This window comes from Streptomyces sp. NPDC048353, assembly GCF_055587165.1.
Genome location: NZ_JBVJGU010000002.1, coordinates 26,542 through 80,427, shown reverse-complemented (window position 1 = coordinate 80,427; position 53,886 = coordinate 26,542). Strand labels below are relative to the sequence as shown.

Below are 53,886 nucleotides of genomic sequence, written 5' to 3'. Positions count from 1 at the left end.
GCCGCATCGCCTCCGCCCCGAACGCCGGCGCCCCGCACCCCCGCGCCAGCAGCCCCGACAACAGCTCGACCCGTTCGTCCAACTCCCGCGTCCGCCGCAGCGCGTCCGCGTCACGGTGCTGCCGGTACGCGGCCCGCTGCTCCCGCTGCATCCGCGCCACATCCCGCTCGTGCGCCCGCTGCGCCCGCTCCGCGTCCCGCTGCTGCCGCACCACCGCCTGCAGCTGCCCCTCCCGCTCCCGCTGCGCCACCCGCTGCGCCTCGGCCCAAGCCCCGATCAACCCACTGGAACGCCGGCTCATCCGCCGTACCCCTCCCCGGAAACACCCCACTCGTGCGTCTACGCCCCCGTAACGCACAAGTGTCCCGGACCAGAGCGGTCCGGGACACAGGAATCGTGGAGCCCCCTGTCGGATTCGAACCGACGACCTACGCATTACAAGTGCGGCGCTCTGGCCGGGCTGAGCTAAGGGGGCATCGCCCGCGGCGATGCTCACGCGCGAGGCTCCCCCACTCTACACAGCGCCACGAACGGCCAGGGGACGAATTCCCCCGCCTCCCGCTACTGACAGACCGGACATCGCCAAGGTAGCGTCACCCCCAGTTCACTCCGGTGGACTACACCACATCCTTCCTTTACAACGGATCGTCCGGCACGTTCCTGCCGGTGAAGGGACACATCACCATGGCCTCCGTCACGTTCGACAAGGCGACCCGGCTCTACCCGGGGTCCGACAAGCCCGCCGTCGACCAGCTCGAGATCGAGATCGAGGACGGCGAGTTCCTCGTCCTCGTCGGCCCCTCCGGCTGTGGCAAGTCGACCTCCCTGCGCATGCTGGCCGGTCTGGAGGACGTCAACGGCGGCGCCATCCGCATCGGCGACCGCGACGTCACGCACCTGCCGCCCAAGGACCGGGACATCGCCATGGTGTTCCAGAACTACGCGCTCTACCCGCACATGACCGTCGCCGACAACATGGGCTTCGCCCTGAAGATCGCCGGCGTCAACAAGAGCGAGATCCGCGCCAAGGTCGAAGAGGCCGCGAAGATCCTCGACCTCACCCCGTACCTGGACCGCAAGCCGAAGGCGCTCTCCGGCGGTCAGCGCCAGCGCGTCGCCATGGGCCGTGCCATCGTGCGCGAGCCGCAGGTGTTCCTCATGGACGAGCCGCTGTCGAACCTCGACGCCAAGCTCCGCGTCTCCACCCGTACGCAGATCGCGTCGCTCCAGCGCCGCCTCGGCATCACCACGGTGTACGTCACCCACGACCAGGTCGAGGCGCTCACCATGGGCGACCGGGTGGCGGTCCTCAAGGACGGTCTGCTTCAGCAGGTCGACTCGCCGCGCAACATGTACGACCGGCCCGCGAACCTCTTCGTCGCCGGCTTCATCGGCTCCCCCGCCATGAACCTGGTCGAGGTGCCGATCACCGAGGGCGGCGTGAAGTTCGGCAACAGCATCGTCCCGGTCTCCCGCGACGCGCTGTCCGCCGCCTCCGCCCGGGGGGACCAGACGGTGACGGTCGGCATCCGCCCCGAGCACTTCGACGTCTCGGGCGCCACCAGCAAGGAGGGCCTGGCCGTCTCCGTGAACGTGGTCGAGGAGCTCGGCGCCGACGGTTACGTCTACGGCTCCGCCCGCGTCGGCAGCGAGGACAAGGACCTGGTGGTCCGCGTCGGCGGCCGCGCGGTGCCGGAGAAGGGCTCCACCCTGCACGTCGTGCCGCGCGCCGACGAGCTGCACGTCTTCTCGACGTCGACGGGCGAGCGCCTCTCCGGCTGACCCGCCCCCGAAGCAGTGCGAACGGCCCCGCGTCCGAGTCGGACGCGGGGCCGTTCGCGTACCTCGGGGGCGCTCCGGGACGCTGTCGACAAATACCCCGGCAGACCCGTCAATTCGGACAGGATCCACGGCCCGGCGTCAACACGGGATTCGAAAAGACGCCTCGAACCATCCCTCGCGAGAGTGACTAAATGTCGCCATATCTGTACGGACCGCTACGCTCGCCTGCGTGACGCACACTGCCCGCCGTATCGGCCGCTCTCTCGCCCTCGTCCTGCCCGTCGTCCTGGTGCTCTCCGGCACGCTCGCGGTGTCCGCCGTTCCGTGGGCCGGCCAGGGCTCCGGGACCCAGATGCTGACCGCATCCTCCAAGGACGTCTCCGCCCCCGCCAAGTCCCGCGCCCCGCAGGATATTCTCCGCGACCGGCTCCTCGCAGAGCTTCAGGAGAAGGACCCCGGGACGGCCCTCACCCACCTGCAGCGCGAGGTCGAGAACCGCCCCTCGCTCGCCAAGCACTGCGTGTCGATCGCCCGCGCCCTCGGCCGTGCCGCCGTGCAGTACTACGGCCCCACGCGCGCCCAGTCCTACTCCCGTCCGGTCTGCGACACCTCCTTCGCGACGGGCGTGATGTACGCGAGCTGAACCGTCCACGCCGACAGCGGTTCAGCCTCACGAGGTACGCATATCGTTCCGGTATGCACACCACCCCGACGCAGGCCGTGGTCCTGGCGGGCGGCCAGGGCTCGCGCCTTCGCCCCTACACCGATGACCGCCCCAAGCCGATGGTCGAGATCCCGGGCACCGGGACCCCGATCATCGGCCATCAGCTTTCCTGGCTCGCCGACGAGGGCGTGACCGATGTCGTCGTCTCGTGCGGCCATCTCGCCGAGGTGCTCCAGGAGTGGCTGGCCTCCGCCGTCCTCCCCCTGCGCGTGACGACGGTCGTGGAGACGGAGCCGCTGGGCCGCGGCGGCGGACTGAAGTACGCGGCCGCGCGCCTGCCCGAGCCCGACCAGCCCTGGTACGCCACCAACGGCGACATCTGGACCCGCTTCTCCCTGCGGGAGATGGCCGAGTTCCATGCCGAGCGGGACGCCACCGCCACCCTCGCCCTCGCCCGCCCCCGGATCCCGTGGGGCGCCGTCGAGACCGACGCGTTCGGGCACATCACCGACTTCATCGAGTCGCCGCCGTCGCCGTATCTGATCAACGCGGGGGTGTACGTCTTCTCCGCGGCCTTCACCGACCTCCTGCCGGAGCTCGGCGACCACGAGCGGACGACGTTCCCCCGGCTGGCCCGTGAGCGGCGCCTGGCGGGCTTCCCGCTGCCCCAGGGGGCGTACTGGCGGGCCATCGACACGGCGAAGGACCTGACCGAGGCGGCGAAGGAACTGTCGGCTCACGGGGCCTGACAGCCGCTCGTACGACTCCCTCGTACGCCGTTCTCGTAGGACCTCGTACGGCCTCTCGTACGCCACCGCCCGGCGGGTACGCGAAGGGCGGCACCGCGGATGCGCGGTGCCGCCCTTCGTCGTCCGGCGGGCCGGGGTGCGGGCCGGGGGTCAGCCCAGCAGGCCGCCGATGGGGTTGCGGTTCCCGCCGCCGGTCGAGCCGCCGTCCGTGCTGCCGCCGTCGCCACCGCCGCCCGAGCCGCCGCTGTTGCCACCGCCGCTGCCGCCACTGCTGGTGGGGCCGGAGCCGGTGGACGGCGGGGGCGCGGGCTTGGATTGCGTCGGGGAGCTGTCGGTGCCGCGGGTGGCGGTGGGCCGGCTCTCCTCGATGCGGCCGGTCTCCCGCACGGTCTCGGTCGGAGCGGCGCTCTCCTCGTCCTCGCGCTCGCCGCTCGCGCCGGCGGTCTCCGACGGCTTGGGGCGGACGGAGGCGGAGGTGGAGGGGGTGCGCTCGCCGGGCTCCTGCGGGAGGGGCTGGCCGGGGAGGTGGTTGATCGGGTCGTCGTTCGGGCCGGGCACGGTGACCATGTCGGTGGAGCGGACGGCTCCGCCGAGCATGGAGCCGGTGAGGAGCGTGAGGCCGACGACGACGGCGGTGACGACGGCGCCCCGGCGCAGGACGCGGCGGCGCAGGTCCCAGAGTGCGGAGCGGGGCCCGAGGGTGCGCCAGGCTTCGCCGGCGAGGCGTCCGTCGATGGAGTAGACGGGGGCGCCGGCGATGACGAGGGGCGACCAGGCGGCGAGGAAGATGATGTCCGGGGCGTCGTAGACGGGGACGCTCTTCCAGCTGACGGTGAGGATCAGGGCCGCGGAGAGCAGGGCGCCGAAGACGGCGGCGACGCGCTGCCAGAGCCCGAGAACGGTCAGGACGCCGACGACGACCTGGAGGAAGGCGACGGTCAGGCCGGCGCCGACGGGGTGCTGGAGGGCGAAGTCCCGCAGGGGTTCGGCGAGGGCCCAGGGGTGCAGCGAGTTGAGCCACTTGACCATGGAGCCGCGCTCGCCGCCGTCGAAGTAGACGGGGTCGCAGAGCTTGCCCATGCCGGCGTAGATGGAGATGAAGCCGAGGAAGACGCGGAGCGGGAGGAGGACGACGCCGAGGTTCATGCGGCGCCCGGGGTAATAGGCGTGCCGGACGGTCTCGGCGCCGTGCCGGTGGGAGCGGGCGCGCTCCGTGTCGGTGTCGTCGGCCTCCGGGCCCTCGTCGCCGTAGGCGGGGCGGTACGGCGGGGAGTACGCGTCGTCCTGCGGCGGGTCGTAGGCCCCTTCGGCGCGCCGCATGGGCGGCAGCAGCGGGGGTGCGTCGCCGGTGATCACCGGTGTCGGCATGGTGTCGTCGATGCGCGGGATGGCCTGGGTGGCGCCCGCCTGGTGGGTCGCGGGCGGCTCCAGCGTGGAGACGGAGGACTCGCGCATGGCCTGGAGGAGTCCGGTCGCGCCGGGGTCGCCCGGTGCGGACTTCCCGGTCCAGACGACGGGGCGGCGGCGGCCCGCCGCGCCGGCGGCCGCGCCCGCGGCCGCTCCGGCTCCGCCGAGTACGGAGAGGCGGGGGGCGACGGCGAACTTCGGCTGCTGGGCGGTCGGCGCGAGCCGCACACGGAAGCTGGCGTGGTTCACGATGACCTGCGCGGGGTCGGAATCCACTTTGACCATGCTCAGCGCGGGCTGATCGTCGAACCCCGGCCGGGGCGTTCTGGTGTCCACACTCATCTAACCGAGTGACGCGGGATAAGGACACTGCCTTGACGGGCAGTGAATGTCCGAGACCCGTCAAGATCGCCCGTGCGGGGAAAGGGCCCAGCTCAGCGAGGTGGACCCTTTCCCGGAGTACGCCGAACGAGGGGGCGTACGGAGTGTCGGCGCGCGCGCCGCGGGGCGGCTCACCCGGCGCGAAGCGCCGTCAGCGGGTGCGGCGGCGCGCGACCTCGTAGAGGACGATGCCCGCGGCGACGCCGGCGTTCAGCGACTCGGCGCCGCCGGGCATCGAGATGCGGACGCGGTAGTCGCAGGTCTCGCCGACGAGACGGCCGAGGCCCTTGCCCTCGCTGCCGATGACGATGACGACGGGGCCGTCGAGCGCTTCCAGGTCCTCGACGGTGTGCTCGCCGTCGGCGGCGAGGCCGACGACCGTGAGGCCCTCCTTCTGGAAGCCCTCCAGGGCGCGCGTCAGGTTGGTGACGCGGGAGACCGGGGTGCGGGCGGCGGTGCCGGCCGAGGACTTCCAGGCGCCGGCGGTCATGCCGGCGGCGCGGCGCTCGGGGACGACGACGCCGTGGCCGCCGAAGGCGGAGACGGAGCGGACGATCGCGCCGAGGTTGCGGGGGTCGGTGACGCCGTCGAGGGCGACGATCAGCGGGTCCTCGTGGGCGTCGTAGGCGGCCGCGGTGAGGTCCTCGGGGTGGGCGTACTCGTAGGGCGGGACCTGGAGGACGAGGCCCTGATGGTTCAGGCCGTTCGTCATCCGGTCGAGCTCCTGGCGCGGGGCCTCCATCAGGTTGATGTTGCCGCGCTCGCCGGCGAGCTTGAGGACGTCGCGGACGCGCTCGTCGTTGTCGATGAACTGCTGGACGTAGAGCGTGGTGGCGGGGACGCCGTCGCGCAGCGCCTCGAAGACCGGGTTACGGCCGACGACCATCTCCGAGGTGCCCTTGGGGCCGCCTCGGCGCGGGGCGGGGCGCCGGGTGGCGGCCTGCCTCGCCTGGGCGTTGGCGACGCGGTTCTTCTTGTGACCCTTGCGGGCGGAGGCGGGCGGCGTGGGGCCCTTGCCCTCGAGGCCCTTGCGCCGCTGGCCACCGCTGCCGACCGTCGCACCCTTCTTGTTGGACGTGCGACGGTTCCTGCGCTGGCTGTTCCCGGCCATGACTACCTATTCCTCGGTGTTGCGTGCATAAGTCTGTAGGTGAAGTGTGCCGCCCGGTGGCCCGGGCGGCACGTCTTCAGCGGTTGCCGAGCGTCCAGCGGGGGCCCTCGGGGCTGTCCTCGACGGCGAGGCCGGACTGGGTGAGCTGGTCGCGGATCGCGTCCGCGGTGGCCCAGTCCTTGCGCTCGCGGGCCGATTCGCGCTGCTGGAGCACGACGCGTACGAGTGTGTCGACGACGCCGTGGAGGTCCTCGCCGCGGTCGGCCTCGCCGGCCCAGTGCGGGTCGAGCGGGTCGAGTCCGAGGACGCCGAGCATGGCGCGTACCTCGGCGAGGCGGGCGATGGCCTCGTCCTTGTCGTCGGCGGCCAGGGCGCTGTTGCCCTGCCGGACGGTGGTGTGGATGATCGCGAGCGCCTGCGGGACGCCCAGGTCGTCGTCCATGGCCTCGGCGAAGGCGAGGGGCACGTCCGGGGCGGGCGGGACGGTCTTGCCGGCCTTCTCGGTGACGCGCTGGACGAAGCCCTCGATCCGCGCGAACGCGGCCTCGGCCTCGCGCAGGGCGTCCTCGCTGTACTCGATCATCGAGCGGTAGTGCGGGGTGCCGAGGTAGTAGCGCAGGACGATGGGGCGCCAGTGCTTGACCATCTCGGAGACGAGGACGGAGTTGCCGAGGGACTTCGACATCTTCTCGCCGCTCATGGTGACCCAGGCGTTGTGCACCCAGTACGAGGCGAAGTCGTCGCCGTAGGCCTTGGCCTGGGCGATCTCGTTCTCGTGGTGCGGGAAGATCAGGTCGAGGCCGCCGCCGTGGATGTCGAAGGCGGAGCCCAGGTACTTGTGCGCCATCGCCGAGCACTCCAGGTGCCAGCCGGGGCGGCCGCGGCCCCACGGCGTCTCCCAGTCGGGCTCGCCGGGCTTGGTCGCCTTCCACATGGCGAAGTCGCGCGGGTCGCGCTTGCCGGTGATGCCGTCCTCGGCGGGCTGGCGCAGGTCGTCGATGTCCTGGTTGGACAGGGCGAGGTAGCCGGGGAAGGAGCGCACGTCGAAGTAGACGCTGCCGTCGGCCTCGTAGGCGTGCCCGCGCTCGATGAGGCCGCGCATCATCTCGACCATCTCGGTGATGTGACCGGTGGCGCGGGGTTCGTACGTCGGCGGGAGGCAACCGAGGGCGTCATAGCCGGAGTTGAAGGCGCGCTCGTTGTCGTAGCCGATGGACCACCAGGGGCGGCCCTGGTCGACCGCCTTGGCGATGATCTTGTCGTCGATGTCGGTGACGTTGCGGATGAACGTGACGTCGTACCCGCGGTACTCGAACCAGCGGCGCATGATGTCGAAGTTCAGCCCCGACCGGATGTGGCCGATGTGCGGGGCGGCCTGCACGGTGGCACCGCAGAGGTAGATCGAGACACAGCCCGGTGTGAGCGGGGTGAAATCACGGATCTGCCGGGCGCTGGTGTCGTACAGGCGAATAGTCACCACTCCAGGGTAGTGGCCGTGTGGTAGTGCCCCGCGACCGATTGCCGGTCGCGGGGCACGAATTTTCCGTACGGGGACGGGGCGGCGGGCCCGTCCCGTCAGGGGGCGCGGTAGACGAGGGCCGTCGCGATCGCGGCCAGGCCCTCGGCTCGGCCGGTGAGGCCGAGGCCGTCGGTGGTGGTGCCGGAGACGGAGACGGGCGCGCCGGCCGCCGCGCTCAGCGCCTTCTGCGCCTCGTCGCGGCGCTTGCCGACCTTGGGGCGGACGCCGATGACCTGGACGGCGACGTTACCGATCTCGTACCCCTCGGCCCGGACGATCCGGGCGGCCTCGGCGAGGAGGGTGACGCCGGAGGCGCCGGACCACTCGGGGCGGGAGGTGCCGAAGTGGGCGCCGAGGTCGCCGATGCCGGCGGCGGAGAAGAGGGCGTCGCAGGCGGCGTGGGCGGCGACATCGCCGTCGGAGTGGCCGGCGAGGCCGTAGCCGTCGTTCTCGGGCCCGTCCCAGAGCAGACCGGCGCACCACAGCTCACGGCCCTGTTCGAAGGCGTGGACGTCGGTGCCGATACCGGTCCTGGGGACCAGGGGAAGCTCAGAAGCCATCGTTGGCCCTCCTGCGGGCGAGTACGGCCTCGGCGAGGACGAGGTCGAGGGGGCGGGTCACCTTGAACGCCTCCTCGTGGCCGGGGACGACGACGACCGGCGCGCCGAGGCGTTCGACCATGCCGGCGTCGTCGGTGGCGCCGTCGCCGGTGAGGGCGATGGTGGCGTGCGCGTTGACGAGGGTGTCGTGGTCGAAGCCCTGCGGTGTCTGGACGGCGCGGAGCCGGGAGCGCTCGGGGGTGGCGACGACCTGTTCGGGCCGGCCCTTCTCCGCGGCGGGCTCGACCTCCTTGACGGTGTCCGCGAGGGGCAGCGCGGGGACGACGGCGACGGCGCCGTCGCGGACGGCCTCGATGACCGCGTCGACGGTGTCGACGGGGACGAGGGGGCGGGCCGCGTCGTGGACGAGGACCGTGGTGATGCCCTCGGGGAGTGCTTCGAGACCGAGCCGCACGGATTCCTGGCGGGTCTCCCCGCCGGGGACGACGAGGTAGTCGGTGCGCTCGGGGAGGGCGTGGGTGTCGAGGAGGTTCTTGACCTCGGGGGCGCCGTCGGAGGGGGCGACCACGACGACGAGGGAGACCGCGCGGGAGGCGGCCATCGCGCGGACGGCGTGGATGAGGATGGGGGTGCCGTTCAGCGCCCGGAGCGCCTTGGGGGCGCCCGGGCCGAGCCGTACGCCCCGGCCGGCCGCGGGGATCACCACGGCGGTACGGACAGGACGCGCTGGGTCTGTCATTGGTTGCACTCCGGCAGGTTTGTTTCCTCGGCCGACATGGGTATGGCCTCACCGTGCCGGACGCGACGCCTTGACCGGGCCCTTTCCGTGACGACGGTCGGGGGCGTATCGCGGCGGGCACAGGGGATGTGGCGCGAGGGGACCAAGGGGACAGGGACTGCGGGGCTTTTTTCCGTGAACGACCGCGCGGTGCCGGGAGCCTTCCCCGGGCGCCGTGCGGTGCCGTGCGGCCAGGGCCGCGACGCCGGTCGGACGTCGGTCGGGAGTCCACGGACGTGGGGTGGTTCGGTGCAGTGATGCTGGGGCAGGTCAGGTGCGGGAGATGGACATGCCGCAGCGCCCGGCGACGGCACTGTGATCTTCACAGCACGTCATCGGGCACCGCGGCATCGCTGCTCAGGACGCGAGGACCTCGTCGAGGAGAGCCTCGGCCTTGTCCTCGTTCGTGTTCTCCGCGAGAGCAAGCTCGCTCACCAGGATCTGCCGAGCCTTGGCGAGCATGCGCTTCTCACCTGCGGAAAGCCCGCGCTCGCGCTCCCGGCGCCACAGGTCGCGCACTACTTCGGCGACCTTGATGACATCGCCGGAGGCGAGCTTCTCGAGATTTGCCTTGTAGCGTCGGGACCAGTTCGTGGGCTCTTCGGCGTACGGCGCGCGCAGCACCTCGAAGACCCGGTCCAGCCCATCCTGACCGACCACGTCGCGAACTCCGACGAACTCCGCATTGTCCGCCGGCACACGAACCGTCAGGTCGCCCTGGGCGACCTTGAGCACCAAGTAGGTCTTGTCCACGCCTTTGATCTGGCGAGTTTCGATGGCCTCGATCAGCGCGGCCCCGTGATGGGGATAGACCACGGTGTCGCCAACCTTGAACGTCATGTGACAGGTACCCCTTCCGTGGCTATCCAGGGTAACACGGATACGGCTTCTTCTGAATGGCGTTTTCGCAGGTCAGGGCATATCTCGGGGCTTGACAACAGCAACACGAACGTGCTGCGACGGGCTTCCGGAAGGGGGTATTCGCAGGTCGGAGCCGCTGCGCGGACGGAGGGATACGCGGACGTTACACCCATCCGGGGCCGGACGAAGAAGGTGCGATGTCCCGGTTTGTCGGGTTCGGCGCGCCCCTCTTCGCGTACTCCGTTCGAGGATCGGTCACTCGTACGGATGCATCCCGGCGCGAATCCCGAATTGATCACCGCGAGACCGCCCGTCGCTTTTCCGCGGGGAGGCTCACGGAATACGCGGCCCGCCCTCGAATTGATCACGACGGTTATGTGAACGGCGGGTCAATGGGCCGTGATCCGGCCGTGGCGCGAAACATCGGGAGCGGCGGAGCCGGGAGTGTCGCGCGCGCCGTCCCCCGCCTCCGGCGCGCGGACGGAGCGCACCGGAGCGCCGAAGGGGCGGGTCGGGTGCGGGACGGAGAGTGCGGCTCGGTAACCTGAGCGCGCTGACGCACCATGAGTTCACCCGTGGCCGGTTGTTCCACGTTCGACCCCAGCCGGCCTGTCCCTCGCCCGTCCGTACGCCTAGGAGATGCCGCCGCCGTGAGCCGCAGCCTTCGACGCGGCGCCCTCGCCGCCACCGCCATCGTGTTCTCGATCGCCTCGCTGTCCGCATGTGGCGCGGGGAACAACGCGCAGACGCTCGGCGTCCGGCCGGACAACGCCGCCGTCTCGGTGGACGACGTCAAGATCCAGAACGCGCTCGTGATCACCCAGCCGGACGCCGCCGTGAAGGGCCCGGCCGTCGTCTCGGCCACGGTCTTCAACAACGGCACCACGCCCCAGACGCTCGACGCGATCACTCTGCCCGGCACCAACGCGACGGTGACGCTGAAGCCCGCCCAGGGCACCGGCCCGATCACCGTCCCCGCGCTGGGCTCGGTCATCATCGGCGGCAAGGGCAACGCCTCCGCCACGATCGAGACCGGCCACGAGGCCGCGAAGAACGGCAACGCGCAGGACGTCGTCTTCAAGCTGAGCAAGACCGGTGACGTGGGCCTGGAGGCCTTCGTCGTCCCGGCGACCAGCTACTTCAAGGAGTTCGGCCCGGTCGAGGTCCCGAAGCCGCCGGGCACCTCCCCGTCGCCGTCGGCCACGCCGACGGGCGAGGCGGAGCACGGGGGCGAGGCGGAGCACGAGGCCGGTCACTGACGGCCCGTACACGGCCGTACGGGCCCGCCGGGACCGTACCCAGGCATGGGAAAAGGGGCGCCCCGTTCGGGGCGCCCCTTCTCCGCGTCACGGGCTCCGGTCGGCCCGGCGGTCCGCCTACGGCTCGAACTTGTAGCCCAGGCCGCGCACCGTCACCAGATAGCGCGGCGCGCCCGGGTCGGGCTCGATCTTGGCGCGCAGGCGCTTGACGTGGACGTCGAGGGTCTTGGTGTCGCCGACGTAGTCCGCGCCCCAGACCCGGTCGATCAGCTGCATCCGGGTCAGGACGCGGCCGGCGTTGCGCAGGAGCATCTCCAGCAGGTCGAACTCCTTCAGCGGGAGGTCGACCTTGCCGCCCGCGACCGTGACGACGTGGCGGTCCACGTCCATGCGGACCGGGCCGGCCTCCAGCGCCGCCGGCGTGACCTCCTCCGGCTCGCCGCGGCGGCGCAGGACCGCCCGGATGCGGGCGACCAGCTCGCGCGAGGAGAAGGGCTTGGTCACGTAGTCGTCGGCTCCTATCTCCAGGCCGACGACCTTGTCGATCTCGCTGTCCTTGGCCGTCACCATGATGACCGGGACGTTGGACCGGCCGCGCAGCTGGCGGCAGACCTCGGTGCCCGGCAGCCCGGGCAGCATCAGGTCGAGGAGCACGAGGTCCGCTCCGTTGCGCTCGAACTCGTCGAGGCCGTCGGGCCCGGTCGCGGCGACCGCGACCTCGAAGCCTTCCTTGCGGAGCATGTACGACAGGGCGTCGCTGAAGGATTCCTCATCCTCGACGACGAGCACTCGGGTCACGGAAGGACCTCCGGGGCAGGTTCGGTCATGAGATCGGGGGTGGGAGAGACGGAGGGGGAGCCGTGCGAGCGGCGGTCCCGTACGGCACCCGCCTCGGGCAGCCGCAGGGTGAAGGTGGAACCCTGGCCTTCGGTGCTCCACACGGAGACCTCCCCGCCGTGCGAGGCGGCCACGTGCTTGACGATGGCCAGGCCGAGACCCGTACCGCCGGTGGCGCGGGAACGGGCCGGGTCGACGCGGTAGAAGCGCTCGAAGATGCGCTCCTTGTCCTTGTCGGGGATGCCGATGCCCTGGTCGGTGACGGCTATCTCGATGAGGTCGCCGCCGGGCGCGGTGATCTTGCGGGCCGCGATGCCGACGCGGGTGCGTGCCGGCGAGTAGTTGACGGCGTTCTCGACGAGGTTGCCGAGGGCGGCGGCGAGCTGGCCGCGGCTGCCCCAGACGAACAGGTCGGCGGAGCCGCCCTCCCGTCGCCCACCACCACCCTGTTCGGGCCCTTCGGGCAGCCACACGTTCGAAGCCATGGTGATCTGCTTGGTGGTGGCGGTGTGCCGGGAACGGTCGATGGCCTCGGCGACCAGCTCGTCGACGCGCACCGGCTCGGAGTCCTCCAGCGGGTCGTCGTTCTGCACCCGGGAGAGGTCGATGAGCTCCTGGACGAGGTTGGTGAGGCGGGTCGCCTCGATCTGCATGCGGCCGGCGAAACGGGTGACCGCCTCGGGGTCGTCCGAGGCGTCCATGACGGCCTCGGAGAGCAGCGAGAGCGCGCCGGTGGGCGTCTTGAGCTCGTGGCTCACGTTGGCGACGAAGTCGCGGCGTACCGCCTCGATGCGGCGCGCCTCGGTGAGGTCCTCGACCAGGAGGAGCACCAGGCGGGAGCCGAGCGGTGCGACGCGGGCGGAGACGGCGAGGGCTTCGCCGCGCCCGGTGCCGCGCCGGGGCAGGTCCAGCTCCACCTGCCGTATCTCTCCGTCGCGGCGGGTGTCGCGGGCCATGTTGAGCATCGGCTCGACGGCCAGCTTCCCGCCGCGGACCAGGCCGAGGGCGTACGCCGCCGAGCTGGCCTTGACGACCGAGTCGCTCTCGTCGAGGACGACCGCGGAGGAGCGCAGGACGGACAGGACGGTGTCGACGCCGGGCGGGAGCACGGCGTCGGTGTGCAGGGAGGTACGGGTGGGTCGCGCCTGGTCGCGTTCGCTCCAGCGGAACGCCAGCATGGCGATCACGCCGGTGCACACCCCGGCGATCGCTGCCAATGCGGCGACTGCCGCGTTCACGTCCATGCCATCAAGGTTATGCGGGGCGGAGGACACTCTCCCAGCCGTGCGAGTGGCTGCTCGAACAGTCGTCGCCCAGAGTTCACCATGGGGACGGCGCCGGTTCATTTGCCCCCAGCGGTGCGCCGGCGTGCGTCGCCCAGAGTTCACCGAGGGGAAAGAGTCGGTTCATGTGAGCGGGAGGAACCCGACGCGTACGGGTCCGAACGTGGCAGCGTGGGGGTCCGAGCCCCACCCGGACCCCGGACGCTTGTGAGAGAGGGACATCGATGCGGGACGCGTACCACGAGGAACTTGACTCGATCGGCGAGGGCCTGGTCGAGATGGCCCGGCTCGTCGGATCGGCGGTCGGACGCGCCACGACGGCGATGCTCGACGCGGATCTGAAGCTGGCGGAGAGCGTGATCGCGGCCGACCAGAAGGTCGACGATCTGCAGCACGACCTGGAGGCCCGGGCGATAGCACTGCTCGCCCGGCAGCAGCCGGTGGCGACGGACCTGCGGATCGTCGTGACCTCGCTGCGGATGAGCGCCGACCTGGAGCGGTCGGGCGACCTGGCGCAGCACGTGGCGAAGCTGGCGCGGCTGCGGTTCCCGGACACGGCCGTGCCGCGGGACCTGCACGCCACGATCCTGCAGATGGGGCAGCTGGCGCAGCGCCTGATGGCGAAGGCGGCGGAGGTCATCATCACGAAGGACGTCGACCTGGCGCTCCAGCTGGAGCAGGACGACGACGAGATGGACCTGCTGCACCGGACGCTCTTCCAGCACCTGATGGACGACCGGTGGAAGCACGGCATCGAGACGGCGGTGGACGTGACGCTGCTCGGCCGGTACTACGAGCGGTTCGCGGACCACGCGGTGTCCGTGGCGAAGCGGGTCGTGTACCTGGTGACGGGCGAGCACGCGGACGAGCTGCAGCAGTCGGACGCGCCGGTCGAGGGCGCGTAAGCCCTCCGGGGGCGGCGGTCGCACTCCTGTGCGCCGTTGATGCGCCCGGCACGGCGGGCGTGCAATGGGAAAGGGCGACGGACGCCTTCGCCTTCGCCTGCCAGGAGGTACCCATGGCCGACACCGCCACCACCGACCCCCAGCCGGAGCCCGCACACGCCCCACTCCACCTCCCCGTCCTCGGCGCCTGCGGCTGCGGCCCCGGCTGCGGCTGCGGCTGCCAGTCGGGGGCACCGTGCCAGTGCGGGGGGTGAAGGGCTGAGGGGGTAGGGGGTTCGGGGGGCCTGCGGGGGGGCTTTCTGGGGGGGCGGGGGCCCTTCGGGGGGCGGGGTCAGAGGTCCAGGACGCCGACGGTCTGGTCACCGCTGGTCTCGCCCGTCGGCACGAAACCCAGACCGAGATAGAACCCCCCGGGCCCCCGCGCGCCGGGCTCCCAGGTGACGTACAGCCGACGTGACCCTCGGCGGACGAGTTCCCGGCGGACGGCCTCGACCGCGAAACGGCCGTACCCCCGGCCCTGCCGCTCGGCAGCGATGGTGAGCCGCCAGAGACCGCTGCGGCGTTCCCCCGGGTTCTTCTCCGGCGCCCACTCGATGTCGATGAACGCCATCAGGAAACCGACCGGCTCGTCCCCGTCGAAGATCAGCCGCGGCCAGGCGACATCCCCGAACGCGTACGCCTCAGCCAGCGAAGTCGCCACCGACGCGACGTTCCCCTCTTGGTGCGGATGCACGCGCAGCGCGAGAGCGGCGTCGATGGTGGCGGGGGTGATCTTCTCCAACCGGAGCGTGGCGGCAGACATGACCCGGACGCTACCGACCCCGGGCTCACCGCGCCCGCGCGTTTACGGCCCGCGGCGGCCCGTGCCATGATCCGCACGTGGTGACGATCCCCGGCTACGAAGGCGGCCCCCTGGCCGACGGGCGCGCCCACCTCGCCGATCCGCTGTTCTGGCCGGTGCACTTCGGGACGTCCCTGAGGGGCGAAGACGCGCAACGGGCCGCGTTCGGGGCCGACTGGGACGCGGCCATGGAGCTGTACCACCGGCTCTCGGCCGAGACCGCGTGGCCGGTGTTCGAGGTGCCGCTGGGTTCCGGTCACACCGTGCACGTCGTGTACCGCAACCACGACGGCGAACGGGGCGTGGACTACCTGGTCCACCACCCGACGTGGCCCGCGGCGGAGATCCTGGCCATGGACGACGGCCACTTCATGGGCCCCGGCCTGTCCTGGCCGGAGCTGTCCTCCGCCGCCCGCCGGCCGGGACCGCACGGCGTCACCGACGCCGACACCCGCCTCCTGCTGCTCTTTCCCGCCCTCGGCGACGCACACGTACCCGACGCCGCGGCCGGCCTCCTCACCACGGCCCTGGCCGCCCTCACCGTCATCGAAGACCCCGCCGAGGTGGCGAAGGCCCTCCTCCAAAACCAGGGCCAATGGGAAGCCGCCCACTGGACCACCCTCGACGGAACCTGGATCAACGACGGCGGCCACTCCTACCGCAACCCCGCCCAGCCCTTCGCCTGGCCGGCATCCCGCCTGACGGAGATCAGCCGGGCACTGAACCACGGCGCGCAGCCCCGGACATGACGAAGCCCCTTGCCCGCCGAGAGACGGCGGGCAAGGGGCTTCCCCACAGGTCAGAGGTAAAAGCGGGCGGCGCGCCGGGCAGTCGGGAGCGCGCCCGAAAAGCCGTGGCTGTCGTCATTCAGGGCGCATACGCTCCCCGTCACCGAGGAAGCGGGGGGCGATGAGGGGCGGAGACGTGGCCGAGTACTTCATGTTGGTCTGCGACGAGCCGTCGTATGCCGTCGTGCTCCTCGACTGCGGGGCCCGCGAGACGGACGTGGTCCGGGCCGTGCGCGAAGTGACGGGGCTGAGCCTCTGGCACAGCAAGGTGCTGATGCGGCGGGCACCGGTCGCTGTCCTCGAGGAGCGGCCCCAGGACCTGGCCGACGACGCTGTCGCCGTTCTCAGGAGGGCCGGCGCCCGGGCCGAAGCGAGGCGGGAGCCGGAGCCCGGGCATCATGCGGCCCCACCGCCCTGACGAGCCCGCAGGCGGCCCCAGCCCACGAAAAAGCCCCTACCCGCTGAAAACCAGCAGGCAGGGGGCTCTCTCGTAGGTCAGGGCTACTTCTTGCCCTGGTTCTTCACGGCCTCGATCGCCGCCGCCGCAGCAGCCGGGTCCAGGTACGTGCCGCCCGGGTTGAGGGGCTTGAAGGTCTCGTCCAGCTCGTAGCTGAGCGGGATGCCCGTCGGGATGTTCAGGCCCGCGATCGCCTCGTCCGAGATGCCGTCGAGGTGCTTGACCAGGGCGCGCAGGCTGTTGCCGTGCGCGGCGATCAGGACCGTGCGGCCGGTCAGGAGGTCCGGGACGATGCCGTCGTACCAGTACGGCAGCATGCGGTCCACGACGTCCTTCAGGCACTCCGTGCGGGGGCGGAGCTCCGGCGGGATCGTGGCGTAGCGCGCGTCGTCCGACTGGGAGAACTCCGTGCCGTCCTCGAGCGCCGGCGGCGGGGTGTCGTACGAGCGGCGCCAGAGCATGAACTGCTCCTCGCCGAACTCCGCGAGCGTCTGCGCCTTGTCCTTGCCCTGGAGCGCGCCGTAGTGCCGCTCGTTCAGGCGCCAGGAGCGGTGGACCGGGATCCAGTGGCGGTCCGCGGCCTCCAGCGCGAGCTGCGCCGTGCGGATGGCGCGCTTCTGGAGGGAGGTGTGCAGTACGTCGGGCAGCAGGCCGGCGTCCTTGAGCAGCTCACCGCCGCGGACCGCCTCCTTCTCGCCCTTCTCCGTGAGGTTGACGTCCACCCAGCCGGTGAACAGATTCTTCGCGTTCCACTCGCTCTCGCCGTGGCGGAGGAGGATCAGCTTGTACGGTGCGTCGGCCATGCGCACGAGCCTAATCGACGCCCGACGCTCGACGCCCCCGGCAATTCGCTGGCGTCCGACACATGAGATGCGTAAGTTTCGGATTCGCCAAGAGGGACTTACAGACGCCAGGGGGCCGGCCACACATGTCCATCGATTCGCTCAGACGATCAGCGCGCGCGACGGTCTCCGGGCTCCCCGGCGGATTCTGGTGGCTCTGGCTCTCCACCCTCGTCAACCGCACCGGCGCCTTCGTCCTCACCTTCCTCTCCCTCTATCTCGTCCACGAGCTCGGCCACTCGGCCTGGTTCGCCGGTCTCGTCGTCGCGCTGCACGGCCTCGGCGGAGTCGCCGGTTCCCCGCTCGGCGGCATGCTCACCGACCGGTGGGGCCGACGGCCCACCATGGTCACCATGCACCTGGCGGGCGCGGCCTGCGCCGCCGCCCTCGCGTTCGTCAGCAGCGCCTGGGCCGTCGCCACCGTCGTCCTGCTCATGGGCGTCGCCATGCAGGGCGTCCGGCCGTCGATCAACGCCACCATCGCCGACATGGTCCCCGAGAACGACCTGCGCCGGGCCTACGCGCTCAACTACTGGGCGCTCAATCTGGGCTTCGCCATCGCCGCCCTGGGCGGCGGCGCCGCGGTCTTCCTCGGCTACCGCACCCTGTTCGTCGTCGACGCCGTCGCCACCGTCCTGTGCGCCCTGATCGTCTTCCTCCGGCTGCCGGAGACCCGCCCCGAGGCCCGGCGCGACACCGCGGGCCAGGTCGTCGAGGAGCAGCGTCTGAGCGTGCTCGACGTGCTGCGCGACGCGCCCTTCCGCACGCTCGTCCTCCTCAACCTCCTCGTCTGCCTCGTCTTCACCGCCCCTTGGATCGGTCTGCCGCTGTCCATGACCGCCCAGGGCCTCTCCCCCGCCTCGTACGGCGCGGTCATCGCCGTCAACGGCGTGGTCATCGTCGGTTTCCAGCTGCTGGTCAACAAGGTGACCGACAAGCGCTCGCCGACGATGCTCCTCACCGTCTCCTCGCTGCTCTTCGCCGTGGGTACGGGAGCGACCGCCCTGGCCGGGTCGCCCGTCGTCTTCGCCGCCACCGTCGTCATCTGGACCATCGGCGAGATGATCCACGTCCCCACCAACGCCGCCGCCACCGCCCGGCTCGCCCCGGAGCACGCCCGGGGCCGCTATCAGGGCGTGATGGGCATGTCCTGGGCCGTCGCCGGGTTCGTCGCGCCGATCCTGGCCGGCTGGGTCGTGGACGGGCCGGGACCCGACGTGCTGTGGGTGGCATGTGCGGTCATCGGGTCGGTCGCCGCCCTCGGCTACGCCACTCGCCTGCGCACGGCCCTCAGCGAGGACGAGCCGGCCGTGCCGGAGGCCCTGCCGGACCCGGTGCGCGATGCCCTGCCGGACCCCGTGCGGGCTGCCGTGCCGGACCCCGTACCGGCGGAAGCCCCCGCCCCGCTTCCCGCCGTGGCGGCCGGGCCGGCCCCGGGGGAGATCCGGGTGGTGGCCCGGGACCCGGACGTGACCGGTGACCTCCCGCCCCGCCCCGGTGACCTCCCCGACCAGAAGCCCGCCGTCAGCGCCTGACCCGGATCGCCCGTTGGGCCTCGTACAGGTTCCGGGGGCGCACCGCCCCCGGGTCCCCGTACGCCTCCACGCGCGCGTGGAGCTCGCCCGTGAAGTCCGGCACGTCGATCTGGTCGAACTCCCGGACCTCGCTGATGCCGGCGGTCACGCTGTACGGAGCGACGGTGTCGATCCTGACGAGTCCCGCCCGCCCGTTGGTGACCGTCACGTTCCAGTGCGCGAACCGGGCCCCGTACAGCGGCCCGGCCGACGCGTCGCCGCCGTGACGGCCGTCGTTCTCGACCGTGATCTCGGTCCGTACGTTGGCGAAGGGCATGCCCCGGTGCGTGTCGAAGGTGCCCGTCTCCATCAGGCCCCGTGACCAGACGTTGTGGCTGGACAGGCCCTCCACGTTGATGCCGTGCAGCTGGGTCCCGGCCGGCGCCGGCACCGTACGGGCCGCGATGCGGAAGTCCGCCACGAGGTTGTCGTGCGCTCCCTCCCGGCAGAAGTACGGGTGGTGGGAGCCGCGGCCCTCCACGCGCGTGTGGCGCAGGGTGCAGGCGGAGGCGGCGACCAGCCCGAAGCCGTTGTCGACGTGCCGGACGACGACGTCGTCGGCCCAGCAGTCGTACGCGCACTGGAAGGTGACGCCGTTGTAGCCGCGGTCCAGAAGGTGCGGGGCCTGGGGCGTCTCGACCGCCTCCAGGGTCAGCCCCTCCACCCCCGCGTCGGTCAGCGGCTCGGCGAGGGTGGTCAGCCGGGGGTCCCACTCCGGGCGCACGTCGAGGGGCAGGGGCCGCTCGAACGTGACCTTCCGGCCCCGTACGGACGCGATCCGCACCGGCCACTCGTACGGGACGTAGCTCGTCAGCTTGGTCTTGTCGTCCCAGGTGTACGCCTCCGGTCCCGGCCCGCCGCCCGCCATGTGCTCCAGGAGCGTGTGCCCGGCGTCGTCGGAGAGGCGGAGGAGAACGATCCGCCCCGGGTGGAGGGCCGACGGGTCGTCGACCGTCACCGTCCAGTCGCCGCGGCGGGCCGGGCGGACGGCCGAAAGGGTGCTCCACTCGTCGCGCCTGTTGCCCGTCCAGCCCTCGAACGGCCAGGTGCGGGCCCTGATCGCGGCGACGAGGGAGGCGTGGCGGGCGCGCGGGCTGAGCCATATCAGTCCGCCGGCCCAGGACCAGGAGGACTTGTCGCCGCCGTAGCGGGAGCCGTAGGGGCCGATCAGCTCGGTGAGGTGCCGGGTCGCCAGCAGTCTCGTCCGCCCCGAGCCGGCGCCGCGGAGGACGACACCGCTGTGGCCGATGTGGATCAGCCCGTCGATCCGGTACGTCCCCGGCGGGACGACCACCGTGCCGCCGCCGCGCTCCCCGGCGTGCGCGAGGGCGCGGTTGATGGCGGGCGCCGAGTCCGTGGAGCCGTCGGGGGTGGCGCCGAAGGCGCGGACATCGGCGACGATCCGCGGCCGGGCGAGACGGACGGCGCCCCGGCGGGCGCCGGCGCGGCCCACGTAGGGGATCTGGGGGTGCGTGTAGGGGGCGGCCGCGTACTCCTCCCAGAGGGAGGGCCGCAAGGGAGCCCGGAGGGGCGGCGTCCGGGGGGAGGAGGAAGCGGGGGCGGGAGCGGGGGCGAACCCCGTGCCCGTGCTCACGGCGGCCGCCGCCACCGCCACCGCGCCGCCCACGAACCGTCGCCTGCCGAGTGCTGCCATACCCCGAGCCCCTTTCACATACATGAACGGTGTTCATATCTGCGCCGAGCGTGAGCATGGCACGGCCAGGGCAGGGCACGGAAGGGGTGGTGCGGGAACAGCGAGAGGGGACGGAGGGTCAGTCCGTCGGGCGCTGGGTCAGGTTCGTGAACGCGTCCAGGTTCCGGGTGGACTCGCCACGCGACACCCGCCACTCGTACTCGCGCCGGATCGCGCTCGCGAAGCCCAGCTCCAGCAGCGTGTTGAAGGACCCGTCGGCCGCTTCGAGGACCGAGCCGAGCAGCCGGTCCAGCTCCTCCGGGGTGACGGCGGCCAGCGGCAGCTTGCCGGTCAGATAGATGTCCCCGAGACGGTCGATCGCGTAACTCACGCCGTACAGCTTGAGGTTGCGCTCCAGCAGCCAGCGGTGGACGCCCGTCGCGTTCTCGTCGGGGTGACGGATGACGAAGGCGTTGAGGGAGAGGGAGTGGCGGCCGACGCGCAGGGAGAGGGTCGTGAAGAGCTTGCGGGTGCCCGGCAGTTTGACCACGTACGAACCGGGTTCGGGTGATTCCCACTCCAGTTCGGCGTCCTTGAGGGTGTCCTCGATGACCTGCTGGGCGCGTGCGACGTCAGCCATGGTGCGAGCGTACGCGACGGCGGTTCTCGCGCATCCGCTGCTCGCGCGCCCTCTGGTCGCGCATCCGGTGCTCGTGCATCGCCGCCGTGTAGACGTCCGCCGTGCCTGACGCCGCCGTCTCCCAGCCGAAGGACCCGGCGTGCCGGGCGGCCGCCGCGCCCATCCGGGCGGACAGGTCCGGGTCGTCCAGGAACCGGCCCAGCGCGCGGGCGTAGTCGGCCGGGTCGTGGCCCTGCACGAGGTAGCCGGTGACGTCGTCGCGCACCGCGACCGGAAGGCCGCCGACCGCGGCCGCGACGACGGGCGTGCCGGCCGCCTGCGCCTCGATGGCGACCAGGCCGAAGGACTCGCTGTACGAGGGCATGACCAGGACCGAGGCCGCGCGGAACCAGTCCGCGAGCCGATCCTGGCCGACCGGCGGGTGGAAGCGGACGACGTCGCCGATGCCGAGCCGGGCGGCCAGCTTCTGCAGGCCCTCCGGCTTGGCCAGACCGCTGCCGCTCGGGCCGCCGACCACCGGCACCACCATGCGGGTGCGCAGCGACGGGTCACGTTCGAGCAGCAGGGCCGCCGCCCGCAGGAGGATGTCCGGGGCCTTGAGGGGCTGGATCCGGCCCGCGAAGACCGGGATGAACGCGTCGGCGGGGAGGCCGAGCCGGGCCCGGGCGGCGGCGCGGCCGTCCGCCGGGCGGAAGTGGTCGAGGTTCACGCCGGGGTGGACGACGGCGACCTTGCCGGGGTCGGCTTCGTAGAAGCGGACGAGCTCGTCGGCCTCCTCGGCGGTGTTGGCGATCAGCCGGTCGGCGGCGGAGACGATCTGGGTCTCGCCGATCACGCGGGCGGCGGGCTCGGGGGTGTCGCCCTCGGCGAGCGCCGCGTTCTTGACCTTGGCCATCGTGTGCATCGCGTGCACGAGCGGGACGCCCCACCGCTCGGCGGCGAGCCAGCCGACGTGGCCGGAGAGCCAGTAGTGGGAGTGGACCAGGTCGTAGTGGCCCGGGCGGTGGCCCGCCCACGCCTGCATGACGCCGTGCGTGAAGGCGCACAGCTGGGCCGGCAGCTCCTCCTTGGCCAGGCCCTCGTACGGGCCGGCGTCCACGTGCCGTACGAGCACACCGGGCGCGAGCTCGACCACGGGAGGCAGGCCCCCGGTGGTGGCGCGGGTGAAGATCTCGACCTCGATGTTGATCGCGGCGAGGCGCTTGGCCAGCTCGACGATGTAGACGTTCATGCCGCCTGCGTCGCCGGTCCCCGGCTGGTGGAGGGGCGAGGTGTGGACGCTGAGCATGGCCACCCGGCGAGGGGTGCGGTGACGGCCGGGGAGCCGGAGCCTGGACGGTGTCGCCAGGGAGCCGGCGAGCCGGGACACGTACTGGCTCACGTCGACGGTCCTTCCGCTCGGAGGGAGGGCAGGGCTTGCTGCAGCGGTCAGCGGGGGCGCCGCGAGCGCGCCCCCGGAGCACCGTGCGGGTACGGGCACGGCGAACCGGACGGCCTACGTCGCCCTCCAGGCGGCACAACACCGGAATTCCGCCATCCATTTCCGTTTTGCCAATTCATTGCCCGGCCGGTTCGTCGGCGGGGGGCGGGGGCGGGGCGGGTGAGGCGAATGGGGCGTGGGGGTGGGGTCCGGCGCACCGCTTACGCTCGTTCCATGGCCCCGCGCACCCCCCTGACCCCCAGCTCCGCCCGGGGGCGCACACCTCTCTCCCCGCCCGCCGGGGCCCGGCCGGTCGGCACGGCGACCCGCGGCACCACCAACCCCAACCGGCTCCGCCGCATGGACCGCTGGATCGCCGCCGTCCACGGCCCGGCGCTGCGCCGGTCGCCCGTCCCGCCCGTCGCCGTCGACCTCGGGTACGGAGCCGCCCCCTGGACGGCCGTCGAGCTGCTCGGCCGGCTGCGGACCGCCGATCCGCGCACCGAGGTCGTCGGCATCGAGATCGAACCGTCCCGGGTCGCGGCCGCCCGCCCGTACGAGCGCGAGGGCCTGACCTTCCGGCACGGCGGCTTCGAGGTCCCGGTGCCGGGCGAGGTCTCGCTGATCCGGGCCGCGAACGTGCTGCGCCAGTACGACGAGGGCGAGGTCGCCGCGGTGTGGGCGCGCCTGTGCGCGCGGCTCGGCCCCGGGGGGCTGCTCGTGGAGGGGACGTGCGACGAGATCGGGCGGCGGCACGTCTGGGTGGCGCTCGACCGGTCCGGGCCGCGCACCGTGACCTTCGCGACCCGGCTCGGTTCGCTGGAGCGGCCGTCGGACCTCGCGGAGCGGCTGCCGAAGGCCCTCATCCACCGCAATGTGCCGGGCGAGCCGGTGCACGCCTTCCTGCGCGACTTCGATCGGGCGTGGGCGGCGGCGGCTCCGTACGCCTCGCTCGGCGCGCGGCAGCGCTGGATCCGGGCGGTACGCGACCTGGCGGCGGACTGGCCCCTGACGGACGGCCACGGGCGGTGGCGGCAGGGAGAGGTGACGGTGCGCTGGGAGGCGCTGGCTCCGGCCTCCTGAGCGCCCCGCCCCCCGCCGTACGCCCCCCTCCCCCGCCCGCCGGGTTCGCGGGGCGGCCCCGTGACCGGGCCCCGCGCGCGTCGTTCTCGTCACATCCCGTCGAATTTCCGGTGCCGACGGAACGCGACACGCCGTGCACTCGTCCCTGGTCGGGGGACGTGACCCGACAAGCCCGGGTTTCCCCTGTCGTTTTCCCGTTTCGCATGGCACTATCGCCAAGGTCACCGACAAGTTACTGACGGTAAATCAGATGCGGGATGCAAGGCCGTCCAAGGGGGAGATAAGTGAACCGACGCCGCCGTGCCACCACCGCGATCACCGTGGTCTGCGCCCTGACGGTGCTGGCTTCACCCGCGCTGACCCTGTCCGCGTCGGCCGCGCCGCTGCCGCCGGGGGCGCCCGCCGGGCCGAAGAAGACCCTCGAAGAGGTCCGCAAGGAGATAGACGGCCTGTACCGCCAGGCCGCCGTCGCCACCGACGCGTACAACCTCGCCGAGGAGCAGACGAAGGAACAGTCCGCCGAGATCGTGAAGCTGGCCCGGATGATCGTGGCCGGCCGCGAGAAGATCGACCGGCTCAAGGCCCAGGCGGGCGCGGCGGCCCGCGCCCAGTACCGCAACGGCGGCCTCCCCGACGGCGCGCAGTTCGTCCTCACCGACGACCCGCAGCTCTTCCTCGACCACGCCGGCCGGCTCAAGCAGGGCCACAAGGCCACCAGCGACCTCCTCGGCGAAATGAACCGCACGCAGACGGAGTTGACGGTCTACGCCCGGGACGCGGGGACCAACTGGACCAAGCTGGAGGCCAACCGCGTCAAGCAGGCCAAGGCGAAGAAGGAGATCGACGCCAAGATCGCCGCGGCCCGCAAGCTGGAGTCCGAGCTGGAGGCCGAGGAGCGGGCGCGGCTGCTGCGCCTGGAGGAGCAGGAGCGCCACCGGGCGCAGTCCGCCTGGCTGGACACCGGCGTCCTCAAGGGGCTCGACGGGACGGCGACCGCCCGCGGCAAGGCGGCGGTCACGTTCGCGACGGCGCAGATCGGCAAGCCGTACGTCTGGGGCGCGGAGGGGCCGGGGTCGTTCGACTGCTCCGGACTGACCCAGAGCGCCTGGGGCGCGGCGGGCCGGAACATCCCGCGCACCTCGCAGGAGCAGTGGCGGCTGCTGCCGCGCGTGGACATCAAGGACATGCGGCCGGGCGACCTGATCGTCTACTTCAAGGACGCCAGCCACATCGGGATGTACATCGGCGACGGCGCGATGGTGCACGCCCCGCGTCCGGGCCGGAACGTGACGATCGCGGGAGCGGGCTCGATGGAGATCCTGGGAGTCGTCCGGCCGGAGTGACGGACCGGACCCGCGGGGGCGTCGCTGTGACCACGGTCTGCGGACCGCCCGTGGCGCCGGCTCGCGGAACGAGGGCTTCCAAGCCCGTCGGCGCGTGATGTTCGTCATGGCCCGACGGGCGACAACCTCCCCATGCGCGGCATATGCCAACCTCGCTTCCGTGCTCGTGCCGTGATCACCATTCCGTTGTCCGGCGGGGTGGCGCTATGGTCCCCGTCTGGCGGGACGTCGTTCGTCGTCGCGCCGCGCCCTCGGGGGGAGGGAAGGAAACAAAGCCGATGCCCGTACCCGTACCGCGTCAGAGAACCGTCTCTGCTGCGGCGCCAGGCGCTGTCACCGCTGCCGCCGGTACCGCCGGTGCCCCCGGCGGCACGCCCGCCACCGTCGCCACGGCGACGACCGGCACCGATCTGACCCTGCTGGTCGTCGAGGACGACCCGGCGGGGGCCCTCGCCGTACCCGAAATGCTCGACGCCGACGGCACCCGCGTCCGGATCCGTACCGCCCGCAACCTCACCGAGGCCGAGCGGCTGCTCACCGACGACGTGCACTGCGTCCTGGTCGACCTGGCCCTCCCCGGGCCCCGGGCGGCCGCCGACGACCCGCTGGCGCCGCTGCGGCACGTCCTGCGGCTCGCACCGCGGCACGCCGTCCTGGCGCTGGCCGCCTCGGCCGACGCGGAGCTGGCGGCGGAGGCGGTACGCGTCGGGGCGCAGGACCACCTCTTCCGCGAGGAGCTGGACGGGCGGCTGCTGAGCCGGGCGATCCGGTACGCGGTCGAGCGCAAGCGGGCCGACGCGGTCCAGGTGAAGCTGGCCGAGTCGCGGCTGCGGGCCCAGGAGAACGCCCGCCTGGAGCGCGGGCTGCTGCCCACCCCCCTGCTGGAGGGCTCGGACCTGCGGTTCGCGGCCCGGTACCGCCCCGGCCGCTCGCGCGCGCTGCTCGGCGGCGACTTCTACGACACCGTCCGCACCCCGGACGGCACGGTCCACGCCATGATCGGCGACGTCTGCGGGCACGGCCCGGACGAGGCGGCGCTCGGCGTGGAGCTGCGCATCGCGTGGCGGGCGCTGACCCTCGCCGGTCTGTGCGGGGACGAGCTCCTGTCGACGCTGCAGCAGGTTCTGGAGCACGAGCGGGAGAGCGAGGAGATCTTCGCGACGCTCTGCACGGTCGACATCGCGCCGGACGGGCGCCGGGCCGGCCTCTGCCTGGCCGGGCACCCCTCGCCGCTGATCGCCCGGGCGGGGGCCGCGGCGCGGCTCCTGCCGTACGAGGACAGCGGCCCGGCCCTCGGCCTGCTGCCCCGCGCCCGCTGGCCGCGCCGCCAGGTGGAGCTGGGCGGGACGTGGAGTCTGCTGATGTACACGGACGGGCTGATCGAGGGCCGCTCGGCGGGCCCGGACTCGCCGCGGCTCGGCCAGGACGGGATGGTCGCGATGATCAACCGGCAGCTGGCGGAGGGCCTGCGGGGCGAGGAGCTGCTGGAGGCGGCGGTGACGGAGGTCAGGTCGCTGAACGGCGGCGAGCTGACGGACGACGTGGCGGTCCTGGCACTGGAAAGGGCCCGGGGCTGAAGCCCGGGCCCTCACCGTACGGATCCCGCTCGCGCTGCTCGTACGGCGCGTGCGGTACGTCCGGCAGCTGGCGACCGACCGCCGTTGTACGGGCCGCCGTTGTAGGCCGCCGCTAGCGGCCGCCGTTGTACGGGCCGTAGGGCCCGTCGCTGCTGGAGCCGCCGCGACGGCCGCCGCCGCCCGAGATCTGCCGGATGGCGGGCCGGACGTCGACCATGAAGACGATGGCCGCGATCAGGCCGGCGATCTGCAGGAAGAGCATCGGCAGCAGCAGGTTCAGGGCGAGGTTGATGCCCAGGAGGATCAGCCAGAACTTCTTGGTCTGCTTGTCGGCCGCGCGGTAGGCGTCCTCGCGCGCCATCGCCGCGAAGACGAGCGCGGTGATGGCGAAGCCGATGAAGACCAGGCCGATCACCAGCCAGATGATGGAGTCGAATCCCGCGCGCAACATGCGTAGCACCGCCTCGTGAGTGGATGGAGCGCCTCGCGGCCAACGTACCCGGTCCAACGCCCCGGGCACCCCGATTGGTGCCCGGGCTTCGATGAACGGTCGGGGTCAGAGCTCCGTCGCGTCCGCGGTCTTCTTGGCGGCGGGCTTGCGGACGGCGGGCTTGCGGGCGGCCTTGGACTCGTCGGCGCCGGCCGTGGCCTCGGTCGTCTCCGCCTGCGCGGCCTTCTGCTCCCGCGCCTTCTCCGCGTCCGTCTTCGAGTCCGGCTCGACGGCGATGGCGATCTCGGTGATCTCCTCGGCGGCCTCACCGCGCCAGGCGCGCACGGTCTCCTCGCCGTGGGCGGCGACCTCCTCGTACTTCTCCCGCGCCTTGACGGCGTACTCGGCGGCGACGCCGACGGAGCGGAGGGCGAAGTCCTGGGCGGTCTCGCCCAGCTTCTTCAGGTCGGTGTCGAAGGTGCCGACGACCTCGGCGAGCTTCGACTGCACCGTGGACTGCGCCTCCTTGGCCCGCTCCGAGACCTTCTCCTGCACGGCCTTGGTGTCCGTCTTGCGTACGGCGTCGAACCGCGCGGGGGCCTCGGCGGCGATCTGCTCGATCAGCCCGGGGACCTTCCTGGCCTGCTGGACGGCGAGATCGGCGGTACCGGCGGCGAAGTAGAGGGGGGTACGCAGTTCTTCGATGATGGCCATGGTTGTGGTCCTCCCGGACGTCACGTACTGGTTCGAGGGTCGTTCGAGGATCGTTCGGCATCCACGTCGGCACCCGCGTCGGCGTCGGCACCCGTGTCCGCACCGGAGGCGGCCGCGCCTTCCGCGGCGCTCTCGGCGGCGTTCTCGGCTGCGTTCTCCTTGCGGAAGGAGTCGTAGATCTGGAGCAGCACCTGCTTCTGCCGCTCGTTGATCGAGGGATCGGCCAGTATGACGGCGCGCGTCTCCAGCTCGTCCCGCTCCTTCTCGTCGAGGATCCCGGCGCGCACGTACAGCGTCTCGGCGGAGATCCGCAGCGCCTTCGCGACCTGCTGCAGCACCTCGGCGCTGGGTTTGCGCAGCCCGCGCTCGATCTGGCTGAGGTACGGGTTCGACACCCCGGCGGCATCGGCGAGCTGCCGCAGGGACAGCTGCGCGGTGCGCCGCTGCTCGCGGAGGTACTCGCCAAGATTGCCGACGTTGAGTGATGCCATGCTGCGACCCTGCCAGCTCCTGCTAACTATTGCAAGCACTCGCTTGCAAGTGTGTCGCACCGCACGCACCGACTCGGCCCGGTCGGGTCACCCGCCCCCCGCCCCGCCGTCGATCAGGACCGCGACCCCGTCGAGGAGCCGGGCCAGGCCGAAGCGGAATTCGTAGTCCGGCTCGTCCGGTTCGTCGAGCACTCCCGAGTCCAGCATCCGCGCCACCGCCGGGAAGCGGGCCGGGTCGGCGAGGCGGCGCAGGGTCGCGGCGTAGCGGACCATCACGACGGGCGCCTCCTCACCGCTCGCGTCGATCGCGGCGGCGAGGTCGGCCAGCATCAGGGCGTCGCTCTTCACGAAGCCGCTCACCAGCAGGATCACCGAGATCTTGGCGCCCTCGTCGAGGCCGGTGCCGCCGAGGGCGACCATGGCCCGCTCCCACCAGGCGACGGTGTGGGGCGTCGCGGGCGGGCCCGTGAGGGGGACGCGGACCATCCAGAGGTGGCGGCGGTAGATCTCGCGCATCGCCCACGCCCACGCCTCCATCGCCTCCCGCCACGGCGCGCCCGGCGCGAACATCTCCGGCGGGGCGCCCGTCGCCGCGTCCTGCATCAGGACGTACAGCTCGCTCTTCGCGCCGACGTAGCGGTAGAGCGACATCGGGGAGACGCCCAGCTCCTTCGCGATCCGCCCCATGGAGACGGCGTCCAGCCCCTCCGCCTCGGCGATGCCCACGGCCGCGGCGACGATCCGGTCCAGGGTCAGCCCGGGCTTGGGGCCCTTGGCGGGCCGCTCCCGCAGGCCCCAGGCGGCCTCGATGCTCGCGGGCAGGAACGTGCCGCCCCCGCCGTTGTCGTCCGCCATCGGTCGCCGCCTCCATGGATCGCGTTCGCCCTGCGCGCTTGACGACCATCCTAGTAATGCGTAACCCTTACACAGTAACGCGTAGACCATACGCAGTACGTACTGCGTGCCGGCCCGGGCCTCGACGACCCGCGTCCGGACGCGGTACGAGTCCCCGCTCACCGAGCAGGAGCCGCCATGCAGCCCACCGCGCCACCCGCCCACCACGCCCATGCCACGGCAGCCGGCCCCGCCCCCGCGATCGAGGCCGTCGGCCTCCGCAAGGCCTATGGAGCCGTCACCGTCCTCGACTCCCTCGACCTCCGCGTCGACCGGGGCTCCGTCTTCGCCCTCCTCGGCCCCAACGGCGCGGGGAAGACCACCACCGTCCGCATCCTCGCCACGCTCACCCCGCCCGACGCCGGCCACGCGCGCGTGGCCGGGCTCGACGTGGTCCGGGAGCGCTCCGCCGTCCGCCGGGCCATCAGCCTCACCGGGCAGTTCGCCGCCGTCGACGCCATGCAGACCGGCGCCGAGAACCTCCGCATGGCCGCCCGGCTCAGCGGACTGTCCCGCCGGGACGCCGCCCGGCGCGCCGCCGAGCTCCTGGACCGCTTCGGCCTCACCGACGCGGGCGGCCGCCTGACCAGGACGTACTCCGGCGGCATGCGCCGGCGCCTCGACCTCGCCGCCGGATTGGTCCGCGCGCCCGAGGTGATGTTCCTCGATGAGCCCACCACCGGCCTCGACCCCCGCAGCCGCCAGGACCTCTGGGAGGTCGTCCGCGACCTGACGGCCGGCGGCACGACCGTCTTCCTCACCACCCAGTACCTGGAGGAGGCCGACCGCCTCGCCGACCGGATCGCCGTCATGAACTCCGGGCGGATCGTCGCGGAGGGCACCGCCGACGCGCTCAAGTCACGCGTCGCGGGCCACCGGCTCGACCTCGTCCTCGCCGACGAGGCCGCCTACCTCCGGCTGACCGGCCGCGCGGTCCACCGCTCCCCGGAGACGCGCACCCTCGGGATCCCCACCGACGGCAGCGCCGCCCACGTCCGGGCCCTGCTCGACGAACTCGACCCGGAGCGCCGGGACATCCTCCGCTTCACCCTGCACACCGCGACCCTCGACGACGTCTTCCTGACCCTCACCGGAACCGACGCCGCCACCGCAACCCAGGCCCCCGCCGGCGAGCCCACCACCCCGGCACCCGCCGACCGCGACCCTCAGGAGCCCGCCCATGTCTGACGCGCTGACCACCGCGAGCGTCCTGACCGGCCGCGGCATCCGCCTCAGCCGCCGCAACCTGGACGCCGTCATCACCTCCATGCTGCTGCCGGTGATGCTGATGCTGATCTTCGTCTACTTCTTCGGCGGAGCCATCGACACCGGGACGCGGTACGTGACCTACGTCGTCCCCGGCGTCCTCCTCCTCTGCGCCGGATTCGGCTCCGCGAGCACCGCCGTCAGCGTCAGCGAGGACATGAAGGGCGGGATCATCGACCGGTTCCGCTCGCTCGACATCGGCGGCACCCCCATCCTCGCCGGACATGTCGGCGCCAGCGTGGCCCGCAACCTCCTCGCCACCGTCCTCGTCTTCGGCGTCGCCTTCCTGATCGGCTTCCGCCCCTCGGCGAGCGCCTCCGGCTGGCTCGCGGCCCTCGGCCTGCTCGTCGCCTTCATCACCGCCGTGTCGTGGCTGTCGGCGGCGGCCGGGCTGCTCGCCAGAACACCGGAGGCGGCCGGCGGGTTCACCTTCCTGATGATGTTCCTGCCGTACCCGAGCAGTGCGTTCGTGCCGATCGACACCATGCCCACCTGGCTGCACGGCTTCGCCGCACACCAGCCGGTGACCCCGGTCATCGAGTCCCTGCGCGGGCTGCTCCTGGACCAGCCGGTGGGCAACACCCCCTGGATCGCCCTCGCCTGGTGCGCCGGGCTGTTCGCCCTGGCGGTGGCGGCGTCGGAGAGCCTGTTCCGGCTGCGTACGAGGTGACGGCCCCGTCGCGTCCCCGCCCGGGCGGCCCGGGCGTCGGGACACGTCGGCGTCAGAACACGTCAGAACACGTCAGAACACGTCGGGGCACCAGGGGCGGCGCGGGCTCCGCAGCAGGTGGTCGGCGAGGGCGGCGGCGCCCGGGGTGACCTCCTCCACGCGGCCCAGGGACGCGAGCCGTACGACCGACTCGTCTCCGAGCGAGAGGGTGCCCAACTCCGCGACGTCGAGGGCGAGATCGGCGGACTCGGTGGTACGGGTGCAGGCCGCGCCGTCCGGGGAGGCGTCGAGGCGGTAGCGGCCGCCGGCCGGCCCGTCGGCGTCGCGCACGTCGAGGACGAGTCCGCCCGAGGTGCCGTACGTACGGCCCTCCAGGACCTTGGCGACGTCCAGGACCCGGACCCACAGCATGTCGGCGTGGGTGGTGACGCGGGCGGCCCGCGGGTCCGGGAGCAGCAGCGGCAGGAGGTCGTCGGGGGCGCGATGGCCGGAGGTGACGGTGGTGACCCAGTCCAGGGAGCACAGGAACGTCCACAGCGCGCGTTCGGCGGCCGGGGTGACGGCGATCAGGTCGCGGACGGCGGCGGTGTTGAGGGGCTGCTTGCCGTCCTCCCACTTGTCGTCGCAGGTGTAGGCGGCGTAGCCCTGCGGAGTTCCGTCCTCGTCGCGGTAGACGGCGTAGAACGGCTCGGTCCAGGGCGTGGTGTGGTGCCCGAGGCCGGTGCCGAGGTCCCAGCCGCGGGCGTCGCGGCCGACGATCCCGGCGCGGGCGGCGGCCAGACGGCGGTGCAGTCCGGGGCCGGTCCTCCGGATCTCCTCGCCGTCCGCGAAGTCGATCCGTCCGCCGTCCTCGGGACGGCCGGAGCGGCGTGGGTCGAGGCCGGCGCGGCGGACGTCGACGGTCCACTGGGTGGTCCAGGTGGCCGGGCCGAAGCCGTACCGTCCGTAGATCGGGTACTCGGCGGCGATCAGGGTGGCGACGGCGTCGCCGCGCTCCGTCGCGGCGGCGAGGTCGGCCGCCATCATGCGCCGGAGCAGGCCCCGGCGGCGGTGGGTCGCGGAGACGGTGACGTTGGAGACGGCGTCGGCGACGAGCGTGCCGCCGCCGACCGTCGACAGCTCCTGGGTGAAGGACCGGAAGGTGGCGACGGCCCGGCCCCGGTCGAAGACGCCGAGGGTACGGGCCAGGTCGATGTGCGGGAGCCGGTCGGCGACCTCGGCGTCGGAGACGACGGGGGGCAGCAGGAAGCCGGCGCGGGCCGCCCGCAGCCATTCGGCGTACTCGGACTCGGCGACGGGGCGCACTTCGAGGACCATGCCCCGAGGCTATGCGGGGCCTCTGGGCGCCGCACGCGAGTTTCCGCCCGGCCGGAAGGCCCGGGTCCGGCCCCTCAGATCAGCAGGTCGTCGACCTGGGCCTCGCCCTCCCGGTACCGCCGGGCGATCTCCGCGCTGCAGTCGTCGGCGGTGCGCTGGAGCTGCTGCCGGCGCTGCGAGACCTGCTGTTCGTAGCCCGCGAGCCGGCCCATCGCCGTGTGCAGTTCGTCGTCCGTACGCGCGCAGAGGTCCGACAGCTCGACCTCGGACAGCATCTCGTTGGCGAGCCGCCGGTACTCCTCGCTCCGCGGCGTCGACAGCGTCACGTGCCGCGCCGAGGTCCGCAGCCGCGAGGGCGCGTCCGCGAGGATCTCCGAGAGCCGGTCCAGGACCGGCGCCTCCGGGTCGGTACGCCGGGCCAGCTCGGCCCGGAGGATGTCGATCCGGCCCTGCAGCATCCGCCGGACGTAGCTGAGGTCGGCCTCGTCGCCCTGCGCGTCCCGGCGCAGGGCGCGCAGCTCGGGCAGCCGGAGGGCGGCGATGTCCGGCTGTGGCGGTGGTGGCAGCGACGGAGCCGCCGTGCGCTGTGTCGGTGGACGTACGGCCGCGCCGACTCGGGTCAGCGGTACGGGACCGGACGGCGTCTGCCCGGCGCCATGTGCACTCATGTGAATCGTCCCCTCGACCGGTGCGGAGCCGCACCGCCTGACACGCATCGTGCCACCCCCGCACGGGTGTGTGCAGGCGCTCTGCACCCGTTCAGCCCCAGATGCGTCGGTCTGTAGGTTGGTCCGTATGCGTGCAGTGGTGCAGAGAGTGGACGGCGCGAGCGTCGTCGTCGCAGGAGAGACGGTCGGCGGGATCGCCGGCGAAGGGCTGTGTGTGCTGGTGGGAGTGACCCACGACGACACACCGGAGAAGGCCGCCCAGTTGGCCAGGAAGCTGTGGTCCGTCCGGATCCTGGAGGACGAGAAATCCTGTTCGGACGTGAATGCGCCCTTGTTGGTGATTTCTCAGTTCACCCTCTACGGGGACGCGCGGAAGGGTCGCCGGCCCACGTGGAACGCCGCCGCGCCCGGGCCGGTCGCCGAACCGCTCGTCGACGAGGTGGTGGCGCGGCTGCGCGAGCTGGGGGCGACGGTGGAGACGGGCCGGTTCGGAGCGGAGATGCGCGTCTCGCTCACGAACCACGGCCCGTTCACCCTCCTGATCGAGGTCTGAGCGCCGGGCCCCGAGGGCGCTCGGGGCCCCGCGGGCCGTTCGCGGCCCTTGCCGGCTCGACGCGACGGCCCTTACGGCTCGACGCGACGGCCTTTACGGCTCGACGACCGTCTCCTGGGCGGCCGCCGTGTCGCCGGCGAGCAGCTCCGCGTCCACCGGCACGTTCCGCTTCAGCATCGCCAGGGCGATCGGCCCCAGCTCGTGGTGGCGCGCCGAGGTGGTGATGAAGCCGAGCTGGCGGCCCTCGGCGCCGTCCGCGGCGAGCCGGATCGGGGTGCCGTGACCGGGCAGGTGGACCTCGCTGCCGTCGAGGTGCAGGAAGACGAGCCGCCGCGGCGGCTTCCCCAGGTTGTGGACGCGCGCCACCGTCTCCTGGCCGCGGTAGCAGCCCTTCTGGAGGTGCACGGCGCTGCCGATCCAGCCCAGCTCGTGCGGGATGGTCCGGTGGTCGGTCTCGAAGCCGAGCCGGGGCCGGTGCGTCTCGACCCGCAGCGCCTCGTACGCGAAGATCCCGGCGGCGGGGCCGTGCGCGGTGCCGAAGGCCTCCAGCTCCGCGCGGGGCAGGAACAGGTCGCGGCCGTGCGGGGTCTCCCGTACGACCACGCCGTCGGGCACCTCGGCGATGGAGCCGGCGGGCAGGTGGACGAGGGCGACGTCCGCCGTGCGGTCGGTGACCTCGACCCGGTAGAAGAACTTCATCGACTCCAGATAGGCGATGAGGTCCTCCTGCGTGCCGGGCTCGACGTGCGCCCAGGTGGTCTCGCCGTCGTCGACGAGGTAGAGGGCGTGCTCGATGTGGCCGTTGGCGGAGAGGATCAGCGCCTCGGTGGCCTGGCCGACCGGCAGCTCGGAGACGTGCTGGGTGAGCAGCAGGTGCAGCCAGCTCAGCCGGTCGTCCCCGGTGACGGTGACGACACCGCGGTGCGAGAGATCGACGAAGCCGGTGCCGCCGGCGAGGGCGCGCTGCTCGCGGAACAGGTCGCCGTAGTGCGCGGCGACGCCTTCGTCACGGCCTTCGGCGGGGACGGCGCCGGGCAGGGAGAGCAGGGGGCTGTGCGTGGAATGACGCTGCATGGGGACCAGCCTACGACCGCGCGGCCTCGTCCTTGTTCGAACAGTCCGCACAGCGGCCGAAGATCGCGAAATGCTTGAGGTCCGTGTCGAAGCCGAACGTCTCGCGGAGCTTGCCGGTGAACTCGGCGGCGATGTCGACATCCGCCTCGATGACGTCCGTACAGTCACGGCACACCAGGTGGAGGTGGTGGTGCCGGTCGGCGAGGTGGTACGTCGGGGCGCCGTGGCCCAGATGGGCGTGGCTGACCAGGCCCAGCTCCTCCAGCAGCTCCAGCGTGCGGTAGACGGTGGAGATGTTGACGCCGGACGCGGTCTTGCGGACCTCGCCGAGGATGTCGTCGGGCGTCGCGTGTTCGAGCGTGTCGACGGCCTCCAGGACAAGCTGGCGCTGGGGCGTCAGCCGGTAGCCGCGCTGCCGCAGGTCGCTCTTCCAGTCGGTGCTCACCACGCCCCCAGTGTAGGAGGGCGTGGCGGCATCCCGAGGGGTTCGGCGGACCTACTTGAAAAAGGCGATGCCGTCGTCCGGCAGGTCGCCGAGGCCGCGGGCCATCTCCGCGACCTCTTCCGGGGACACGACCTTCTTCAGGTGCGCCGACATGTACGGCCGCAGCGGGACCTCGGGGGTGGCCTTCTCGCCCACCCACATCAGGTCGCCCTTGACGTAGCCGTAGAGCCGCTTGCCACCGCTGTACGCGCCGGCGGCGGCGGTACGGGCGACGGCGTCGGTCACGAGGTCGATCTGCGGCTTCTGGTCGGCGAGCTCGCCGTACCAGATCTCGACGATGCCCTGGTCACGGACCATGACGATCTCGACCTTGCGGTCCTTGTCGATCCGCCAGTAGCCGCTCTCGCTCTCCAGCGGGCGGACCTTGTTGCCTTCGTTGTCCAGGACCCAGGAGTGGGAGACGTACTCGAGGAAGTCCCGGCCGTCGTGGCTGAACGTCACGGACTGACCGAAGTTGCACTTCTCGGCGCCGGGGAAGTCGGAGACGCCCGCGCCTTGCCACGTCCCGAGGAGGAACGCGAGGGGGACGAGGTCCGGGTTGAGGTCGGACGGGATTTCGATCATGAGCAGCTCTGTCGATCTGTAGGGGGATTAACGCTGGCCCTGGTACAGCTTCTTCACGGCCAGGCCGGTGAAGGCGAGGACGCCGACGCAGACCAGGATCAGCAGGGCTTCGAAGAAGATGATCACAGGTGCTCCTCGAATGAGCGATGAAGGCGGAACGGGCCGGACCCCAGCTTAGTGGCCTGGCGCCCGGCCCTCTCTGTGAGGTGGCTCAAGCCCCCTCGATGTCCCCGGCCCGCTATCCCAGGAGCTGGTTCTGCAGGGCGACGGTCTGCTGGAACGGGACGGTGAGCGCCTCGCCCTTGCGGGTCTGGGTGATCAGGGCGACGGTGTCGCCGGCCTGGACGTAGGCCCAGCGGGTCTGCTCGGTGTCCGCCGGGAGCTCGACGTACGTGTAGACGGCGGTGTACGGCACGTGGATGTCGGCCGCGATGTCGCTGGACATCCGGACGCCCTCGACGCCCGCGAGGAGCGGGCCGTCCATCGAGCCCGCCTTCAACGCGTCGTCCTTGAATGCCTCCGCGGAGGCCACCGAGGTGAACCGGAGCAGGTGGATCCGGGTGGCGGTGCCGTCCGGCGTCGTCCAGCCGCGCGCCGCGATGTGGCGCAGGGCCGAGTCGGCCAGGCTCTCCTTGAGCTCCGTCCGGTCGTCCGCGCGGTACATCGAGAGGTACTGATCCACGGTGACCCAGCCGCCGTCCCGTCCGGGCTCGACCGTGGCGCCGACGGGGGCGGGCAGGACGAGATCGCGCAGGGCGGCGTGGTGGACCTCGCCGTCGTTGCCGGTGGTGAAGGGGCGCGGGGAGCCTTCCGGGAGCGCCGGGAGGGTGAGCCGGGGGTACTCCCAGCGACCGTCGCTCTCGGTGGCGAGGCCGGGGACGTCGGTGCGCTCCATCGAGGCGATGCCGTAGGCGGTCCCGGCGCCGAGCCCACCGCAGACGAGTACGGCGGCGGTCCAGCGGGCGACGGCCCACAGCACGCGCCGCGAGGCCTTGGCGGGGGCCGGTGGCTCGGCGGGCGCCTCGGCCGTCTGAGGCACGGCGGGCGCCTCGGGCGCGGGGGGCACGGCGGCATCCTCCGCGGCCTCGGAAGTCACGGGCGCCTCGCGAGTCACGGGCGCCTCGGGGGCCTCCGTCTCGGCCTGCGGCGTCGCCTCCCCGACCGTCTCCGGAGCCGCCTCCGCGCCTGCCGTAGCGGCCTCGGGCCGTACCGTCTCCGTCACCGTCGCTGCCTTCTGCTCGGTCGTCATACGTACTCCCCCGGGGACTTGATGTGGTCGAGCTGCTGCTTGGTCAGCCGCGCAACAGCCGACTTCGCGAACGGCCTGACCCCGGTGGCCCTGACCGTGACCAGCACTTCGGAGTCGTAGGCGACGCAGACCATGCCGTCCAGCAGCTTCTCCCGCTCGGCCTTGGTGCCCTCCTTGCTCTGCGGCATCCCGTAGCAGACCGCGTTCCTGTGGCCGGTGATCTTCGGGCCCTTGGGGAACTTCAGGAAGTCGGCGACCTCCTTCCGCAGTTCGAACATCTCGCGGATCCGCTTCTTGTCCTTCATCCGCGTGATGTGGACGTTCATCACGATGCCGCTCATCTCGGCCGCGAACGAGCGGACGGCGATCCCCTGGATGCCCAGCCGGTCGACCCGCTTCTCGTACTCGCGGCGCTTCTTGCCGGAGAGGCCCTTGCCCTCCTGCTTCACCAGGGCGGTCGCCTCCTTCTCGCCCAGCTCGCCGTCGTTCCCGTACGACTCGATGTCGGGCCCGAGCACATAGCCTTCCGGCACGGGCAGCAGAAGCTTGCTGAGCGGTGTGGACGTCTTGCCGCGCAGGGCGTACTCCGCCGGGTCCGGCTGTGCGGACGACGTGCCCCGCTCCCAGGCCACGGTCGGCGCGGAGCGGTCCGCGGAGGCGACCGTGACACCCGTGTAGGTGACGCCGCCGCCGATCGCGCCCAGGACGAGCACGCAGGGCAGGACGACGGTCAGCAGCGTGCGCCCGCGCCCGCGCCCCCTCGGCTCCGCCGGTGGCACGGTCTCGGGGGACACCTCATCCGCATCGGTCACGGTGGTCTTGCCGTCCTCACTCACAGGCGCCCCAGCTGGCGTTCGGCCACGGAGCTGATGTCCTTCTGGCTGATCTTCTTCGTGTCGACCATGAAGATCTCCACGGCGACGTCCCCGCGGTAGAAGCTGGCGCTGGCGCTGTAGAGGTCCAGGTAGCCCGCCTCCTTCCGCACCCCGTGGACATAGGTGCGGCCGTTGGTGGAGCCCTTGAGCTCCTCGCCCCCGTCGCTGTCCTCGGCCTGGTACTCCTGCTGGTCCTCCACGCGGTCCCGCGCTCCGAGGTTGTCGCTGGAGCGGTACTGGACCAGCCGGATCTCCGTCGTCCGGTGCTCTCCCGTCCGCCACGACGCGGTGGCGACCCGGCGGATCCCGGCCTCCACCTGATACGCGAACGCCGCGCCGGGATCGTCGAACGAGTCGGCGTACTCGCCGACGTCCGACCAGCCGTCCTCACTCGAGAAGTCCGTGTCCTTCGCCCCCGCGGGCTTGGGCAGCAGCAGTTTGCGCAGGTCGCCCCGGGCTTTGGCGCTCCGGTCCTCCGCCGCGGACAGCGGCTTCGGCTCCTGGCCCTTCGGCAGCGGCTTCGCCGGGTAGGCGAGGTCGAGCTGGTTCAGCGCCGGCAGCGGTGTCGGCTCGCGCTCGGCCTGGATGCCGTATCCGACCGCGGTACCGCCCACGAGACCGAGGACGGCCGCGACGGCGATCAGCCCGATGGTCCGGGCGCCCCGCCGCCGCGGTGCCGGCGCCGGCTCCGGGGCGGTTTCCGGCGCTTCCTCCGGCGGAGGAGGCGACAGCGGATCCGGGGTGTTTCCTTCGACGTTCAAAAAGTCCCCCCACGAGACCTGAAGCGCGGATTCCGTAACCCGCGCACCCAACTGACACGTGAGTCATGCATGGGGTTGCAGCGGTTCGCATTACAGTTCGGTATATGGCGAAGAAGCTCGTGATCAAGGTGACCGCAGGGGCCGACGCCCCCGAACGCTGCTCGCAGGCCTTCACCGTGGCGGCCGTCGCCGTGGCCAGCGGGGTCGAGGTGTCGCTCTGGCTGACGGGCGAGTCGTCGTGGTTCGCGCTCCCGGGGCGCGCGGCCGAGTTCGAGCTGCCGCACGCGGCTCCGCTGCCCGATCTGATCGACTCGATCCTGGCGGCCGGCCGCATCACGCTGTGCACGCAGTGCGCGGCACGTCGCGAGATCACGGAGAAGGACGTCCTGGAGGGCGTACGGATCGCCGGCGCGCAGGTCTTCGTCCAGGAGGCCATGACCGACGGCACCCAGGCGCTCGTCTACTGATCCCCGGTCGCCGGCCGGTCGTCCGGCCGGCTCCCTCTCACCGCCCCCGGCGCTTCTTGCCGTCGAGTTCGTCCCACCACTCGTCCGACTTCGGGTCGCCCGAGGGATCGTCCCACCACCGGTCCTCGGGTCCCCGCCGGTTCGCGACCACCGCGGCGACCGGCGGGAGGACCATGGCGACCACGCACATGCCGACGGCGACGGGCATCGAGAACAGCCGCACCACGGCCCAGGCGCCCACGAAGAGCGCCAGGCAGATGCCCATCATCCAGAAGTAGACATGCCGCCGGCGTGCGTACATGCCTCCAGCGTACGACCGGGATCCGCCGCCGGGCAGACCGAAGGGCCGTGCCTCAAATCCCGGGAATGGCGTCCAACCCCCCAGGAGGCACGGCCCTTCGGCCGGTTCGCGTCGCGTCGGTCAGACCGCGATGGCGACCTCGGCGAGGCCGCCGTGCTGCGCCACGACCTGACGGTCGGCGGTGCCGCCGGGGATCAGGGCACGGACGGTCCAGGTGCCCTCGGCCGCGTAGAAACGGAACTGGCCGGTGGCGGAGGTCGGGACCTCGGCCGTGAACTCGCCGGTCGAGTCCAGGAGGCGGACGTAACCGGTGACGGGCTGGCCGTCCTTGGTCACGAAGCCCTGGATGGTGGTCTCACCGGGCTTGATCGTCGAGGCGTCGGGGCCGCCGGGCTGCGCTCCACACATGTCTGTTCTGTCCTTACGGTCGAGGGGTCCGGAGAGGGAGGAGGTCCGGGGTCCTACTTGTTGGCGCCGAGCTCGATCGGCACGCCGACGAGGGAGCCGTACTCGGTCCACGAGCCGTCGTAGTTCTTGACGTTCTCGACGCCGAGCAGCTCGTGCAGCACGAACCAGGTGAGCGCGGAGCGCTCACCGATGCGGCAGTACGCGATGGTGTCCTTCGCCAGGTCGACCTGCTCGGCCTCGTAGAGGGCCTTGAGCTCGTCGTCCGACTTGAAGGTGCCGTCGTCGTTGGCGTTCTTCGACCACGGGATGTTGCGGGCGCTCGGCACGTGGCCGGGGCGCTGCGACTGCTCCTGCGGGAGGTGCGCCGGGGCGAGCAGCTTGCCGGAGAACTCGTCGGGCGAGCGGACGTCGACGAGGTTCTGGGCGCCGATCGCGGACACGACGTCGTCGCGGAAGGCGCGGATCGAGGCGTCCTGGGCCTTGGCCTTGTACGTGGTGGCCGGGCGGGCGGGCACGTCGGAGCCGTCGACGAGGTCGCGGGAGTCGAGCTCCCACTTCTTGCGGCCGCCGTCGAGGAGCTTCACGTCCTGGTGGCCGTACAGCTTGAAGTACCAGTAGGCGTAGGAGGCGAACCAGTTGTTGTTGCCGCCGTAGAGGACGACCGTGGTGTCGTTCGCGATGCCCTTGGCCGAGAGGAGCTTCTCGAAGCCCTCCTGGTCGATGAAGTCGCGGCGGACCGGGTCCTGCAGGTCCTGGGTCCAGTCGATCCGGATCGCGTTGCGGATGTGGTTCTTCTCGTAGGCCGAGGTGTCCTCGTCGACCTCGACGATCGCGACCTGGGGGTTGTCGAGGTTCGCCTCGACCCAGTCGGCGTCTACCAGGACGTCGCTGCGGCTCATGCTGTTCTCCTCCGGGGCAGTGTTCGGCGGTGTGGCGCAGGTGGTGCGGGTACGCGGCATCGCGTGCGTACGGCTACACAGGGGCCCCGACCGTGCGGGGGCGCGGGGCCTGGGGAATGCGGGGCGCGGAGGCTCCGCTCAGACGGGGCGACAGAGCATGGCGGCGACGCGGCACAGGTCTACTGCCCGCCGCTTCGTGAGATCCGCCTGTCGCTTCATGCCCACGATCGTAGGGACGGACGGGCGGCCGTGTCACCGGTGTGTCGTATTTTGAGACGCGATCGTCCGAGATACGAGACGGGCTGCGGGCGCGCCGGGGCTCGGGACCTCTCCGCGCGGGGGCGTCGGGGCGCTGTATCTACGGTTCGGACAGCGCCGTCTCACCATGTGGCCGAGAAGGCGCGGGGGCGGTCCGGGGGCGGGCTTCGGTGGCCGGAAACGTCCGCCCGGGCCTCCGCGTCGCCCGGGCCGTCGCGAGGGGGCGTCAGCCCGAGAGGGCCACGTCCTTGCCGTTCACGGCGATCGCGACGCCGTCCTCGCGCGCCTCGACCTTCTCCAGCTTCATGCCCTGCGGCAGACCGCCGATCGTGCGGTCGAAATCGGTGCGCTTCCGGATCAGGCCCTCGATGCCGGGGATGCCCTCGCCGGGCACCTCGTCCGCGCGGACCCGGATCGTGTCGCCGCCGGTCACCGTCACCGTGGAGAGCACGCTGCGGGTGACCTTCCGGCCGAGGATCTCGATGCCGCCGGTGACCTTCACCTTGCCGTCACCGCCGTAGGCGACGGTCACGTCGCTGTCGGAGGCGGCGGTCAGGTCGGCGTAGGAGATCAGCGCGGTGCCGGTGGCGCTGCCCGCGCGGGCGCTCGCGTAGTCCTCGGTCACCGTCACGTCGTGGAGGGCGGCGGACAGCTCGCTGATCCGTATCCGGCGCTCGCCGGCCGTCGCCTGGACGCCGGTCAGCTTCACGTCGACGTCGTCGAGGCGCTTGTCCATGAGCTGTGTCAGGAACGGGAAGCCCTTGATGTCGACCTCGGTCGAGCCGGCCCTGGCCGGTCCGAGCCGCACCCGGTCGGCGGCCTCCGACTCGGCGTAGGAGACGGCGAGCCGGTCCACACCGACGAAGAGGCCGCCCAGTACGACGGCCGTGATCAGCAGTACGCGCAGTGCTCGCATGGCCCGTACATCCCCCCAAAGTCTCCGGCCCCCCGACACGTTGATCGACGTGTCGGGGGGCCGGTTGGTTCCCGGAGGCAGCTGCGACGGGCGTCACGCCAGGGCGCGGCCCAGCAGGTAGACGGCGGGAGCGGCGGCGGCAAGCGGCAGCGCGACACCGGCCGTCATGTGGACGAAGCGGGAGGGATAGTCGTAGGCCGCGGCCCGCAGGCCGACCAGCGCGCAGACCCCGGCGCCCAGGCCGAGGAGCGCTCCGGAGGAGCCCAGGTCGGTGACCCCGCCGGCCGCGATCCCGGCGCCCACCGCGGCGAGCAGGGCCACGACGACCGAGACGGGCCCGGGGAGCGACAGGGCGCGGGTGAGGGTGGCGATGGCGACCGCGATCCCGCCGACGACGACGGCGTCGGGGTCGGCTCCGAGATGCCCGGCGGCCACGATCGTCAGGGCGGCGGAGGCGACGGTCGCCATCAGGCCGTACATCCGCTCGTCCGCGTCGGCGCGGCTGCGCAGCTGCAGGACGAGGGTCAGCAGCACCCAGACGCCGAGCGTGCCGATGATCGCGGCGGGGGCGTGCTCCCGGCCGGCGGCGAGCAGCGCGATGTCGGCGGTGACGCCGCCGAGGAAGGCGAGGGCGATGCCCTGGCGGGCCGGCCACATGCCGTTGAGCCGGAACCAGCCGGCGGCGGTGACGGCCTGCAGCAGGACGAGCGGTACGAGCAGGGCGTACGGGCCGACGGCCGCTCCGGCGGCGAGCAGGCCGCCGAGGACGGCGGTGAGCGCGGCGGGCCGCATCCCGGGATCGATGATCGGCGACCGGCCCTCGGCGCGGGCGCGCTGGGCGTCGGTGATCCGGGTGTCGCCGCCGGTGGTCGGCGTGGAGTACCCCGGCTCGGCCACGGACGCGGACGCGGACACGGCTGCGGACGGGTCCGGTGCCTGGGGCTCGTGGTGCTGCGGGGGCGTCGGGGGCTGCGGTTCGTAGCCGGACGGGCCCTGCGGAGGCGGGTACGCGGTGTCGTGAGCGGCCGGCTGCGGCGCGGCGGGCTGCGGCCGGACGGTCGGCTGGTACTGCGTGTCCCAGGTCTGGCCCTCCCACGTCTGGGTGACCCCGGGGTCCTGCGGACCGTGCGCCTGGGGGGCGTAGGGGTCCTGGGCGTGCCGCGGCTGCCCGTACGGCTGCTGCTCGCCGCCCGCCGGGGGGTACCCCTGCTGTGCGTGGGCCTGCTGCCCGTATCCGGGCTGCTGCCCGTACACCTGCTGCTGGCCGTACTGCTCTCCGTACGCCCGCTGGTCGTACCCGGGCTGCTGCCCGGGCGCCTGGGGCGCCGCCGGGCGCGCGGCGTACGGGTCGGCGTACGGGTCGTACGGCGGCTGGTACGACGGGTCGTACGGATGCTGCTGATCGCTGCTCATGCTGTGGGGTTCACCCTCCTGCGAACGGCGGGAGCACCTCGACCGTGCCGCCCTCGGCCAGCCGTACGGTCTCATGCGCACGGGTCCCGACGGGGTCGCCGTCGATGAGGAACGAACACCGCTGGAGGACGCGGACGAGCTCGCCCGGGTGCCTCTCGCGGGCCGCGTCGAGGGCCTCCGCCAGGTTCTCGGCGGTGTACGGCTCCTCGGCGATACCGGCGGCGGCCTTGGCCGCGGCCCAGTAGCGGATGGTTCCCGCTGCCATAGCGGCGCTCCCTTCGTTCGTGTGCGCGCCGCTCCCCATGATGGGCTATGCGCGCGTGAGCCAGTCCCCCAGACGGCGCAGCAGCTCGTCGCCGGCCGCGTTCTCGGCGTGGCCCATGCCCCGCTCCAGCCACAGCTCGGCCGGCCCGGCCGCCGCCAGCATCCGCGGATGGTCGAGGGGGAAGTACGGGTCGCGGTCGCCGTGCACGATCAGCAGCGGCGTCGGCGCGATCAGCGGGACGGCCTCCACCGGGGAGAGCGGCACCGGGTCCCAGTCCCGGTGGTGGATCCGGGTACGGAGGCCGAGGCGGCCGACCAGACGGCCCGCCCGCCGGGTGATCACCCAGTGGACCCGGCGCATCGACGGCGTCCCCCGGTAGTACCAACGGGCCGGAGCGCTCACGGCGGCGACCGCGTCCGCGTACGCCCCGGGGCGCTGCCGCGCGCCCCCGGCGTACCCCCTGCCGTCCCGCGCGCGCTCCCCGCCCTTCTCCGGGCTCCCGCCCTCCTCCGGCTCCCCGGCGCCCGGCGCGCGGTCCCCGGCCGGCCGCTCGAGGGCGGCATGGCGCAGGACCACCGACCCGCCCATGGAGAAGCCGACGGTCGCCACGCGCGCGTGGCCCAGCTCCCGCGCCCAGCGGACCGCCGCCGAGAGGTCCAGGACCTCCCGGTCCCCGACGGTGGAGCGGCCCCCGGACCTGCCGTGACCGCGGAAGGAGAAGGTGACCACCGCCGCCCGCTCGGCGAGGACCCGGGACGCCCGCCGTACCGCCGGCCGGTCCACCGAACCGGTGAAACCGTGCGCCACGACGACAGCCGTTGCGGCACCGCCCGTTTCGGTGACACTTGCCGTACACGGTTCGTAAACCGCCTCGATACGGACACCGTCGTCCGTGAGGAGAGTGGCGCGCCGAGGGCCGTACGTGATCGAGGAAACATCCACCATGTGAAATCGGCCCTCTGCCTCGGAACTCATGTGGGCTATTGTGCTCGGCAGAGGATCCGGGCGACGCAGCCCCCGGGTCCTTTTGTCTTTTCCGCCCGGTGTTACGGCCGGGTGAACAAAAGCTCTCAGGGCGCGAGAGAGCCGCGTGACCGCAGTGGTGTGACCAGCAGTGCGTAAGTGCCGCAGAACGTCCTCGCAGGGACCGAGGAGGAACCGACGTTATGGGCGAGCGAACGAAGCACGACCGACCGACGACCGAGTGGGGGCACCCCCTGCCCGGGCGCAGCGAAGAGCTGGAGGGCGGGAGGCGATGAGCTCACTGCTGCTCCTGACCAACGCCCTCCAGCCGTCGACCGAGGTGCTCCCCGCACTCGGCCTGCTGCTGCACAACGTGCGGGTGGCCCCGGCGGAGGGCCCCGCGCTCGTCGACACCCCCGGTGCCGACGTCATCCTCGTCGACGGCCGGCGCGACCTCCCGCAGGTCCGCAGCCTGTGCCAGCTCCTCCGTTCCACCGGCCCCGGCTGTCCGCTGATCCTCGTCGTCACGGAGGGCGGCCTCGCGGCCGTCACCGCCGACTGGGGCATCGACGACGTGCTCCTCGACACCGCGGGCCCGGCCGAGGTCGAGGCCCGGCTGCGCCTCGCCATGGGCCGCCAGCAGATCGTCGCCGACGACTCCCCGATGGAGATCCGCAACGGCGACCTCTCCGTGGACGAGGCGACCTACAGCGCCAAGCTCAAGGGCCGCGTCCTCGACCTCACCTTCAAGGAGTTCGAGCTCCTGAAGTACCTCGCCCAGCACCCGGGCCGGGTCTTCACCCGCGCCCAGCTCCTCCAGGAGGTGTGGGGGTACGACTACTTCGGCGGCACCCGGACGGTCGACGTCCACGTCCGGCGGCTGCGGGCGAAGCTCGGCCCCGAGCACGAGTCGCTGATCGGCACCGTCCGGAATGTGGGATACCGCTTCGTCACGCCGGAGAAGGTGGAGCGCGCGGCCGAGGAGGCACGGGCGAAGGAGGAGGCGCGGGCGAAGGACGACCGCGCCAAGGGCACGGCCCGCTCCGTCACCCCGACGGCGGAACCGGCCGACGTGGCGCACGCCACAGTCCGCCCTGCCAATGGCTAGGTCCCCCCGCGTAGACTGCCGCGCGTGGCCAAGGTGACGCGGGATGACGTAGCGCGACTGGCGGGTACTTCGACCGCGGTCGTGAGTTACGTCATCAACAACGGACCCCGGCCGGTCGCCCCGGCCACGCGCGAGCGTGTCCTCGCCGCCATCAAGGAGCTGGGCTACCGCCCCGACCGGGTGGCCCAGGCGATGGCCTCCCGCCGCACCGACCTCATAGGCATGATCGTCCCCGACGCGCGGCAGCCGTTCTTCGCGGAGATGGCGCACGCGGTCGAACAGGCCGCGGCCGAGCGCGGGAAGATGGTCCTCGTCGGCAACTCGGACTACCGCGACGAGCGCGAGGTCCACTACCTCCGGGCCTTCCTCGGCATGCGGGTCTCCGGTCTGATCCTGGTCAGCCAGGGCATGAGCGAGCGGGCCGCCAGCGAGATCGAGGCGTGGGACGCACGCGTGGTGCTGCTGCACGAGCGGCCCGAGGCACTCGACGACGTCGCCGTCGTCACGGACGACATCGGCGGCGCCCAGCTCGCCACCCGGCACCTCCTGGAGCACGGGCACCCGTACGTCGCCTGCCTCGGCGGCGTCCCCAACACCCCGGCCGTCGGCGACCCGGTCGCGGACCACGAGGAGGGCTGGCGGCGCGCGATGCTGGAGGCCGGCCGCTCGATCGAGGGCCGGCTCTTCCAGGCCCCGTACAACCGCTACGACGCCTACCGGATCGCGCTCGAGATCCTCTCAGGACCCGAGCGGCCGCCGGCCATCTTCTGCTCCACCGACGACCAGGCCTTCGGCGTGCTGCGGGCCGCCCGCGAGCTGCGGATCGACGTGCCCGGCGAGCTGGCCGTGGCGGGCTTCGACGACGTGAAGGAAGCGGCGCTCACCGATCCGCCGCTGACGACCATCTCCTCCGACCGCCCGGCGATGGCCCGGGCGGCGGTCGACCTGGTCCTCGACGACTCGCTGCGGGTGGCGGGGTCGAAGCGCGAGCGGGTGAAGCAGTTCCCCTCCGCGCTGATCGTCCGCCGCTCCTGCGGCTGCGGATAACCGCCCGCCGCACCTGCGGATAACCGCTCGCCATCCCGTCGCACCGCGGGCCGGGCCGCCTTTATATCGGGCATACGCACTTCTGCCGGGCTTCTCAGGCGTTCCTCAGGGGCCTCTCATCTGTCGATCCGAGAGTCGTCCCCATGACGGACTCTTCCCAGCAGCAGCCGCAGCAGCCGTACTTCCCGCCGCAGCCCCCGCACCCGCCGTACGACCCGGCGTACGACCGTACGTACGGCACGGCGTACGAGGCGGCGGCGCCGGGTCACGGCGGGCCGGTCGTCACCGAGCCGGGCACGACGGTCTGGCCGGGCGGTGGCCACGGCGGACACGGCGGTCAGGTGCCCCCGCCGGCCGGCCCTCCCGTCGCCCTGGCCGCGCCCGCGCCCGTCCCGGCCGCCCGGCCGCACCGCCGCGCCAGGCGCGGCGTGGGCCTGATGGCCGCCGTGGCGATCGCCGCGGCCGCGATCGGCGGCGGCGCGGCGACCCTGGTCCAGCAGCTCACCGCGGACGGCGCCCCGACGGCCGGCTCCGGCGTCAGCGGCACCAACGTGTCCGCGAGCGACAAGGGCACGGTCGCCGGCGTCGCCAAGGCCGTCTCCCCTTCCATCGTGGAGATCTCCGCGACCTCCGCCGCCGGCAAGTCCACCGGCTCCGGCGTGATCATCACCGGCGACGGCGAGATCGTCACCAACAACCACGTCATCTCCGGCGCCACCCAGCTGTCCGTGCGCCTCTCCGACGGCAGGACCTACGCCGCCGAGGTCGTCGGCACGGCCCCCGACAAGGACCTGGCGCTGATCAAGCTGAAGGGCGCCTCCGGCCTGAAGGCGGCCACCCTGGGCGACTCCGACGACGTCAAGGTCGGCGACGAGGTCGTCGCGATCGGCTCGCCCGAGGGCCTGACCGGCACGGTCACCAGCGGCATCGTGTCGGCCCTCGACCGCGACGTGACCGTCGCCAAGGACGAAGGCGGCCAGGGGCAGGGGCAGCAGCAGTACGACCCCCGGCAGGGCTGGCCCTTCGAGTTCGGCGGCCGGGAGTTCAACGGCGACACCGGCTCGTCCAAGACGACCTACAAGGCGATCCAGACCGACGCCTCGCTCAACCCCGGGAACTCCGGCGGCGCGCTGATCGACATGAACGGCCGGATCATCGGCATCAACTCGGCCATGTACTCCCCCAGCGCCGCCACCGGCTCCGCGGCCGGCAGCGTCGGCCTCGGATTCGCCATCCCGGTCGACACCCTGAAGGCCGACCTGGACGGCCTGCGCTCCGGCGGCGGCAACTGAACGGGGGCCCGGGCGAGCCGTGCGACGCTGGGGTCATGACAGGTCCGGTGAATGAAGGCGGCCGCATCCTCATCGTCGACGACGAGCCCGCCGTACGGGAAGCCCTGCGGCGCAGCCTCGCCTTCGAGGGGTACGGGACCGAGGAGGCCGTCGACGGGTTCGACGCCCTCGCGAAGATGGGGACGTACGCCCCCGATCTCGTCGTCCTCGACATCCAGATGCCCCGCATGGACGGCCTGACGGCGGCCCGCCGCATCCGCTCCTCCGGCTCCACCGTCCCGATCCTCATGCTGACGGCCCGCGACACGGTCGGCGACCGGGTCACCGGGCTCGACGCGGGCGCGGACGACTACCTGGTGAAACCCTTCGAGCTGGACGAGCTCTTCGCCAGGATCCGGGCCCTGCTGCGCCGCAGCTCGTACGCCGCGACGGCGGCCGGGGCCGCGGAACCGGCGGGCGACGTGCTGTCCTTCGGCGACCTGCGGATGGACCTGGCGACGCGGGAGGTGACCCGTGCCGGCCGGCCGGTGGAGCTGACCCGGACGGAGTTCACGCTCCTGGAGATGTTCCTCGCCCACCCGCGCCAGGTGCTGACCCGGGAGCAGATCCTGAAGGCGGTCTGGGGCTTCGACTTCGAGCCCAGCTCGAACTCGCTGGACGTGTACGTGATGTACCTGCGGCGCAAGACGGAGGCGGGCGGCGAACCGCGTCTGGTGCACACCGTGCGGGGCGTGGGCTATGTGCTGCGCGGCGGAGGACCGGAGTGAGCGGTCCGGTCGCCTGGTTCCGGTCGCGTCCGCTGCGGTCCCGGCTGGCGCTGCTCACGGCGCTGGCGGTGGCCCTCGCGGTGGCCGCGGTGTCGGCGGCGTGCTGGTTCGTGACCCGCGCGCAGCTGGAGGCGGAGATGGACTCGTCGCTGCGCGACAGCAGGCTGGACGAGCGCTCGGTGGGCAGTCTGATCCTCAACTGCGCCCAGAGCCGGGACACGGTCGTCCCGGCGACCGGCTCGGCGTACACCTGGCAGATCGTGCTGGCCGACGGCAAGGTCTGTACGTACGGCTCCTCGCCGATCCCCGTCCAGCCGGGCGATCTCGCGGTGGCGCGGGGCGAGGCGGCCTACGCGCTGCACACGACGAAGGCCGACAACGGCGTCGAGATGCGCGTCCACACCTATCCGCAGGACCCGCTGCGGGGCGGGATCGGCATCAGCATCGCCCGGCCGCTGGCGGAGATCGACAACTCGATGTCCACGCTCGGCTGGGTACTGCTCCTGGTCTCCGGGATCGGGGTGGTCGGCGCGGGCGCGGCCGGGCTGTGGGTGGCGCGGGCCGGGCTGAAGCCGGTGGACCGGCTGACGGAGGCCGTCGAGCACGTGGCGCGGACGGAGGACCTGACGGTCCGCATCCCCGTCGAGGGCGAGGACGAGGTGGCCCGGCTGTCGCGCTCCTTCAACGCGATGACGGCGGCGCTGGCCACCTCGCGGGACCTGCAGGCGCAGTTGATCGCCGACGCGGGCCACGAGCTGCGCACCCCGCTGACCTCGCTGCGGACCAACATCGAGCTGCTGGTCCGCAGCGAGCAGACGGGCCGTGCGCTGCCCGCGGCGGACCGGGCCGCGCTGATGGCCTCGGTGAAGGCGCAGATGACGGAGCTGGCCGCGCTCATCGGCGACCTGCAGGAGCTGGCCCGTCCGGAGGCGGTGGAGCGGGGGCCGCTGGAGGTGGTGCCGCTGCACGGCATTCTGCGCTCGGCGCTCGACCGGGCCCGGCTGCGGGGGCCGGAGCTGACCTTCCGTACCGACCTGGCGCCCTGGTACGTACGGGCGGAGCCGGCGGCGCTGGAGCGGGCCCTGGTGAACGTCCTGGACAACGCGGTGAAGTTCTCGCCGCCGCGGGGCGTGGTGGAGGTGAGCCTGATGCGGGGCGAGCTGACGGTCCGCGACCACGGGCCGGGCATCCCGGCCGAGGAGCTGCCCCACGTCTTCGACCGCTTCTGGCGTTCGCCGTCGGCGCGCAGCCTGCCCGGTTCGGGCCTGGGGCTGTCGATCGTGGCCCGTACGGTCCAGCAGGCGGGCGGCACGGTGACGTTGACGCCGGCGGAGGGCGGGGGCACGGCGGCGGTGATCAGCCTGCCGGGCGCGCCGACTCCCCCGCCGGACGGGTCAGTTGTGCCGGATGAGGGATTCGACGAGTCCTGAGCGGGTGGCGGGGAAGTCCAGCGGGACGATGCCGAGGCCCTTCCAGCCGGTGGCTTCCGCGCCGTCGAGGAAGGCGTGGACCCGGGGGTTGAGGCGGTCGGAGTTCCAGCGGGGCGGGAGATAGGCCGAGGTCGAGACGTAGTTGAGGAAGAGCTTGCCCGGCTGGCCGGCGGCCTTGCGGAAGTGGGACTCGATCTTCGGGTACTTGGCGCCCGGCTCGGCCATGTAGTCGTCCTGGATGTCGAAGAGCGCGCCGTCGCCGTAGCGGACTCCGGGCAGGCCGGCGTTGTCGGCGAGCAGGACGACCCGGCCGCGGGCCTCGCCGAGGGCGGGGATCCCGGCGCCGATGCGGAAGAGGGAGCGCCAGCCGCGCACGTCGAGGTAGTCGTCGAAGATCTGCCGGAAGGTGGCGTCGGAGTCCTCGGAGTACTCCTGTTTGACGCGCATGAGGACGGTCTCGGAGGGGTGGGCGGCGAGGAAGGCGCGGCAGGCGACGAGGACGTCGCCGAACATCATGTTCTGGTAGGCGGCGCCGTGGTGGATGGCGAAGGAGCCCCCGGTGACCCGGCAGCGGATGTCCAGGAAGCGGATTCCGCTGTCCAGCTGCTGGGCGATGGTGGTGTTCTGGCAGGCGGCCCAGAGACCGCCGAACCGGGCGCCGGAGTCGTGGGTGCCGGGGATGGTGAGCTTCTGGAGCGGGGTGGGGTCGCCGTGGCCCGCCATCCAGTCCTGCGTCCCGAGGACACGGGAGCGCGCCCGGGCGGGCGGGGCTCCGATGAGGACGGTGGCGGTGGTCGCCGCGGCTCCCGCGAGAAAGCTTCGTCGGTCCATGGCACGCGAGTATGACGGGTACGCGTCAAACAACGCCAGAGAGAGGAGGCGGCCCGTCGAAACGGGCCGCCTCGTCCGCGGGTCCTACTGGACGACCGTGATCCGGTCCGCCGCCGGCACCGGCAGCGGGGAGGCGGCCGTCGAGTGGGCCGCCAGGTAGGCGTTGAAGAGGTCCAGGTCCGACGCGCCGACCAGCTTGTTCGTGCCGGCCGCCAGGGCCGGGAAGCCGTCGCCGCCGCCCGCGAGGAACTCGTTCATCGCGACCCGGTAGGTCTTCGCCGGGTCGATCGCCACGCCGTTCAGCTTGACCGAGCCGTCCACGACGCGGTCCGCGCCGCTCTTGGTCATGTCCAGCGTGTAGGTCAGGCCCCTGGAGACCTGCAGAATCTTGACCGAGGTCGCGTTCGCGCCACTGACCTGCTGCTTCAGCGCGGCCAGCAGGTTCGCGCCGGAGAGGTCCACGACGTTCATCATGTTGGTGAACGGCTGCACGGTGAAGGCCTCCCCGTACGTCACCACCCCGTCGCCCTCGGCGCCGGACGCCTTGTGCACCAGGTCCGCGCGGATACCGCCCGGGTTCATCAGGGCCAGCTGCGCGCCGCCCTTGTCCGCCGGGGCGAGGCCCTCCAGCTGGGCGTCGGCGATCAGGTCGCCGAGCGGCTTCTCGTACGCGGTCGAGCCGCGGCCGTTGATGTCGGCGGCGATCCAGCCCTGCGGCCGGTTCGCGACCGGGGCGGCCAGCGTGTTCCAGTCGCCGATCAGCTTGGTCATGTCCCCGGCCTTGGGCACGTCACGGGTGACGACGTGGTTGGCCGACGCGACCGTCGTCCGGACGATGTCCTTGGTGCGGCGGTCGTAGGTGAGCGTGGTGTCCGTGTACAGCTTTCCGAACGAGGACGCCGAGGTGACCAGACGCGGCTTGCCGGCCGGGTCCGGGACGGTGCACACGTACGCCTGGTGCGTGTGGCCGGTGACCAGCGCGTCGACCTGCGGGGTCACGTTCTTGGCGATCTCGGTGATCGGACCGGAGATGCCGTCGCCCGGGCCGGGGCTGTCGCAGTCGTAGTTGTACGCGGCCGAGGCGGGCGCGCCGCCCTCGTGGACCAGGGCGACGATGGACTTGACGCCCTTGCGCTCCAGGATCTTGGCGTACTTGTTGATCGTCTCGACCTCGTCGCCGAACTTCAGGCCCTTGACGCCCTCGGCGGTGACGATGTTCGGGGTGCCCTCCAGGGTCACGCCGATGAAGCCGATCCTGACGCCGTTCCGCTCCCAGACGAAGTACGGGTCGAGCAGCGGCTTCCCCGTCTTCTCCTTCGTCACGTTGGCGGCGAGGTACGGGAAGTCGGCGCCACGGAACTTCTTGCCCGGCGCGGCACAGCCGGAGACCGGGTGACAGCCGCCGTTCTGCATCCGGGCCAGCTCGCGCGCGCCCTCGTCGAACTCGTGGTTGCCCACCGAGGTGACGTCGAGGTCCATCTTGTTCAGCGCCTCGATGGTCGGCTCGTCGTGGAAGAGCCCCGAGAGCAGCGGCGAGCCGCCGATCATGTCACCCGCCGCGGCGGTGATGGAGTAACGATTCCCCTGACGCGCCTGGCGCAGGTGCGTGGCGAGGTACTCCACGCCGCCCGCGTCGATCTTCGAGGTGGTCCCGTCCTCGTGGAGGTGGGTGACCTGGCCGGAGGAGCCGGCCGGCGGCTCCAGATTGCCGTGCAGGTCGTTGAAGGAGAGCAGCTGGACATCGACGGTCCGGCCCCAGCCGTGGCCGTACGACCGGTCCCGGTCCTGGGCCGCACCGGCCGGCATCGCGGCCACCAGCGCGCCGACGGTGGCAAGTCCCGCACCGGCGGCGAGAATCCGCCGCCTCGCCCTGTTCTTCTTCGGTGTCGCTGACATCGCTCCCCTTGGTTCCTGTGAGTCAGTCTGCCGCGCAGCCTAGAGTCAACGCGCGTAGCGCAACAGGGGGTAGTGGGTTACGACTCGGTTGATTCCGTAGGCTCGCACCATGACTTCTGACGTGGCGCCGGCCCTCGAACCCGGCCGGCAGATCCATACCCTCGACGAGCTCTCCCCCGGGCAGGTCCAGGACGTGTTCGCCCTGCTGGAAGCCGCTGAGCACTCGGACGGCATGCACGCCGTGTCCGAGCAGGGGCGGCTGTACCTGCGCCGCGGCAGCCGCGAGGGCGTGCGGCACTTCCTGCTCACGGTCGGCCCCCACCTCTACGGCTACGCCCAGCTGGAGGACACCGACCCGGTGGAGGCCCCGGCGGCCGAGCTGGTCGTCCACCCCTCGCACCGCGGCCGCGGGCACGGCCGGGCGCTCGGCACGGCGCTGCTGGCCGCCTCGGGGAAGCGGCTGCGGGTGTGGGCGCACGGCGGGAAGTCGGCCGCGCGGCACCTGGCCCAGGTCCTCGGCCTGACCCTCTTCAGGGAACTGCGCCAGCTCCGCCGGCCCTTGGTGCCGCTCGACATCCCCGAGCCGGTGCTGCCCGAGGGCGTCACCGTCCGGACGTTCGTCCCCGGCCAGGACGACGCGGCCTGGCTGGCGGCGAACGCGGCCGCCTTCGCCCACCACCCCGAGCAGGGCTCGCTCACCCAGCGCGACCTGGACGACCGGATCGCCGAGCCCTGGTTCGACCCGAAGGGCTTCTTCCTCGCGGAGAAGGAGGGCCGGCTGATCGGCTTCCACTGGACGAAGGTGCACGCCGAGGAGCAGCTCGGCGAGGTGTACGTGGTCGGCATCCTGCCGGACGCCCAGGGCGGCGGCCTCGGCAAGGCGCTCACCGCGATCGGACTGCGGCACCTCGCGGCGCAGACCCTGCCGACGGCGATGCTCTACGTGGACGCCGACAACACGGCGGCCGTGACGGTGTACGAACGGCTGGGCTTCGTCACACACGAGGTGGACCTGATGTACCGCACGGAGTCCTGAGGGCCGGGGCCCGCCGGGTCCCCCCGAAACCCCGCCGAACAGGGGGCGGTTGACCTCCGCGCGCGGGGCGGGCCGGGGCGGGCGGGCAGTGGCGGGGCGGACCGTGGCGGGGCGGGGCAGAACCATACGTCCGGTCCGGCGCCGGGCGGGCCGGGCCCTGGCGGGGCGGGGGGGGGGGGGGGGGGGGGGGGGGGGCCCCCCCCCCCCCCCCCCCCCCCCCCCCCCCCCCCCCCCCCCCCCCCCCCCCCACCCCCACCCCCCCCG

General features: G+C 72.4%; 58 protein-coding genes and 1 tRNA gene (1 of these 59 only partly in view). 22 read left to right on the top strand and 37 right to left on the bottom strand.

Translation table 11 applies throughout. The features are described 5' to 3' along the window. Nucleotides 1-301, bottom strand: the start of a protein-coding gene (locus tag ACZ6RC_RS05720; RefSeq protein ID WP_469579527.1) for a restriction endonuclease. The gene continues 1,796 nt to the left of window position 1, outside the view; the window shows 301 of its 2,097 coding nt (coding positions 1-301); the start codon lies at nt 299-301; its stop codon lies beyond the left edge, outside the window. A gap of 96 nt (nt 302-397) precedes the next feature. Then, nucleotides 398-475, bottom strand: a tRNA-Thr gene (locus ACZ6RC_RS05715). Between the two features lie 209 nt (nt 476-684). Between ACZ6RC_RS05715 and ACZ6RC_RS05710 the strand changes: the two genes are divergently transcribed. The 3 genes from ACZ6RC_RS05710 (at nt 685) to ACZ6RC_RS05700 (ending at nt 3,195) form a co-directional block, all read left to right on the top strand. Then, a complete protein-coding gene (locus ACZ6RC_RS05710; protein ID WP_391144347.1) occupies nt 685-1,782 on the top strand; it encodes an ABC transporter ATP-binding protein in 1,098 nt (365 codons plus the stop codon). A gap of 229 nt (nt 1,783-2,011) precedes the next feature. Beyond that, complete coding sequence (locus tag ACZ6RC_RS05705) at nt 2,012-2,425, top strand: hypothetical protein (RefSeq protein ID WP_391143556.1); 414 nt, start codon at nt 2,012-2,014, stop codon at nt 2,423-2,425. Nucleotides 2,426-2,478: 53 nt separating this feature from the next. Further along, nucleotides 2,479-3,195, top strand: a complete 717-nt coding sequence (locus tag ACZ6RC_RS05700; protein ID WP_391143553.1) for a nucleotidyltransferase family protein — start codon at nt 2,479-2,481, stop codon at nt 3,193-3,195. Nucleotides 3,196-3,345: 150 nt separating this feature from the next. Here the strand turns inward: ACZ6RC_RS05700 and ACZ6RC_RS05695 are convergent, their stop codons facing one another. From ACZ6RC_RS05695 to ACZ6RC_RS05670, 6 genes are all read right to left on the bottom strand, one after another. Next, nucleotides 3,346-4,944: a DoxX family membrane protein gene (locus ACZ6RC_RS05695; protein ID WP_469579524.1), complete on the bottom strand. Its 1,599-nt coding sequence runs from the start codon at nt 4,942-4,944 to the stop codon at nt 3,346-3,348. A 190-nt stretch (nt 4,945-5,134) separates the two neighbouring features. Next, nucleotides 5,135-6,094 carry a 23S rRNA (guanosine(2251)-2'-O)-methyltransferase RlmB gene (rlmB, locus tag ACZ6RC_RS05690; RefSeq protein WP_391143548.1) on the bottom strand — a complete coding sequence of 320 codons (960 nt, stop codon included), beginning with the start codon at nt 6,092-6,094 and terminating at the stop codon, nt 5,135-5,137. 76 nt (nt 6,095-6,170) lie between these two features. Next, complete coding sequence (cysS, locus tag ACZ6RC_RS05685; protein WP_391143545.1) at nt 6,171-7,571, bottom strand: cysteine--tRNA ligase; 1,401 nt, start codon at nt 7,569-7,571, stop codon at nt 6,171-6,173. A 98-nt stretch (nt 7,572-7,669) separates the two neighbouring features. Beyond that, entirely contained in the window at nt 7,670-8,173 is a 504-nt protein-coding gene (gene ispF, locus ACZ6RC_RS05680) for a 2-C-methyl-D-erythritol 2,4-cyclodiphosphate synthase (protein ID WP_453612448.1), read from the bottom strand. Further along, nucleotides 8,163-8,912, bottom strand: coding sequence for a 2-C-methyl-D-erythritol 4-phosphate cytidylyltransferase (gene ispD / locus ACZ6RC_RS05675; RefSeq protein WP_391143542.1), 750 nt, complete (start codon nt 8,910-8,912; stop codon nt 8,163-8,165). The genes ispF and ispD overlap by 11 nt, the downstream gene beginning before the upstream one ends. 396 nt (nt 8,913-9,308) lie before the next feature. Next, entirely contained in the window at nt 9,309-9,791 is a 483-nt protein-coding gene (locus ACZ6RC_RS05670) for a CarD family transcriptional regulator (RefSeq protein WP_003953493.1), read from the bottom strand. A gap of 671 nt (nt 9,792-10,462) precedes the next feature. Between ACZ6RC_RS05670 and ACZ6RC_RS05665 the strand changes: the two genes are divergently transcribed. Beyond that, nucleotides 10,463-11,071, top strand: coding sequence for a DUF461 domain-containing protein (locus tag ACZ6RC_RS05665; protein ID WP_469579520.1), 609 nt, complete (start codon nt 10,463-10,465; stop codon nt 11,069-11,071). Between the two features lie 117 nt (nt 11,072-11,188). Here ACZ6RC_RS05665 and phoP read toward each other — a convergent pair whose 3' ends face one another. Further along, the gene (gene phoP / locus ACZ6RC_RS05660) at nt 11,189-11,860 is read right to left on the bottom strand and encodes a two-component system response regulator PhoP (protein ID WP_466728736.1); all 672 of its coding nucleotides are present in this window, start codon (nt 11,858-11,860) and stop codon (nt 11,189-11,191) included. Nucleotides 11,861-11,865: 5 nt separating this feature from the next. Then, a complete protein-coding gene (gene phoR / locus ACZ6RC_RS05655; protein WP_391143538.1) occupies nt 11,866-13,152 on the bottom strand; it encodes a two-component system sensor histidine kinase PhoR in 1,287 nt (428 codons plus the stop codon). A gap of 263 nt (nt 13,153-13,415) precedes the next feature. Here phoR and phoU point away from each other — a divergent pair, with 263 nt between their 5' ends. Both phoU and ACZ6RC_RS05645 read left to right on the top strand, forming a co-directional pair. Next, complete coding sequence (gene phoU / locus ACZ6RC_RS05650; protein WP_391143536.1) at nt 13,416-14,096, top strand: phosphate signaling complex protein PhoU; 681 nt, start codon at nt 13,416-13,418, stop codon at nt 14,094-14,096. Between the two features lie 113 nt (nt 14,097-14,209). After that, complete coding sequence (locus tag ACZ6RC_RS05645; RefSeq protein WP_469579517.1) at nt 14,210-14,350, top strand: hypothetical protein; 141 nt, start codon at nt 14,210-14,212, stop codon at nt 14,348-14,350. 77 nt (nt 14,351-14,427) lie between these two features. On the opposite strand, the gene ACZ6RC_RS05640 is transcribed toward ACZ6RC_RS05645, so the two are convergent. Further along, nucleotides 14,428-14,898: a GNAT family N-acetyltransferase gene (locus tag ACZ6RC_RS05640; protein WP_469579514.1), complete on the bottom strand. Its 471-nt coding sequence runs from the start codon at nt 14,896-14,898 to the stop codon at nt 14,428-14,430. A gap of 77 nt (nt 14,899-14,975) precedes the next feature. On the opposite strand from ACZ6RC_RS05640, the gene ACZ6RC_RS05635 reads away from it, so the two are divergent. Beyond that, a complete protein-coding gene (locus tag ACZ6RC_RS05635; RefSeq protein WP_469579512.1) occupies nt 14,976-15,686 on the top strand; it encodes a hypothetical protein in 711 nt (236 codons plus the stop codon). 160 nt (nt 15,687-15,846) lie between these two features. Further along, on the top strand, nt 15,847-16,143 hold the full coding sequence (locus tag ACZ6RC_RS05630) for a ribosomal protein L7/L12 (protein WP_469579511.1): 297 nt from the start codon (nt 15,847-15,849) through the stop codon (nt 16,141-16,143). Nucleotides 16,144-16,226: 83 nt separating this feature from the next. Here the strand turns inward: ACZ6RC_RS05630 and ACZ6RC_RS05625 are convergent, their stop codons facing one another. Then, entirely contained in the window at nt 16,227-16,985 is a 759-nt protein-coding gene (locus tag ACZ6RC_RS05625; protein ID WP_469579510.1) for a phosphoglyceromutase, read from the bottom strand. A 125-nt stretch (nt 16,986-17,110) separates the two neighbouring features. Here ACZ6RC_RS05625 and ACZ6RC_RS05620 point away from each other — a divergent pair, with 125 nt between their 5' ends. Beyond that, complete coding sequence (locus tag ACZ6RC_RS05620) at nt 17,111-18,559, top strand: MDR family MFS transporter (protein ID WP_469579508.1); 1,449 nt, start codon at nt 17,111-17,113, stop codon at nt 18,557-18,559. On the opposite strand, the gene ACZ6RC_RS05615 is transcribed toward ACZ6RC_RS05620, so the two are convergent. The 3 genes from ACZ6RC_RS05615 to mshA all read right to left on the bottom strand — a co-directional run bounded on the left by ACZ6RC_RS05615 (nt 18,549) and on the right by mshA (nt 22,252). Continuing rightward, a complete protein-coding gene (locus tag ACZ6RC_RS05615; RefSeq protein ID WP_469579506.1) occupies nt 18,549-20,252 on the bottom strand; it encodes a glycosyl hydrolase family 28-related protein in 1,704 nt (567 codons plus the stop codon). The two genes, ACZ6RC_RS05620 and ACZ6RC_RS05615, sit on opposite strands and share 11 nt — an antisense overlap. 118 nt (nt 20,253-20,370) lie before the next feature. Beyond that, nucleotides 20,371-20,871 carry a type III secretion system chaperone family protein gene (locus tag ACZ6RC_RS05610; RefSeq protein WP_453612432.1) on the bottom strand — a complete coding sequence of 167 codons (501 nt, stop codon included), beginning with the start codon at nt 20,869-20,871 and terminating at the stop codon, nt 20,371-20,373. Beyond that, nucleotides 20,864-22,252 (bottom strand): D-inositol-3-phosphate glycosyltransferase, encoded by a 1,389-nt coding sequence (gene mshA / locus ACZ6RC_RS05605; protein ID WP_391143520.1) that lies wholly within the window; start codon nt 22,250-22,252, stop codon nt 20,864-20,866. Before mshA ends, ACZ6RC_RS05610 begins: the two co-directional genes overlap by 8 nt. A gap of 273 nt (nt 22,253-22,525) precedes the next feature. Between mshA and ACZ6RC_RS05600 the strand changes: the two genes are divergently transcribed. From ACZ6RC_RS05600 to ACZ6RC_RS05590, 3 genes are all read left to right on the top strand, one after another. Continuing rightward, on the top strand, nt 22,526-23,374 hold the full coding sequence (locus ACZ6RC_RS05600; protein ID WP_391143518.1) for a class I SAM-dependent methyltransferase: 849 nt from the start codon (nt 22,526-22,528) through the stop codon (nt 23,372-23,374). Between the two features lie 284 nt (nt 23,375-23,658). After that, nucleotides 23,659-24,717, top strand: a complete 1,059-nt coding sequence (locus ACZ6RC_RS05595) for a C40 family peptidase (RefSeq protein ID WP_391143516.1) — start codon at nt 23,659-23,661, stop codon at nt 24,715-24,717. 278 nt (nt 24,718-24,995) lie between these two features. Next, entirely contained in the window at nt 24,996-26,294 is a 1,299-nt protein-coding gene (locus tag ACZ6RC_RS05590; protein WP_469579503.1) for a PP2C family protein-serine/threonine phosphatase, read from the top strand. A 112-nt stretch (nt 26,295-26,406) separates the two neighbouring features. On the opposite strand, the gene ACZ6RC_RS05585 is transcribed toward ACZ6RC_RS05590, so the two are convergent. The 4 genes from ACZ6RC_RS05585 to ACZ6RC_RS05570 all read right to left on the bottom strand — a co-directional run bounded on the left by ACZ6RC_RS05585 (nt 26,407) and on the right by ACZ6RC_RS05570 (nt 28,784). Next, a complete protein-coding gene (locus ACZ6RC_RS05585; protein WP_391143512.1) occupies nt 26,407-26,745 on the bottom strand; it encodes a DUF2516 family protein in 339 nt (112 codons plus the stop codon). A gap of 105 nt (nt 26,746-26,850) precedes the next feature. Beyond that, nucleotides 26,851-27,438, bottom strand: a complete 588-nt coding sequence (locus ACZ6RC_RS05580) for a hypothetical protein (protein WP_391143509.1) — start codon at nt 27,436-27,438, stop codon at nt 26,851-26,853. 20 nt (nt 27,439-27,458) lie between these two features. After that, the gene (locus tag ACZ6RC_RS05575; RefSeq protein ID WP_469579501.1) at nt 27,459-27,929 is read right to left on the bottom strand and encodes a helix-turn-helix domain-containing protein; all 471 of its coding nucleotides are present in this window, start codon (nt 27,927-27,929) and stop codon (nt 27,459-27,461) included. Between the two features lie 87 nt (nt 27,930-28,016). Beyond that, nucleotides 28,017-28,784 carry a TetR/AcrR family transcriptional regulator gene (locus ACZ6RC_RS05570; RefSeq protein ID WP_453612422.1) on the bottom strand — a complete coding sequence of 256 codons (768 nt, stop codon included), beginning with the start codon at nt 28,782-28,784 and terminating at the stop codon, nt 28,017-28,019. 177 nt (nt 28,785-28,961) lie between these two features. Between ACZ6RC_RS05570 and ACZ6RC_RS05565 the strand changes: the two genes are divergently transcribed. Beyond that, nucleotides 28,962-30,011 (top strand): ABC transporter ATP-binding protein, encoded by a 1,050-nt coding sequence (locus ACZ6RC_RS05565; protein ID WP_469579499.1) that lies wholly within the window; start codon nt 28,962-28,964, stop codon nt 30,009-30,011. Beyond that, complete coding sequence (locus tag ACZ6RC_RS05560) at nt 30,004-30,759, top strand: ABC transporter permease (protein WP_391143497.1); 756 nt, start codon at nt 30,004-30,006, stop codon at nt 30,757-30,759. Before ACZ6RC_RS05565 ends, ACZ6RC_RS05560 begins: the two co-directional genes overlap by 8 nt. Nucleotides 30,760-30,831: 72 nt before the next feature. Here ACZ6RC_RS05560 and ACZ6RC_RS05555 read toward each other — a convergent pair whose 3' ends face one another. After that, on the bottom strand, nt 30,832-32,076 hold the full coding sequence (locus tag ACZ6RC_RS05555) for a GNAT family N-acetyltransferase (RefSeq protein WP_469579496.1): 1,245 nt from the start codon (nt 32,074-32,076) through the stop codon (nt 30,832-30,834). Nucleotides 32,077-32,150: 74 nt separating this feature from the next. Beyond that, nucleotides 32,151-32,744, bottom strand: coding sequence for an RsiG family protein (locus ACZ6RC_RS05550; protein ID WP_391143491.1), 594 nt, complete (start codon nt 32,742-32,744; stop codon nt 32,151-32,153). 127 nt (nt 32,745-32,871) lie between these two features. Here ACZ6RC_RS05550 and dtd point away from each other — a divergent pair, with 127 nt between their 5' ends. Further along, the gene (gene dtd, locus ACZ6RC_RS05545; protein ID WP_391143488.1) at nt 32,872-33,297 is read left to right on the top strand and encodes a D-aminoacyl-tRNA deacylase; all 426 of its coding nucleotides are present in this window, start codon (nt 32,872-32,874) and stop codon (nt 33,295-33,297) included. Nucleotides 33,298-33,390: 93 nt separating this feature from the next. On the opposite strand, the gene ygfZ is transcribed toward dtd, so the two are convergent. From ygfZ to ACZ6RC_RS05515, 6 genes are all read right to left on the bottom strand, one after another. Beyond that, on the bottom strand, nt 33,391-34,371 hold the full coding sequence (ygfZ, locus tag ACZ6RC_RS05540) for a CAF17-like 4Fe-4S cluster assembly/insertion protein YgfZ (protein ID WP_469579494.1): 981 nt from the start codon (nt 34,369-34,371) through the stop codon (nt 33,391-33,393). Between the two features lie 10 nt (nt 34,372-34,381). Next, nucleotides 34,382-34,819 (bottom strand): Fur family transcriptional regulator, encoded by a 438-nt coding sequence (locus tag ACZ6RC_RS05535; protein ID WP_391143483.1) that lies wholly within the window; start codon nt 34,817-34,819, stop codon nt 34,382-34,384. 48 nt (nt 34,820-34,867) lie between these two features. Continuing rightward, complete coding sequence (locus tag ACZ6RC_RS05530) at nt 34,868-35,440, bottom strand: heme-binding beta-barrel domain-containing protein (protein ID WP_469579493.1); 573 nt, start codon at nt 35,438-35,440, stop codon at nt 34,868-34,870. A gap of 238 nt (nt 35,441-35,678) precedes the next feature. Further along, nucleotides 35,679-36,689, bottom strand: coding sequence for a hypothetical protein (locus ACZ6RC_RS05525; RefSeq protein ID WP_469579491.1), 1,011 nt, complete (start codon nt 36,687-36,689; stop codon nt 35,679-35,681). After that, nucleotides 36,686-37,501 carry a hypothetical protein gene (locus ACZ6RC_RS05520; protein WP_469579490.1) on the bottom strand — a complete coding sequence of 272 codons (816 nt, stop codon included), beginning with the start codon at nt 37,499-37,501 and terminating at the stop codon, nt 36,686-36,688. Before ACZ6RC_RS05520 ends, ACZ6RC_RS05525 begins: the two co-directional genes overlap by 4 nt. Nucleotides 37,502-37,521: 20 nt before the next feature. Continuing rightward, a complete protein-coding gene (locus ACZ6RC_RS05515; RefSeq protein WP_469579488.1) occupies nt 37,522-38,325 on the bottom strand; it encodes a hypothetical protein in 804 nt (267 codons plus the stop codon). 104 nt (nt 38,326-38,429) lie between these two features. Between ACZ6RC_RS05515 and ACZ6RC_RS05510 the strand changes: the two genes are divergently transcribed. Then, nucleotides 38,430-38,792 carry a DsrE family protein gene (locus ACZ6RC_RS05510; RefSeq protein ID WP_137994334.1) on the top strand — a complete coding sequence of 121 codons (363 nt, stop codon included), beginning with the start codon at nt 38,430-38,432 and terminating at the stop codon, nt 38,790-38,792. A 37-nt stretch (nt 38,793-38,829) separates the two neighbouring features. Here the strand turns inward: ACZ6RC_RS05510 and ACZ6RC_RS05505 are convergent, their stop codons facing one another. The 8 genes from ACZ6RC_RS05505 to ACZ6RC_RS05470 all read right to left on the bottom strand — a co-directional run bounded on the left by ACZ6RC_RS05505 (nt 38,830) and on the right by ACZ6RC_RS05470 (nt 44,227). Continuing rightward, nucleotides 38,830-39,093, bottom strand: a complete 264-nt coding sequence (locus ACZ6RC_RS05505; protein WP_391143467.1) for a DUF3099 domain-containing protein — start codon at nt 39,091-39,093, stop codon at nt 38,830-38,832. Between the two features lie 120 nt (nt 39,094-39,213). Continuing rightward, a complete protein-coding gene (locus tag ACZ6RC_RS05500; RefSeq protein ID WP_391143465.1) occupies nt 39,214-39,501 on the bottom strand; it encodes a DUF1416 domain-containing protein in 288 nt (95 codons plus the stop codon). A 53-nt stretch (nt 39,502-39,554) separates the two neighbouring features. Further along, nucleotides 39,555-40,400 carry a sulfurtransferase gene (locus ACZ6RC_RS05495; RefSeq protein ID WP_469579487.1) on the bottom strand — a complete coding sequence of 282 codons (846 nt, stop codon included), beginning with the start codon at nt 40,398-40,400 and terminating at the stop codon, nt 39,555-39,557. Nucleotides 40,401-40,538: 138 nt separating this feature from the next. Next, nucleotides 40,539-40,619, bottom strand: coding sequence for an Ms5788A family Cys-rich leader peptide (locus ACZ6RC_RS05490; RefSeq protein ID WP_351229977.1), 81 nt, complete (start codon nt 40,617-40,619; stop codon nt 40,539-40,541). A gap of 265 nt (nt 40,620-40,884) precedes the next feature. After that, on the bottom strand, nt 40,885-41,574 hold the full coding sequence (locus ACZ6RC_RS05485) for an LmeA family phospholipid-binding protein (RefSeq protein WP_391143461.1): 690 nt from the start codon (nt 41,572-41,574) through the stop codon (nt 40,885-40,887). 93 nt (nt 41,575-41,667) lie between these two features. Beyond that, entirely contained in the window at nt 41,668-42,987 is a 1,320-nt protein-coding gene (locus tag ACZ6RC_RS05480; protein ID WP_469579485.1) for a hypothetical protein, read from the bottom strand. Nucleotides 42,988-42,997: 10 nt separating this feature from the next. Beyond that, a complete protein-coding gene (locus ACZ6RC_RS05475) occupies nt 42,998-43,252 on the bottom strand; it encodes a MoaD/ThiS family protein (RefSeq protein ID WP_453612393.1) in 255 nt (84 codons plus the stop codon). 45 nt (nt 43,253-43,297) lie between these two features. Next, nucleotides 43,298-44,227, bottom strand: a complete 930-nt coding sequence (locus ACZ6RC_RS05470; RefSeq protein ID WP_469579484.1) for an alpha/beta hydrolase — start codon at nt 44,225-44,227, stop codon at nt 43,298-43,300. A gap of 280 nt (nt 44,228-44,507) precedes the next feature. Between ACZ6RC_RS05470 and ACZ6RC_RS05465 the strand changes: the two genes are divergently transcribed. The 5 genes from ACZ6RC_RS05465 (at nt 44,508) to ACZ6RC_RS05445 (ending at nt 49,859) form a co-directional block, all read left to right on the top strand. After that, nucleotides 44,508-45,323 carry a response regulator transcription factor gene (locus ACZ6RC_RS05465; protein WP_391143449.1) on the top strand — a complete coding sequence of 272 codons (816 nt, stop codon included), beginning with the start codon at nt 44,508-44,510 and terminating at the stop codon, nt 45,321-45,323. 24 nt (nt 45,324-45,347) lie between these two features. After that, a complete protein-coding gene (locus tag ACZ6RC_RS05460; protein ID WP_391143447.1) occupies nt 45,348-46,370 on the top strand; it encodes a LacI family DNA-binding transcriptional regulator in 1,023 nt (340 codons plus the stop codon). 143 nt (nt 46,371-46,513) lie between these two features. After that, nucleotides 46,514-47,662: a S1C family serine protease gene (locus ACZ6RC_RS05455; RefSeq protein ID WP_469579482.1), complete on the top strand. Its 1,149-nt coding sequence runs from the start codon at nt 46,514-46,516 to the stop codon at nt 47,660-47,662. A gap of 35 nt (nt 47,663-47,697) precedes the next feature. Next, entirely contained in the window at nt 47,698-48,429 is a 732-nt protein-coding gene (locus tag ACZ6RC_RS05450) for a response regulator transcription factor (RefSeq protein ID WP_391143443.1), read from the top strand. After that, nucleotides 48,426-49,859 carry a sensor histidine kinase gene (locus ACZ6RC_RS05445; RefSeq protein WP_469579480.1) on the top strand — a complete coding sequence of 478 codons (1,434 nt, stop codon included), beginning with the start codon at nt 48,426-48,428 and terminating at the stop codon, nt 49,857-49,859. Before ACZ6RC_RS05450 ends, ACZ6RC_RS05445 begins: the two co-directional genes overlap by 4 nt. Here the strand turns inward: ACZ6RC_RS05445 and ACZ6RC_RS05440 are convergent. Beyond that, nucleotides 49,824-50,690 carry a phosphatidylinositol-specific phospholipase C gene (locus ACZ6RC_RS05440; RefSeq protein ID WP_453612380.1) on the bottom strand — a complete coding sequence of 289 codons (867 nt, stop codon included), beginning with the start codon at nt 50,688-50,690 and terminating at the stop codon, nt 49,824-49,826. The genes ACZ6RC_RS05445 and ACZ6RC_RS05440 overlap by 36 nt on opposite strands. An 84-nt stretch (nt 50,691-50,774) precedes the next feature. Next, nucleotides 50,775-52,586 (bottom strand): bifunctional metallophosphatase/5'-nucleotidase, encoded by a 1,812-nt coding sequence (locus ACZ6RC_RS05435; RefSeq protein WP_391143437.1) that lies wholly within the window; start codon nt 52,584-52,586, stop codon nt 50,775-50,777. A gap of 109 nt (nt 52,587-52,695) precedes the next feature. On the opposite strand from ACZ6RC_RS05435, the gene mshD reads away from it, so the two are divergent. Then, entirely contained in the window at nt 52,696-53,622 is a 927-nt protein-coding gene (gene mshD, locus ACZ6RC_RS05430; RefSeq protein ID WP_391143434.1) for a mycothiol synthase, read from the top strand. Nucleotides 53,623-53,886: the final 264 nt, after the last annotated feature.

Excerpts from the sequence above, each read along its gene's own strand:
- ACZ6RC_RS05495 (WP_469579487.1), bottom strand. The coding sequence starts at position 40,400 with ATGAGCCGCAGCGACGTCCTGGTAGACGCCGACTGGGTCGAGGCGAAC.
- ACZ6RC_RS05485 (WP_391143461.1), bottom strand. The coding sequence starts at position 41,574 with ATGCGAGCACTGCGCGTACTGCTGATCACGGCCGTCGTACTGGGCGGC.
- ACZ6RC_RS05455 (WP_469579482.1), top strand. The coding sequence starts at position 46,514 with ATGACGGACTCTTCCCAGCAGCAGCCGCAGCAGCCGTACTTCCCGCCG.
- ACZ6RC_RS05450 (WP_391143443.1), top strand. The coding sequence starts at position 47,698 with ATGACAGGTCCGGTGAATGAAGGCGGCCGCATCCTCATCGTCGACGAC.
- ACZ6RC_RS05575 (WP_469579501.1), bottom strand. The coding sequence starts at position 27,929 with ATGGCATCACTCAACGTCGGCAATCTTGGCGAGTACCTCCGCGAGCAG.
- ygfZ (WP_469579494.1), bottom strand. The coding sequence starts at position 34,371 with ATGCAGCGTCATTCCACGCACAGCCCCCTGCTCTCCCTGCCCGGCGCC.
- ACZ6RC_RS05615 (WP_469579506.1), bottom strand. The coding sequence starts at position 20,252 with ATGGCAGCACTCGGCAGGCGACGGTTCGTGGGCGGCGCGGTGGCGGTG.
- ACZ6RC_RS05640 (WP_469579514.1), bottom strand. The coding sequence starts at position 14,898 with ATGTCTGCCGCCACGCTCCGGTTGGAGAAGATCACCCCCGCCACCATC.
- ACZ6RC_RS05490 (WP_351229977.1), bottom strand. The coding sequence starts at position 40,619 with ATGAAGCGACAGGCGGATCTCACGAAGCGGCGGGCAGTAGACCTGTGC.
- ACZ6RC_RS05510 (WP_137994334.1), top strand. The coding sequence starts at position 38,430 with ATGGCGAAGAAGCTCGTGATCAAGGTGACCGCAGGGGCCGACGCCCCC.
- dtd (WP_391143488.1), top strand. The coding sequence starts at position 32,872 with ATGCGTGCAGTGGTGCAGAGAGTGGACGGCGCGAGCGTCGTCGTCGCA.
- ACZ6RC_RS05440 (WP_453612380.1), bottom strand. The coding sequence starts at position 50,690 with ATGGACCGACGAAGCTTTCTCGCGGGAGCCGCGGCGACCACCGCCACC.
- mshD (WP_391143434.1), top strand. The coding sequence starts at position 52,696 with ATGACTTCTGACGTGGCGCCGGCCCTCGAACCCGGCCGGCAGATCCAT.
- ACZ6RC_RS05590 (WP_469579503.1), top strand. The coding sequence starts at position 24,996 with ATGCCCGTACCCGTACCGCGTCAGAGAACCGTCTCTGCTGCGGCGCCA.
- ACZ6RC_RS05710 (WP_391144347.1), top strand. The coding sequence starts at position 685 with ATGGCCTCCGTCACGTTCGACAAGGCGACCCGGCTCTACCCGGGGTCC.
- phoU (WP_391143536.1), top strand. The coding sequence starts at position 13,416 with ATGCGGGACGCGTACCACGAGGAACTTGACTCGATCGGCGAGGGCCTG.
- ACZ6RC_RS05610 (WP_453612432.1), bottom strand. The coding sequence starts at position 20,871 with ATGGCTGACGTCGCACGCGCCCAGCAGGTCATCGAGGACACCCTCAAG.
- phoR (WP_391143538.1), bottom strand. The coding sequence starts at position 13,152 with ATGGACGTGAACGCGGCAGTCGCCGCATTGGCAGCGATCGCCGGGGTG.
- ACZ6RC_RS05695 (WP_469579524.1), bottom strand. The coding sequence starts at position 4,944 with ATGAGTGTGGACACCAGAACGCCCCGGCCGGGGTTCGACGATCAGCCC.
- ACZ6RC_RS05670 (WP_003953493.1), bottom strand. The coding sequence starts at position 9,791 with ATGACGTTCAAGGTTGGCGACACCGTGGTCTATCCCCATCACGGGGCC.
- ACZ6RC_RS05580 (WP_391143509.1), bottom strand. The coding sequence starts at position 27,438 with ATGGCCATCATCGAAGAACTGCGTACCCCCCTCTACTTCGCCGCCGGT.
- ispD (WP_391143542.1), bottom strand. The coding sequence starts at position 8,912 with ATGACAGACCCAGCGCGTCCTGTCCGTACCGCCGTGGTGATCCCCGCG.
- rlmB (WP_391143548.1), bottom strand. The coding sequence starts at position 6,094 with ATGGCCGGGAACAGCCAGCGCAGGAACCGTCGCACGTCCAACAAGAAG.
- ispF (WP_453612448.1), bottom strand. The coding sequence starts at position 8,173 with ATGGCTTCTGAGCTTCCCCTGGTCCCCAGGACCGGTATCGGCACCGAC.
- ACZ6RC_RS05570 (WP_453612422.1), bottom strand. The coding sequence starts at position 28,784 with ATGGCGGACGACAACGGCGGGGGCGGCACGTTCCTGCCCGCGAGCATC.
- ACZ6RC_RS05465 (WP_391143449.1), top strand. The coding sequence starts at position 44,508 with ATGAGCTCACTGCTGCTCCTGACCAACGCCCTCCAGCCGTCGACCGAG.
- ACZ6RC_RS05525 (WP_469579491.1), bottom strand. The coding sequence starts at position 36,689 with ATGACGACCGAGCAGAAGGCAGCGACGGTGACGGAGACGGTACGGCCC.
- ACZ6RC_RS05555 (WP_469579496.1), bottom strand. The coding sequence starts at position 32,076 with ATGGTCCTCGAAGTGCGCCCCGTCGCCGAGTCCGAGTACGCCGAATGG.
- ACZ6RC_RS05530 (WP_469579493.1), bottom strand. The coding sequence starts at position 35,440 with ATGATCGAAATCCCGTCCGACCTCAACCCGGACCTCGTCCCCCTCGCG.
- ACZ6RC_RS05600 (WP_391143518.1), top strand. The coding sequence starts at position 22,526 with ATGGCCCCGCGCACCCCCCTGACCCCCAGCTCCGCCCGGGGGCGCACA.
- ACZ6RC_RS05470 (WP_469579484.1), bottom strand. The coding sequence starts at position 44,227 with ATGAGTTCCGAGGCAGAGGGCCGATTTCACATGGTGGATGTTTCCTCG.
- ACZ6RC_RS05630 (WP_469579511.1), top strand. The coding sequence starts at position 15,847 with ATGAGGGGCGGAGACGTGGCCGAGTACTTCATGTTGGTCTGCGACGAG.
- ACZ6RC_RS05475 (WP_453612393.1), bottom strand. The coding sequence starts at position 43,252 with ATGGCAGCGGGAACCATCCGCTACTGGGCCGCGGCCAAGGCCGCCGCC.
- ACZ6RC_RS05645 (WP_469579517.1), top strand. The coding sequence starts at position 14,210 with ATGGCCGACACCGCCACCACCGACCCCCAGCCGGAGCCCGCACACGCC.
- ACZ6RC_RS05435 (WP_391143437.1), bottom strand. The coding sequence starts at position 52,586 with ATGTCAGCGACACCGAAGAAGAACAGGGCGAGGCGGCGGATTCTCGCC.
- ACZ6RC_RS05500 (WP_391143465.1), bottom strand. The coding sequence starts at position 39,501 with ATGTGTGGAGCGCAGCCCGGCGGCCCCGACGCCTCGACGATCAAGCCC.
- ACZ6RC_RS05550 (WP_391143491.1), bottom strand. The coding sequence starts at position 32,744 with ATGAGTGCACATGGCGCCGGGCAGACGCCGTCCGGTCCCGTACCGCTG.
- ACZ6RC_RS05585 (WP_391143512.1), bottom strand. The coding sequence starts at position 26,745 with ATGTTGCGCGCGGGATTCGACTCCATCATCTGGCTGGTGATCGGCCTG.
- ACZ6RC_RS05620 (WP_469579508.1), top strand. The coding sequence starts at position 17,111 with ATGTCCATCGATTCGCTCAGACGATCAGCGCGCGCGACGGTCTCCGGG.
- ACZ6RC_RS05480 (WP_469579485.1), bottom strand. The coding sequence starts at position 42,987 with ATGAGCAGCGATCAGCAGCATCCGTACGACCCGTCGTACCAGCCGCCG.
- ACZ6RC_RS05700 (WP_391143553.1), top strand. The coding sequence starts at position 2,479 with ATGCACACCACCCCGACGCAGGCCGTGGTCCTGGCGGGCGGCCAGGGC.
- ACZ6RC_RS05565 (WP_469579499.1), top strand. The coding sequence starts at position 28,962 with ATGCAGCCCACCGCGCCACCCGCCCACCACGCCCATGCCACGGCAGCC.
- ACZ6RC_RS05560 (WP_391143497.1), top strand. The coding sequence starts at position 30,004 with ATGTCTGACGCGCTGACCACCGCGAGCGTCCTGACCGGCCGCGGCATC.
- ACZ6RC_RS05505 (WP_391143467.1), bottom strand. The coding sequence starts at position 39,093 with ATGTACGCACGCCGGCGGCATGTCTACTTCTGGATGATGGGCATCTGC.
- ACZ6RC_RS05625 (WP_469579510.1), bottom strand. The coding sequence starts at position 16,985 with ATGGCCGACGCACCGTACAAGCTGATCCTCCTCCGCCACGGCGAGAGC.